This is a genomic window from Streptomyces sp. NPDC057743, assembly GCF_042798755.1.
GTDB lineage: Bacteria > Actinomycetota > Actinomycetes > Streptomycetales > Streptomycetaceae > Streptomyces.
Genome location: NZ_JBHVJX010000027.1, coordinates 55,998 through 107,042 on the forward strand (window position 1 = coordinate 55,998; position 51,045 = coordinate 107,042).

A 51,045-nucleotide genomic window follows, 5' to 3' on the forward strand; every position below is an offset into this window, starting at 1 on the left:
GCGGTCTGCGCGGGAACAGGGGGTATTTCTGCCCGGGAGTGTTCCCCGGAAACGATGCCCGCCGTTTTCCCGGGGAATCGGCGCGGGCGGGCCGACGGGGGCGGGGCGGTGGCCGGCTCCGGAGGAGTAGACTACAGAGAGTCAATTGGTGCAAGGGCTTTGCAAGGAAGCGGAATTCGCTGCGGAGTGGGTCGGCGACACCGTTTAGGAAGGTTTCCGTATGTCCCAGCCGGTGCAGATCGTCGAGTACGACCCTCAGTGGCCGGTAGTTTTCGGGCGGTTGGCCGTCGTCATTCGCGACGGGCTGGGTCCGCTGGTCCTGCGTATCGAGCATGTCGGGAGCACGGCAGTTCCCGGTCTGCCGGCCAAACCCGTTGTGGACATGGACGCGGTCATCCCCGCGGGAGCGGATCCGGCCGAGGCCATCGCGGCGTTGCGGTCCTTGGGATACGCGCATGAGGGGGACTTGGGTATTCCCGGCCGGGAGGCTTTCGCTGCCCCGGAGGGGACGCCGGCGCACCACTTGTACGTGTGTGCCGCCGACAGCACGGAGCTCGCCCGGCATCTGGCGTTCCGTGACTTCTTGCGCGCGCATCCGGAAAGCTCGCGGCGCTATGGCGCGCTCAAGCGGGAGTTGGCGTCCCGGCACCGCGACGACCGGTCCGCGTACACCGTGGGTAAGTCCGCGTTCATTGAGGATGCCCTCGCCCAAGTGCGGGCGGAGGCCCGCCGAGCGGCTGGTCAGGGCTGACGGCGCCGCTCTGGGGGTGCCCTCCGGGCCTCTCTTGAACCGCGGTGACCCCTCACCGGACTCCACGAAATGGTTTGCCAACTCGTGGTTTTCCGATGGCTGAAAGTCGCTTGTGCTGATCCACTGGCAGCGCCTATGTTGACTCAAACCACACCCGTGTAACGCTCAATGGCTAGTACACGGGTTCGGCGAAGGGGCAAAGGAGCATTCAGAGGCGAACCTCCACCGAGGGGAGTTGCGGGTGGCCCTGGTTGGCGTGAGTTGCCTCGCACACGATGCGGGTCTGGCCGTCCTCAGGGAGGGTCGGATCGTCTTCGCGTCGCACAGTGAGAGGTACAGCCGAAAGAAGAACGATCCTTTACTGAACGGCGCACTCCTGGACGACGCCCTGCGGTATGCCGACGATATCGAGGGCATCGTCTACTACGAACACCCTTTACTGAAACGGCTGCGCCAGGCACGGGCGGGAAACTGGTCCGCGGCCCTGACGGTGAGCCCCAAGCGCTACATCGAGCGGTTTCCGGCGTTACGTGGGAAGCCCGTGCATTTCGTCTCCCACCATAAGTCGCATGCCGCCGGTGCCTATTTCACCTCACCGTTCACCGACGCCGCGGTGGTCGTCGTCGACGCCATCGGAGAATGGGACACCCTGACCGTCTGGCACGCCCGGAACCGCCGCCTGAGGAAAGTGCACTCCGTCCGCTATCCGCACAGCCTGGGACTGTTCTACTCGGCCATCACCCAGCGGGCCGGACTCAAGCCGAACGAGGAGGAGTACATCCTCATGGGCATGGCGGGCTACGGAACTCCCCGCCACCGTGCGCTCCTCGAAACCGAGCTGCTCGCCGACCGGAAACCGCCGAATTTCGCGCTGAGGCAGAGCCTGCACCGGGGCCTCGGTCCTCGCTGGCACCTCGAACTCACCCACGCACCGGACCTGGCGAGCAGCGCCCAGGCCGTACTGGAGGACTTCCTCACCGATCTGTTCCGCTGGGTGGCCCGGACCGTTCCGTCCCGAAACCTCGTCTATACGGGGGGCGTCGCCCTGAACTGCCTGTTCAACGGACGGCTCGCGGCCATGGGGCTGTTCGACGACATCTGGATCCCGCCCAACCCCGGGGACGCCGGTTCGGCGCTGGGAGCGCTGGCCGCCCACACCCGTCAGTTCCTCCCGTGGGAGGGACCCTATCTCGGGCACGACATCCGGCGCCGCACCGAACCGGCCCAGGTCGTCGATGCCCTGCTCGGCGGATCAGTCGTCGGACTGGCCAACGGGCGTGCGGAGTACGGCCCGAGAGCCCTGGGCAACCGCAGCCTGCTCGCGGACCCGCGGGACCCGGCCACCAAGGACCGGGTCAATGCGATCAAAAAGCGGCAACGCTACCGGCCGTTCGCACCCGTGGTCCTGGCCGAGTACGCCGACAAGCTCTTCGAGATGCCCGTGGATGAGGCTCCGTACATGCAGTACGTGGTGGCGTGCCGGGACCCCGACGCCTATCCGGCGGTGTGCCACGTGGACGGGACCAGTCGGGTCCAGACCCTGCGCCGCGAGCAGAACCCCCTGCTCCACGAGGTGATTTCGCGCTTCCACGAGCGCACCGGGTGTCCGATGCTGCTCAACACCAGCCTCAACATCCGCGGCCAGCCCTTGGTCAACACCTGGCAGGACGCCCAGGACTTCGCCAGGCAGTACCAGGTTCCGGTTTTCTGACGCGTGCGGGAGGGCGGTGGGACAGTGTACGTCTATGCCAATGGCTGCTCCATGACCTACGGATCGGAACTCGCCGACCACCCGGTCACGAAGGTGTGCCGGGACCACGGCTACCGCTGGCGCTACAGCTGGCCGGGGCGGCTGCACGCCCTGCTCGATGCCGACGGCAGCTACAACGACGCGATGCCCAGCGGGTCCAACGACCGTATCGTGCGGACGTCGATCGACTTCGTCGCACGCTGGCTGAAAGCGGGGCTGCCACCGCAGGCGCTGCTCGTCGTCGTGGGGTGGACGCACCCCGCCCGGCGTGAGTTCCACGTCGCGGGCGACTACCGGCAGATCGTGCCCCACCACGCGTACGACATCAGGGCGTTGGACCGGCTCGTGTCGGCGTATCGGAAGTCGGCGGTCTGCCCGGATGAGGCAGAACAGCGCTACGCCACCCAAGTCGCCTCACTGCATGCCTTCTTGGAGCAGAGCGGCATCGCGCACGTGTTCTTCAACGGCATCGTCGCCCCCGAGACTCCCAGGCACCTGCGCGGTACGTGCGTTCAAGAAGCCCTCATGGGCGCGCCTTTCGTCCCGCACGAACCGGCCGAACCGACCATGGCCGCGTTCCTGCGTCGGTGGCCGAACACGGTCAACGTCCAGCACCCCAACGAGACCGGCCACCGACTCTGGGCGACATCGCTGGCCGCACACCTCGACCCCGACGGGTTCGCGAGCGTCGACCCCGCACAGCTCACCGACGCCGGTCTGCCCGTGCTGGGAGGGGCCCAGGCCCTCAGACGACACGACAGGAAGGGCACCGAGCGGATCGGGAGATTCGTGCGATCCCGTCGTACCCGCTCGCGCGCCCGGCGCTCCGACCGGTCCGATCCCTACATCTACCCCTGATCCCGGGCAGGCCCCGCGACCGGAGGAGCCACCTTGACGCCACCCGACCCGCCCCTCAGCCCCCGGGTCCCCTTCAACGACCTGGGACGGAGCGCCCTCACCGACACCCTCCGCGCCGCCGTCGAAGAGGTTATTGCCGCGGGGGACTTCATCCACGGCCGCGCCGTCAACGCCTTCGAGCGGCAGTTCGCCGCCCACAACGGCGCCGCCCACTGCGTCGGCACGTCCTCGGGCACCAGCGCTCTCCAGTGCGCCCTGGCCGCCGTCGGCTGCGGCCCCGGGGACGAGGTCGTGACGGTCTCGGCCACCTTCGTCGCCACCGCGGCCGCGATCGTGCACACCGGTGCCGCACCGGTGTTCGCGGACATCGACCCGGCTACCAGGACCATCCGGCCGGACCAGGTGAGAGCGGCGATCTCGGCACGGACCCGGGCCATCGTCCCCGTCCACCTCTACGGCCACCCGGCCGACCCAGGAGAACTGGCCGCGATCGGCGCCGAGTACGGCATCCCGGTCGTCGCCGACGCCTCCCACGCGCACGGGGCCACTTGGGAGGGAAGGCCGGCTGCGCAGTACGCGGACGTGAGCTGTTTCAGTTTCTACCCGTCCAAGAACCTCGGCGCCATCGGCGACGCGGGAGCGCTGGTCACCGACGACCCGGACATCGCCCGGCGGGCCCGGGCCCTACGCGACCACGGCCGTCAGGACGGCGAGGTCGTGACAGTCGGCCACAACTGGCGGATGGACACCCTCCAGGCCGCCGCGCTCGGGGCCAAACTGCCACACCTCGACGAGTGGATCGCCTCGCGGCAGCGGGCCGCGGACGGCTACCGGCGGCTCCTGGCAGACACCGGCCTCGCGCTTCCGGCAGGATCCGCGGAAGCCGGCCACGCCTACCACCTGTATGTCGTCCGACACCCCGAACGCGACGCCCTGCGGGCCGAGTTGGCGCGACACGGCGTCGACGCACGCGTCCACTACCCGCGGGCGGTGCACGACCTGGCGCCGTTCCGCGCCTTCCGGACCGCGCCGGAAGGGCTGCCGGAGACCGAGGCACTGGCCCGACAGTGCCTGTCCCTCCCCCTGTTCCCCGGCCTCACCGGCGAGGACATCCACACGGTGGCGCAAGCCGTGCGGGCGGCCCTGCGCACGGTCGGTGGACGTGCCACCGCAAGCACCGACCCGGCTGACGGCACCGTGCCAGCCCACCCTCACCGACCGACCGCGACAGCAAGGAACTGATGGCCATGCCTGCTCTGCGCGTTCTCGTGATCTGGCCACCCCAGGTCCTCAGCTACTTCAACGCCGGTCACCACAACCTGATCTACAGCGTGGCCAGTTACCTCCGTCGGCTGCCGGACGTCGAGCGGGTGGACACCCTCGACGCCTCCGTCGAATCCCGAACGTGGAAGGAGGTCGGCGACCTCCTCCACCAGGGCGGCTACGACGTGGTGGCGATCACCAACGACCTGGACGGTGTGGACGGGCTGACCCGCTTCCTCACCTACGCCAGGCAACTGGCGCCACGGGCCCGGCTGGTGACGTTCGGGCGGCTCAGCGGTATGCAACCGGAGATCTTCACCCGCTTCGACCTGGACGCGATCGTCGGCTCGGGCGACTACGAACCGGGGGTGGCGGCGTTCGTCCGCGCCGTGGCCGAAGACCGGGTGACGGCCGGCGCCCTGCCCGGGGTCTGGCTCCGCGTGGGCGGTGACTGGGTCGCACCGGTCGCGCCCGGGGGCGTGCTGTCCGCCGCGGACTGGGTGATGCCCGAGGTCTCGGAGATTCCGTACCACGCCTACGACTGGTTGTACCGGGACGACCAGAACAAGTTCTGTGGCATCCCGGGCCGCCGGGAGCTGGTGGTCCCGGCGGCCCGGGGATGTCCGGTCGGCTGCGACTACTGTGAGGTCCCGGCGGTCTTCGGCAAACCGGATCGGCGCGCCTCGGTGGAGCACGTGGTGGAGTACATCGAGCAGTCCTTCGCCGCGCTTCCCTTCGAGTACGTCGCCTTCTACGCACCGACGTTCACCCTCAACCGGGCTTGGACGGTACGACTGTGTGAGCAACTGGTGGAACGGGGCGCCCGGTACCCGTGGAAATGCGCGACCACGGTGCACCACCTCGACGAGGAGTTGGTGGCCTTGATGGGCCGCAGCGGGTGTGTGCGGGTCAGTGTGGGCGTGGAGACCCTGGCGGAGTCCGGGCACGCCGCCCTGCCACGGCTGAAACGCAAGAGCGAGGACGCCGTCGAAGCGCTCGCCAGCTGGTGTGCGCGCGCCGGCGTCGAGTTGAACTGCTTCGTCATCGTCGGGCTGCCGGGCACCAGCGTCGCCGACGCGCAGGCGGCCGCCGACCGGGTGCGGGCCGTTGGCGGGCGCGTGCGTCCCACCATGTACAGCCCACACGAACTGCTGCACCCCGGGATGTCCGTGGACGCCCTCTCGCTGCACAACCGGCAGATCCTGCCCGACGGCATCTTCCCCGATCCGGCCGAGCGACAACGGGCGTACGACATCGTCTTCGGCCGCGAGCGCCACCTGACCCGGGTCGGCGAACAGGTCAGGGAGCGGCGCGGCACCGACGCGGGGGCGAGTTCCCGGTCATGACGGCGCGAACCCCAAAACGCTCCCTGCGGGACTGGTTCCCGACCGCGGCCGGCGTGTGGGACCTCGCTCCCCGCAGCCGGAACCATGTGGCCGGTCAACTCAACCTCAAGAGCTGTGAGTTGCTGCATCCTGCCGTGGCGCAGTGGCATGCCGAGCGACTCGGCAAGCTCTCCTCCGTCACCGCCGTCGAGTACCCCCTGACCGACCCCTACCGCGACGCCGTCGCCGCCCACTTCGGGCAGGATCCGACGCGTGTCCTGCTCACCCCCGGTTCCGACTACGCCATCCAGCTGGTCTGCGAGGCACTCGCCGCGCCGGCCGGCCGCCTGGTCATCGCCCGCCCGCACTTCGACAGTTGGAGCCGGTGCGCCACCCGCTTCGGCTTTCGTCTCGACGGTGTCGACATGCCGCACCGGGCGCCGATGGCCGTCACCTCGCTGATCGACCGGCTGCTGTCCGGGCCGCCGTCGGTACTGGTGATCACCCAGCCCGACAGCATCACCGGTCAGCTCCACACCCGCGCCCAGCTCACCGAGGCGGTGGCGGCGGCCCACCGCCACGGCAGCGTCGTGGTGATCGACACCTGTTACCTGGCCTACGCCGACGACGAGGAGGCCACCCTCCAAGGGCTTCAGACGTGGGACAACGTCCTGCGGATCAACAGCTTCTCCAAGAGTCACGGCCTCGCCGGCGCCCGGCTGGGCGCGGTACTGGCCCAGCCGTCGGTCATCGACTACCTGGCCCGATGGGCGCCCGACGGCATGCTGTCCCACGCGAGTCTGGCACTGCTGGAACACGCCCTGGCCGAACCCGCGGTCTTCGACACCGCACGCGCCGAGGTACGGACGGCGAGGACGGCACTGGCCCGCGGCGTCGAGGAGGCCCTCCCGGGCTGGTCGGCCCGGCCCACCCAGACGAACTTCGTGGCCTTCGACGCCGAGCCCGACGCCGCCGCACGGGTGTACGCGGCGCTGCTGGCGGACGGCATCCGGACCAGACTGCTGAACGCGGAGCCCGGATTCTCCGGAGGGCTGCGCATCGCCACGCCGAGCCTCGCCGCCGTCCGACGGGTGATGGACACCCTGACCAACCTCGCGACCCCGACGGGGAATTGAGATGACCCTGCTCAACCTCGCGGCCATCGGCTCCGCGCCGCTGTCGACGCATCCCTACCCGCACGCCGTGCTGCACGACAGCTTCGCCGACCACCAGGACGCCCTGGTCGCGGAGTTCCCCACCGAGGGCTTCCACTACGACGTCCGGGACACCGCCGAACCCGGCCGCAAGCGCTACCGGACGTACAACTACCAACTCGTCAGGTTCGGGGAACCGGACCAGCACAACATCGGTAGGCTCTCCCCGCGTTGGCGGCTGCTCCTGGACGACCTCACAGGCACCGCTTACCGCACCGCCGTCAGCGCAGCGACGGGAGCCGACCTCACCGGCACCGTGCTGGACATCCGGCTGGTCCGCTACGCGGACAGTTGCTGGATCGAACCCCACGTCGATCGCCCCGACAAGGTGGTCACCCATCTGTTCTATCTCAACGCGGAGTGGCAGCCGCGGTGGTCCGGCGCGCTGCGCGTGCTGCGTTCCGCCGACATCGACGACTGCAGCCAGGAGGTGTTCCCCCTCGTCGGGACCTCGGTGCTGATGGTCCGCACCGAGCACGCCTGGCACGCGGTACCACCGGTCACCGGCGCCGGCCCGCACGACAGGAAGACGCTGCTAGTGCACTTCGCCCGGCCCGCCGACGCGGCCGCGGGCCCGGGACAGAGGTGAGATGCGGAACATCCTGATCGTCGGTATCTGCGGCGCGGGCAAGTCGACCCTGGCCCGTGCGCTCGCACGGCAGTTGGGCCTGCGCCATGTCGAACTGGACGCGCTGCGGCACGGCCCGCGATGGGGCGTGCGGGCGTCCTTTGCGGACGACGTCGTCGCGCTCACCGCGACGGACGGCTGGGTCGCCGACTCGACCGCCTATGCGGAGGTGCTGCCGCGGTTGTGGTCCCGGGCGGACACCGCGATCTGGCTGGAGTTGAGTCGGGGCGTGGTGCTCGGCCGGGTGCTGCGCCGTACCGTGCGGCGGCTGTTGAGGCGGGAGACGCTGTGGGCGGGCAATCGTGAATCGTGGCGGGGTGTGCTGAGCCGTCGGCACCCGGTGGTGAAGGTGTTGCTCGACTTCCGCACCCGCCGGGAACAGGAGCGGCGGATGCTGGCCCGGTTCGACGGCACCGTGGTGCGGCTGTGCACACCGGCCCAGGCGGCGGCGTATCTGGCCGGGGGCCGGGGAGTGGGCCCCGGGCACGGGGCGGAGTTCGGCGGCCGTGGTGACCGGGATGGTGGGAGGGGCAGCGATGTTCTTGGTGGCCGCTGACGGGTCGGCTGATGCGCAGGGCCTGCCGGGTCTGCGCGTGGTGCGAGACGACCGGGTGACGGTGCTCGGGCGCCCCGGGCACGATCTCCTCCTCTTCGAGGGGGTGCTCTACCCCGATAGCGGCATGACCCCCGAGCGGCTGCTGCGGATGCTGCGGAGCACGGCCGACGCGAGCACCGCGGCCGATTGGGCCTCGGTGAAGGGCAGATACGCCGGTGCGTACCTGTGCGCGCGGCCGAGCGGGACCCGGCTGCTGGCCTTCAACGACCATCTGGGCGTCGCCGACCTGTACGCCTGGATCGAGGGCCCGGACCGGGCGGTGCGCGGCTTCGCAGTCAGCAACGCGTTTGCCGCACTGCTGCCTCAACTACCCGCCTCCGCCAGGCGTTTGGACGAGCGGGCGGCGGATGCCTTCCGGGTCCTTGGAGCCACGGTGAACGGCCGGACCTTCGCCCGCGGGGTCCGCCGGCAGCCCCCGGGCACCCTGCTGGCCCTGGACGCCGGAACGGTGCGCCGGGGACGCAGCTGGCGCTACCGCTTCGAGCCCGCGGCAGGGGACGTGAACGAGGCCCTGGATCGGTGCTGGCAGCTGATCGAGCAGGCGGGCCGGCGGATCGAGGCATGCGCGCCGCAGGACGGCCCCGCTCTGCTGGGCATCAGCGGCGGACACGACTCACGCGTGACCGGCGCCGCCTGCACCGCCGCCGGAATGAAGCTGACCGGCTACTTCTTCGGCGAGCGGCACAGCAGCGCGGGGCGGGCGGCCGACCAGGTCGCCCGGGCCCTCGGCACCCCGCTCGACTTCGCCGGCCGCAACCGCGAACTGCCCCGGTACTTCGCCGCTTCGCTGCGCCACCAGCCGATGGCGGACCTGGAGTGGTGCAAGTACCTGCCCGGGCGGGACGCGCTCGTCACGGGCGCCCGCGCGCTGCTGTCGGGCAGGCTCGGCGACCACCTCTTCAGCGACAAGGGACACCAGCCCGAGAACGGTCCGCAGGACGACCGCGGGATCGCCGCCGACCTGATCCGCGAGCTCGCCAAGGAAGACGTCGGCGCGGCCGCCGCCGAGGGGATCGTCGCGGACGTCACCCAGGAGCTCGCCGGCCTGGGCGGTTCGGGGGTCCAACGCAGGCGCGGCTTCAACTTCCAGAGCATGAGCATGTCCGTCAAACAGTGTGGGCTGTTCCACACCCTCGGGAAGATCCCCCACTACTCGGTGTTCGAGGACATCGACGTGTTCGAGTCCGCGCTGGAGCTGCCCAACGCCTGGCGCGTCGACAACCGTTTCTATGACACCCTCCTGGAGCGCAGACAACCCTCTCTCGCCCGCAACCGCATCGCCGTTCCCACCACCAACGAGCACAAGCCGATCGAGCACTGGCTGCGCGGCAACGCGGAATTCGCCGCACAGGCGGGACAGCTCCTGGACCCCGACGAGGACATGGCGCTGCACGGAGGCCGCCGGACCTTCGGCGAGGCGCTGGAGGCGATACTCGCGGGCCGGGCGACGCGGAACGAGATCCATCAGTACTTCCGGCGGGCCACCGTCAAGGCGTATGAGCGCACGCACGGCTAGCCCCGCCGCGCACGTGCGCGCTCACGCCGAACTGGCCCGCTACGGATACCGGCGCTATGCCACCTACGCCAAGGCATCGCTGCTCGGTCTGGCCACCACCGTGCTGTTCGGCGTGCTCCGTTCCGCGATCATGCGCGGTATCTACGCCGATCCCCGGGAGATCGGTGGCTATCACGTCGCCCAGGCCCTCACCTATGTGTGGCTGGTCCAGGGGCTGATGACCGTCGTCCGGATCTACGGCGACGCCGAACTGGCCACCCGGGTGCGGAGTGGTCAGATCGTGGCCGATCTGGTCCGGCCGGTGCACCTGCAGTCGGCGTATCTGGCGGCCGACTTGGGGCGGGCCTGGTATCACCTGCTGTATCGCGGAGTGCCGCCGATGCTGGTCGGCTGGGTGTTCTACGGGCTCACCGGACCGCCGGGTGTGCTGGGTTGGCTGGCGTTCCTCGCCAGCATCTGGCTCGCGGTCGTGGTGAGCACGCTGTTCCGCTTTCTCTACAGCCTGTCCTCGTTCTGGCTGTTGGACTACCGCGGGGTGGCGCTGATCGCGGTCATCCTGGTGAATCTGCTCTCCGGGTTCGTCCTGCCGACCGGCTTCTTCCCCCACTGGCTGCAAGCAGTGGCGGCGGCCACCCCTTTCCCCTCGATCGTCCAGGTGCCCGTGGACGTCTTCACCGGACACATGACGGGTCTGCAGACCGTCGCGGCGCTGGCCCGTCAGGCGCTGTGGGCGCTGCTCCTCCTGGCGGCCGGGCGGTGGCTGCTCGCCGTCGCTCGCCGGCACGTCGTGATCCAGGGAGGCTGACCGGTGTTCGCCCTCGCGCTCCTGCTCCGGCTCGCCCGTGTGCAAGTACGGTCGCAGATGCAGTACCGGACCAGTTTCGCCCTCTCGCTTGCGGGCAACTTCGCCTTCACCGCCCTGGATTTCGCCACGATCGTCCTGCTCTTCGGCGACATCTCCCGACTCGGTGGCTGGACGGTCAACCAGGTGGCGCTGCTCTACGCGGTCTCGTCACTGTCCTACGCCCTGTGCGAGCTCACGCTGGGGAGCTTGGATCAACTTCCGACGATGGTGCGTGACGGCTCGTTCGACACCCTGCTGCTACGGCCGGGACCGACCTTCGTCCATCTGTTGGCGACGGACTTCCTGCTGCGCCGTGCGGGGCGTCTGCTCCAGGCGGTGGTGGTGCTCGTCGTGGTGACAGCCCGCTACCCCGCAACGCTGTGGACCGCCGAGAGGGTTCTGGTGCTGCTCTCGTCGGTGGTGGGCGGTGCGGTGATCATGGGGTCGCTGTGGATCGTGGCCGCTTCCGCCTCGTTCTGGGCCAACGGGGCCGACGGGCTGGTGAGTGTCTTCTCCGCGGGCACGAGCTTCCTCGTCCAGTACCCGCTCGACGTCTACACGGCCTGGCTGAGGTCGTTCGTGCTGTTCGTCGTCCCCCTCGGGTTCGTGTCGTACCTGCCCGTGAGCTGGGTGCTCGACAAGCCGGACGCGGCGGGACTGCCCACTGCGGTCCGCCTCGCCACGCCCCTGGTCGCCGCGGTGACCGCGGGCGCCGCCGCGCTCGTGTGGCGCATCTCCGTCCGCCACTACCGGAGCCCGGGAGGCTGAATGACCGACCCCATCGAGATGCGGAGCGTCACCCGCACCTTCACGGTACGCACGAAGACCGGCCGGTTCCGCAGAACGCGGGAGGAGGTGGCCGCGGTGGACGACCTCAGCTTCTCCGTGGCCGCCGGCGAGTTCGTCGGGTACCTCGGGGCCAACGGCGCGGGCAAGTCCACGTCGATCAAATTGTTGACCGGTGTCCTGGCACCAACCGCCGGCCAGGTACGGGTACTTGGCCACGACCCGTTCGACGAACGCGCCAAGACCGCCCACCGCCTGGGCACCATGTCCGCCCAGCGCATCCAACTGTGGTGGGACCTGCCGCTGCGGGACTCCTTCGAGCAACTCCGTTACATCTACCGGGTCGACGCCGCCCGCTACCGCGCACGCCTCGACGAACTCGTCGACGTACTCGGCCTCACCGACCTGCTGCCCGTCCCGGTGCGGCAGCTCAGCCTCGGCCAGCGGATCCGCGGCGAACTGGCCGCCTCCGTGCTCCACTGCCCCGACGTGCTCTTCCTCGACGAACCCACCATCGGCCTCGACGTCATCGCCAAGCAGCGCATCCGCGCGTTCCTGACCACCCTCAACCGCGAACAAGGCGTCACCATCCTGCTCACCACCCACGACATGGCCGACCTGGAGCGCATGTGCTCCAGGCTGCTCGTGCTCTCCAAAGGCAAGCTGATCTGCGACGACTCGATCAGCCGACTGATGGTGGCGCACGGTCTGGAGCGCACCCTCGTGGTCGACCTCACCGACCCCCACCCACCGCTGCGGATACCTGGCGCCAGGGTCAGCAAGGTCGAAGGCCCGCGCCAGTGGCTGAGCTTCTCCACCCGGTCCCTGCCCCCGGACCGACTGATCGCGGAGATCGCGAAGCAGGCCCGCATCGTCGACCTCACCATCAACGAACCCGACGTCGAAGACCTGGTCCGGGCCCTGCACGAGACGGAGCACCGATGAGTCAGGACACACCGCACACCACCTCCGCCCCGGCCCGCCGGCCCCGGCGACCAGTCGCCGCCCTCACGGAGGCATGACCGTGTCCAGCCCACCAACGCCCCGTCCCGCGCAGGGATCCCGGGTCATCCCCGGTGCGCCGAACGCCCGGGACCTCGCGGGCCTGCGCGCCGACTCCGGCCTCTACGTCAGGCCGGGACTGATGTATCGCGGGGCCGCTGCCGCCATCGGCCCGTTGACCGACCACGCCGGCCTGCGCCTCGTCGTCGACCTGCGGGGTGGCCGCGAGAGCGCCGGCCAGAAACCGCCCTCGGACGTCACCGTGCTGTCCCGGCCGCTGGTTGCCGACCGGTCGGTGATCAAGACCGGTGGCACGCCCCAGCCGTCCCATTACCTCGCCTACTACCGCCAGTTGGCCCGGCTGGCCGCGCCCACGGCCGCCGAGCTCGTCGGCGTGCTCGCCGAGCCGGAGCGGCTGCCGCTGATGATCTGTTGCTCGGCCGGCAAGGACCGTACCTCCGTGGTGTGCGCGCTCGCCCTGCGCGCGATGGGCGTGCGACTGGCGGACCTCGCCCGCGACCACGCCCTGACCGGCCGGCTGTTCCGCCGGGACCCGGCCGCGACGCGACTGCTGCCATGGGCGAGCGGCCTCGCCCCGCGCGAGCTGGCCGCGCGCACCGCCACCCCCGGCTACATCCTCCGGACGTTGCTCTGTGGCCTGGAGCACGAACACGGCTCCGTCCGACGGTTCCTCATGGACCACGGACTGCGGTCGAGCACCGTGCGCCGGGCCCGCCACATCACCCTCGGCGCTCCCCGCGCGGCCGTCCTCGATGGCGTCGCGCACCCGCAACCCGACACCGACAGGAGTTGACGTGACCTCACCCCCCACTGGGCGCGGCTACCTCACCCATGCCTTCAACCACGAAGGCGCCGACTACCTGCGCATGGCCTACTGCCTTGCGCTGTCGCTCCGACTGACGCAGTCCGCCGTCACCGGACTGAGCGTCATCGTGCCGCGTTCGCAGCACCTGCCGGACCGCTACCGGCAGGTCTTCGACCACGTCATCGCGATCCCGGATGCCCGGCCGGACTTCGTCAACAAGCACTGGCGCGTGGACAATTACGTGCGGATGTACGACCTGAGCCCGTATCGGGAAACCGTGACGGTCGATGCTGACACCCTCTTCTTCGACGATGTCTCCCCATGGTGGGAGGTGATGACGTCGGCGGACCTCGTCGGCGGGACCGCGGTCACCTATCGAGGGGAGCCGATCGAGCACAACCCCCTGCGCAAGGAGCTGTACCGGATCGGCCTGCCCGATCTGCACAACGGGTTCTGCTACTTCCGGCGCGGACCGGTGGCCGAGCGGTTGTTCGCCACCATGTCGGGCTACCTGGAGGACTGGGCCGGGACCTGCGCACACCATTTCGGCAACCCCCGCGTGCCGTTCTCCTCAGACTCCGCCTTTCTCCTGGCCATCCGGGACAACGGTCTTGAGGACATCGCCGCCGGCCCCTGCCCAGGCACACCGCACTTCGTCCACATGAAGGCATGCGTCCAAGGCTGGCCCGGGGTGCCGGAATCGGCCCGCGAGTGGCGCCCCCACGTCAGCCACGCCTTCGACGACCAACTGCGGCTGCACATCGGCGGATTCCGCATCGGCGCCCCCTTCCACTACCACGTGCGGGACTTCATCACCGACGACCTGTTGCTGGCCTACGAGACCGCACTGGAGGCCCGGCATGGCGCCGCCCGGGGCTGACGCACGGGCGGGGCGGGTACTGCTCCTGGGCTGGAACACCGGGCGCGCCGCGGCAGCCCTGGTCGACCTGGGCGCCCGCGTGACGTGCGTGACCGAGCCGTCCGAGGCGGCCGCCGCCCGAAGGAGCGGGCTGGTCGAACGGACGGTGGTCGCCGCCGATTCCGCCGACACCGAGGCCGTCCTCTCCGCCCTGGCCCGCGCGGGCCTGCGACCACAGGACCACGCCGCCGTGGCCCCATCCCACGAACTCCGGGTGGTCACCGCCTCCGTACTGGGCGCACTGGGCGGTACCAGGGCACTGCCGCTGGCCACCGCCCTCGCCCTGCGCGACAAGGCGCTCCAGAAGCACCTGATCCGCACGGCAGGCATCCCCACGGCGAGCTCCGTCGTGGCCGATTCACCGGCCGAAGTGCCCTTGACGCCCATCGGGTTCCCGGCCGTCGTCAAAGCGCTGAACGGCCACGGCAGCCTCGGGGCCGAGCGGTTGCACTCTCCCGCACACGCCCGCACATGGACCTACCGACCCGGCGGCGACGGCCCCTGGCAGGTCGAGGAGTTCGTTGCGGGGCCCGAGATTCATCTGGACGGTGCGGTGCGGGCAGGCGAGGTGACGGCGCTCGCGGTCTCCCAGTACCTCGGGAACGTCCTCGACACCCACCACGGCGGGCCGATGGGCTCCGTGGTCACCGACCCCCGACGCGATGCCGACCTCTACTCGCGCAGCCGGTCCCTGGCGACCCGTGCCCTGGCCGCCCTCGGGCACGACGACGGCGTCTTCCACATGGAGGCGTTCGAACAGCCCGACGGGTCACTGGTATTCGGCGAGTGCGCGGGCCGGGTGGCAGGCGGGCGCATCGACGAGGTCGTTCGGCGCAAGCTCGGAGTGGACCTGCACGCCCAGTGGGCGGCGGCGCTCCTCGATCTTCCGGCACCGCCGCCGTCGACCCACCTCGCCGACGAGGCGTTCGGCTTCCTCCGCCTGTCCGCGGCACCCGGAGTGGTGGACGAGGGACCGGACACCGAGGAGGTTCTCGCCCAGGACGGGGTGGTCATGGCGGAACGCGAACGCCGCACGCGGGGCGCACGTACCGGCCGACCCGTCTCCTTCGCCGTCGTCCGCGCCGTGCTGACGGGCAAGGACGAGGCCCATGTGACACAACGCGCCCACGACCTCGTCGCCTGGTACCACCACCGGATGGACCAGATCGTACGGGGCAAGACCGGCACCGCGGAGGACAACCGTGCCTAGCAGGCACCATGCGGGCCCCACCGTGACGCCGCGGGCCAGGCCCTTCGGGGCACGCCACAGCCCGCGCCACGCGGCCAGGTACCAGGCAGTTGGCCAACTGCGCCCCGGCGCACGGCTGATGCACCGCGCCGGGGACCGCTTCCCGTCCCGCAAGGCGTTCGAGCACGTCCACGGAGCGGACTTCGATGCCGCCCACTTCGAGGAGACCCCCATGGCTACACGACGTTCCGGCTCCGCCCCCACCCGGGGGTCGGACCAACCGGCCCTGCTCCGCGGGCGGCGGTGAACCGATGACGCTGCTGAAGAAGTTCCCAGCCGACTTCCTGGTCTCGGAGAGCCTGGTCCTGCCCACCACCGCACCCGACACCGCAGGCACCCCGTACCACTACGTGCGGCTGCGCAAGCGTGGCTACACCACGTTCGAGGCGATCGACACGCTGTCCGCCTTCTGCGATCTGGACGCACGCGAGGTCGGCTACGCGGGGCTCAAGGACGAGGACGCGATCACCGACCAACTCATCTCACTCACCGGCCTGTTGACCCTCGAACGCATCGAGCAGTTCAACACCGAACACGGCGCGGGCGAACACCAACAGGGCCACCCGCCCTTCCTGATGCTGCGTCACCACGGTTACGGACCGTTGGCGCTCGGGGTGGGCGAGCTGGACGGCAACAGCTTCCACATCGTGGTGCGTCATCTGAACCAGGCACAGGCCGAACGGCTCGACGGCATCCGCGGCCGGCGCAGCCTGTACTTCGTCAACTACTACGACACCCAGCGCTTCGGAGTGCCCACGGGCCCCAAACGCACCCACCTGATAGGCCAGGCACTCCTCGACGGTGATCACGGCCGCGCCCTGGAGCTGGTCCGCGAGTCCGGATCCGCCGAGGCGACCGCCGCACAGCGCTTCACCGGCCCCGCCGCCGAGTTCTTCAGCTCTCTGGACCAGCGCCGGGTCGCCTTCTTCCTCTCCTCCCACGCCTCCGCCGCCTGGAACCGTCAGGTGAGCGACCTGGTCCGCACGAACTGCGCTGACCACATGGTCCAAGAGGTGCGCGAGGGCATCCCGTACCTTTTCCCCACCACGGCCGACGGGGTCCTGGCAGTCCTGCGGGACGGCCTGGGCCTGCGCTACGACAGCTGGCGCTGGCGGGACGGGCAGATGGCCTCATCCCCCTCGGCGCGGCCGGCCGCCGTGCAGACCCAAATACGCGTCGGGGAGGTCACCGAGGACGAGAGCGCCCCGGGGTCGTGGAGGTGCACGCTCAAGTTCTTCCTCGGCTCGGGCTCCTACGGCACCACCGCGGTCGGCCAGTTCTTCCACCAGCTCCAGGCGGCCGCGCAGTGAGCGCCAACTCCACCCCCGCGCTGCTGGTGCAAGGCGGCCACGAACTGCACGGCGAACTACGTGTACCGGGGTTCAAGCACGCCTTCGTCACCGTCCTCGCCGGCGCGCTCACCGGCCGCTCGACGGTGACCATCGACAACTGCCCCGCCATCGAGGAGACCCGGGTACTGCTCACCTTGGCGCAGGCGCTCGGCGCCCAGGTGCGCAGGAACGGCCGGACGGTGCTCGTCGACCCCGCGGGCCTGACCGGGCAGTCACTGGACCCGCAGTTGGTCGAACGCATCCACGGTGCGGTCTACCTGCTGCCCGCCCTCCTGGCCCGCTCCGGCCGGGTACACCTTCCGGTCTCCGGCGGTTGCCAGATCGGCGACGAAGGCTCCGGTATCCGTCCGGTACGCCAGTACGCCGAGGTGCTCCAGCGGTTCGGCGCCGAGGTCACGGTCGGTCCCGATGGTTCTCTGACCGTGCGCGCCGACCAACTGACCGCTTGCGAACTGGACCTGCGCGACTGGACAGCGGACCGGAAGCTGCGCACCGGACCGCTGTACTCGGGGGCCACCAAGATGGCGATCCTCACGGCGGCTTCGGCGCGCGGCACCACCCGGCTGCGGCATCCCTATCCGAAGCCCGACGTCACCGAGCTGGTCCGCCTGCTCGACGCCACTGGCCGCCCCGCGCACTACACACCCGAGGGCGATCTGCTGATCGAGGGCCGTCCGGACGGCGGTCACGGCCGCCCCGTGCAGCACATGCTGGTCAGCGATCTGATCACGGTGGTCACCTGGGCCACGGCCGCCGCCCTGACCCGCAGCACGATCCGACTGACCGGCCTGACGCCGAACCGCCTGGCGGCGGGCCTGGCGCCGGAGATCGCCGTCGCCCGTGACATGGGCCTGGACTGGCAACCCGCGGCAGACACCCTGGTTTTGACCGGCGAACCACCGAACGCACCGGTCGACGTCACGGTCGCCTCGCACGGCATCTACAGCGACAGCCAACCCTTCTTCATGCTCCTGGCGACACTCGCACCAGGTGTCTCGCACCTCCGGGAAACCGTGTGGCGCCGCCGCTTCACGCACGTCCCGGAACTCCGACGGCTCGGCGCCGACATCGAGGTGACCGAGGCCCGGGCTCGGATCCGCGGCGGCTGTCCACCCAACCGCCCGGACCAGTCAGTGGCCGGCGGCGACCTCCGCGCCGCAGCCGCCCTACTGCTCGCCGCCCTCGCGGTGCCCGGCCAGGTCCGGGTGCACGGCGCCGAACATCTCGTGCGCGGCTACGAGGACTTGGTCACCGACCTGGTGAAGCTGGGAGCGCATGTCCGGTCCGAGCCCTGACCAACGGCCGGCGCCGTCTTCCCCCGGAGCGCCGGTGGTGGCAACCGGCCGGCCCGGCCCACAGTCCGGAACCGCGTTGCCAGCCAGGTCAGTTCACTCCGTTACGGATACCGGCAGGCACTCGTCGAGCAGGGCGACGACATCGCGCCAGGCGCGCTGCGCGTGCCGTGGGTGGTGGCCGACGCCGGGGCGCACGGTGTGGTTGACCGAGGGGTGGTGGAAGGCGTGCAGGGCGCCGCCGTAGACAACCAGGCGCCAGTCGACGCCCGCGTCCTGCAACTCGGCGGTGAACGCGTCCCGTTGGGCGGGCGGCATGATCGGGTCTTCCGATCCGACCCCGGCCCACACCGGGCAGCGGATGCGCGCCGCCTCGCCCGGTCGGCCGGTGATCAGTCCGTTGACTGTCGCGATGGCGCGGAAGTCGACGCCGTCGCGCCCGAGTTCTAGCGCGATCGCGCCCCCGGTGCCGTAGCCGATCGCGGCGATCCGGTCGGGGTCGGTCCGCGGCTCGGCGCGCAACACGTCGAGCGCCGCGTGGCCGATGCCCCGCATCCGGTCGGGGTCGGCGAGCAGCGGCATGCAACGGGCCAGCATTTCCTCGGGGTCGTCCAGATAGCGCCCGCCGTGGAGGTCGAAGGCCAGCGCCGCGTACCCCAACTCGGCCAGGGCATCGGCCCGGCGGCGCTCGACGTCGCTGAGGCCCGTCCCCTCGGGCCCGACCAGGACCGCGGGTCGGCGATCGGTACCGGCCGGGAGCGCGAGATGCCCGATCATCGTGAGGCCGTCGGCCGAGTACTCGACCGTGCGCGTGGTAACTGTCGTCATGCGACCGGACTCTAGTGATCATCGAGTCCGGCCGGGCAGGCGTTCACCGCAGGCAGAAGAGCACGGGCGGGCGCGCCCCCGCAACGCGCCGACGGCTCACAAGACCCCTCATCGCGACCCGACTTGACCCGGGCGCAGGCGAGAACACCGTGGGGATCGCCTACGCCCCAACCAACCCACCAACGCTTCCCGGCCCAACCGAATCGAGGCGACCAGGGGCGCAGGATCAACGCCGCCTGGTGCGGCTCAGGTGGCGGAGGTGCGGCGGCCGCCTCGGCGGTCCGAACCGCGTCCGCCGGTCCTGGCGGCACCGCCCTTCGCCCCGCCGGCTCCGGCTCGCCCGCCGGCTCCCGCTCGGCGGCCGGAACCGCTGCCACCGTTTGCCGAAGCGCCACCGGACGCCGTCGCCCCGGCCGCGGCTCGGCGGTCGGAGCCCCGGCCACCCGTCCTGGGGGCAGCGCCTGCGGCCGACTTGGCCCCGCCGCCTCGGCGTCGGCGGCCGGATCGCCCGCCGGGCTTGTCCCCGGCCTTGCGATCCGGGCGGGACGCCGCCGGGGTAGCCGGCTGGGGGACCTCGATGGTGACGGCCACACCGGACGGCTCGCGGGCGCCGGTGATGGTGGCCAGTTCGGCGTCGCTCGACTTGATCCGGGCCGTCCGGGGGCGGATGCCCGCGTCCGACATGAGTCGGTTGACGTCCCGCTTCTGGTCGGGCAGGACCAGTGTGACCACGCTGCCGGAACCGCCGGCGCGGGCCGTGCGGCCGCCCCGGTGGAGGTAGTCCTTGTGGTCGGCGGGGGGATCGACGTTCACCACGAGGTCGAGATCGTCGATGTGTATGCCCCGGGCCGCGACGTTCGTCGCCACCAGCGCGGTGACCTGGCCGTTCTTGAACTGTTCCAGGGTGCGGTTGCGCTGCGGCTGGGAGCGACCGCCGTGCAGTGCCGCCGCGCGGACACCGACGGACAGCAGCCGCTTGGCGAGCCGGTCGGCGGACCTCTTGGTGTCGAGGAAGAGGATGACCCGGCCGTCACGGGCCGCGATGCGCGTGGTGACGGCCTTCTTGTCGGTCTCGTCCTGCATGTGGAGCACGTGGTGCTCCATGGTGGTCACCGCTCCCGCGGACGGGTCCACGGAGTGCACCACGGGATCGACCAGGAACCGCTGCACCAGGCGGTCGATGTTGCGGTCCAGGGTGGCGGAGAAGAGCAGGCGCTGACCGTTGGGCCGCACCTGCTCGATCAGCTTGGTGATCTGCGGCAGGAAGCCCATGTCGGTCATCTGGTCGGCTTCGTCCAGCACCGTGATGCGCACGTCGCTGAGCACGCAATCCCCGCGCTCCACGAGGTCGTTGAGCCTGCCGGGGCTCGCCACGACCACCTCGGCGCCGCGCCGGAGCGCATTGGCCTGCTTGGTGATCGACAGCCCGCCGACCACGGTCGCCAGGCGGAGGTTCACCGCGGTCGCGTAGGGGGTCAGCGCGTCCGTCACCTGCTGGGCGAGTTCGCGGGTGGGCACCAGCACGAGGGCCAGCGGCTTCTTGGGCTCGGACCGCTGCCCGGCCGTGCGGGCCAGCAGCGCCAGCCCGAACGCGAGGGTCTTACCGGAGCCGGTGCGTCCACGTCCCAACAGGTCCCGGCCGGCAAGCGAGTTGGGCAGCGTGGCGGCCTGGATGGGGAAGGGAGTGGTCACACCTTGCGCGGTGAGGGTCTTGAGCAGCCCCGCGGGCATGTCCAGACCGGCGAAGTCCTCGACGGCGGGGAGTGCGGGCGTCGTGCTCTCCGGCAACCGGAATTCTCTCGGAGGCGGCGCGGACGACGGGGACGACGAGGCGCGTCGGTTCGACTTCTGGGGCCTTCGGGGCATGCAGTTATCTGCCTTTCTGGAAACAGCGCAAACCGGGGTCCGCACCATGGCGGTGCGGACCCCGGTAAGCGGATACGCGTCCGGCGATTAGGCGGGGACGATGTTCTCCGCCTGCGGGCCCTTCTGGCCCTGCGTGACGTCGAACGACACCCGCTGGCCCTCCTGGAGCTCACGGAAGCCCTGGGCCTGGATGTTCGAGTAGTGGGCGAAGACGTCGGGGCCGCCGCCGTCCTGCTCAATGAAGCCGAAACCCTTTTCGGCGTTGAACCACTTCACGGTTCCCTGTGCCATGACATTTCTCCTTCTGTAGGCAGAGGCCCCATCCGGAGATGCCGGAAAACAAATAATGCGCCCGATGGATAAACATTCCCGTCAGGCGCACATTGGTTCATGGGTACCACAACTGCAACGCTTGAACTTTAGCACAGCCTGGCGCCCGTGGTGGATCATCGAAGTCCACGCCGGGACCCGCAGGGCCCTCGATGACCGCGACGTTGCGCCAGCCGCCCGCCCGCTTGCCTGCCGGGCCCCGAGTGTGTCGTAACGAACGCCAAGAGGTAACCGAGAGCGACCAGTTCACCGCTGACGGTTACGGGAGGGTGGGGGGCGGATACGGGTCGCCCGAGAGCGAGTCCGTGGTCCGGTTCCGTCGTGGCGCCCCTGTCCGTGAGGTCCCTGATCCGAGACGTCACTGCCCGAGCGGGGCGGCGAAGCGATCGAGCCGTCGACGAGGCGAGGTGCAAACCTGCCTGGTTCTGCATACAGCTTCTGCGTACAGCTTCTACATACGGCTTCTGGATACAGCGAAGGCCCGGTGGATAGATACCGGGCCTTCGCTTTTGAGTAGCGGGGACAGGATTTGAACCTGCGACCTCTGGGTTATGAGCCCAGCGAGCTACCGAGCTGCTCCACCCCGCGTCGGCTCGATGAACTCTACGTGACGCATGCCGATTCTCCGAATCGGCGCCCTGCCGCGATGCCGCACTCACCGCTCAGCCCCGTCGCAGCGTCGCGGTGACGATCTTCAGGAAGTCGCGCAGCAGCTTCTCGCGCCGGTCCGCGGCAGCGGACCGGCAGGTCTCGAACGCCGGGGCGTCATGCCCTCGCGCCCCCCTTGCGCCAAGGCAGCCTCACCCAGAACACCAACGGCGGCCAGGACGTCTACCGCGCCAGCAAGTCCGCCCTGAACCAGCTGATGCGCAGCTACGCCGCCGGTACGCGGACGCCGCGCACACGCTGCTGCTCATGTGCCCCGGCCACGTCCGCACCGAACTCGGCGGCCGGGACCCTAGCCCCAGGCCCGCGCGACCGCGGGCATACATTGCCCTCATGCGCTCCGTAGTGATCGACCCTCAGGGCACCTTCCAGTTGGCGCAGCGTCCGGAGCCGGTCGCGGGTCCCGGGGCCGTGGTGCTCCGGGTGCGGGCCGCCGGGCTGAACGCCGCTGACTTGCAGCAGGCGCGCGGGGATTACCCGGCGCCACCTGGCTGGCCGGCCGACGTGCCCGGCCTGGAGGTCGCGGGCGAGGTCGAGCGGGTCGGCCCCGGCGTCACGGGAGTTGAGCCCGGGGACCGGGTGATGGCGCTGGTCGGCGGGGGCGGCCACGCCGAGCGGATCGCGGTCCCCGCCGATCTTCTCCTGCCGGTGCCGGAGGGCCTGCCGTGGGAGGAGGCGGCCGGTTTCCCCGAGGCGTTCAGCACCGCCTGGGACGCCCTGGTCGACCAGGCGGGGGTCCGCGCCGGCGACCGGGTGCTGGTCAGTGGCGCCGCGGGCGGGGTGGGTACGGCCATGGTCCAGGTCGCCGCGGTCTCCGGGGCACACGTCGTCGCCAGCGTGCGCCGGCCCGAACTCCACAGCCGCGTCAAGGCACTTGCCCCGGACGGCCGGGTGGAGGTCGTGACGTGCGACCAGGAGGCCGCGCACGCGCCGTACGACGTGATCGTGGAACTGGTCGGCGGCGAGGACTGTCTGCGGCGGGTCGCCCTGCTCCGCAGCCGGGGCAAGGTCCTCGTCGTTGGAGTCCAGGCCGGCACCACGGCATCGCTGCGGATGTTCGACCTCATGCTCGCGCGTGCCCAATTGATCGGCACCACCATCCGCGGGCGCTCGCACGCCGAGAAGGCGCTCCTGGCCGCCACCATGCGGACGTCCGTGGTGCTCCTGCTGGCGCAGGGGCGGTTGCGGGTACCCGTCGACGCGACCTTCCCGCTCGACCGGTTCGCCGACGCTTACAACCGCCTGGCCGGGCCGGGCAAGTTCGGCAAGGTCATCCTGCTGCCCTGACGGACCAGGGTCCCTGTCACGCGTGCTGAGCAATGGCTTGCTTTCGCGCGGTGAGCGGACCAACGGCGCGTGGTGGGGCCTCAACGCCCTCTGCCAGCCACGCAACGCCACGATCTTGCTCATAGCATCGGGGCCATGGATGAGCAGAACAGCAACAGCAACAGCTATGGCGATGGCGATGGCGGGCGAGACCATGGTGCGGCTGGACGTACCGCGTTGGCTGTCATCAGCGCGCTGTTGGTCACCGGCCTGCTCTGCCTGATGGGGTGGAAGCTGGGGTTGTTGGGTTCCGAGCCCGGCATGCTGTCGCCGAAGGTGCTGGCCATGGCGGGCGTGGGGATCGTTTCCCTTGTTGTCTGGGCCGTGAAACGACGTTGACCTGGGCGTGGGGGGGGGGGGGGGGGGGGCCCCCGCCCCCCCCCCCCCCCCCCCCCCCCCGGGGGGGGGGGGGGGGGGGGGGGGGGGGGGGGGGGGGGGCCGGCCGCGGTACCCGGTCGCAACGTCGACAAGGCGCGTACGTAGCATGAGCGTTGAGAGCCGCGGGTGGCTGCCAGAGCGTAGTTTTCCCATCAAAATGCGCCATTTCAGGTCTTGCGGGAACCCTGTGCGGCAGAGTCGACTCCTCACTCGCAGAGATGCACATCGGTGCGTCCGATATGAAGTGGGGGCAATATGGCACGTATAGCGCAACAGCCCGTGACTGGCTGGAAGGCGACCGCCGGCTCCGCGGCGGCGGTCGCCGCCGGACTGGCCTTGGTGATGGGCGCGGCGGCTCCTGGAAACGCGGCCTCCGTGCAGGGGACTGCGGGGACCCGAGCCGTCCCGAACTGCGGCGCCGCGGTGACGGGACCGATGAGCGGGGCGACGCGGGCGAACGCCGCGGCGGGGAAGCACGGCACCGCGGGACGGGAAACCGCCCCGACCACCGCCGCCACCGGTAACGCGTCGCAGCAGCTCTCCTACGGTCTCGCTCCCGAGGCACCCCTCGGGCTCTGGTCGTCCTCGAACGTCACCCTGCGCACCCCGGTCTCCAAGGGCACCGTCCGCCTGGACGTCACCACGCAGGGCTTCATCGCCGACTCCCTCCTGATTCAGCGTTATGACACGAAGAGTGGCCACTGGGTCGACCTGGACCACCAACCGACCAGTGACGCACGGCCGGAGAAGGGGACGTTCTCCTTCCCCGTCTCGGAGTCGGCGAGCGCCGGCCGCCCCACCACGGTGGCTCTCCGGGTCAAGGCCATCGACCGCCCCGGCCGCCTGACCGTGACCGCTTCGGTCGAGGACGGTCACGGCCACACCTACCGCGCGCCGGCGCGTAGCACCGTCGTCGACCGGCCCACCACCACGGTCAAGGGTTGGCAGCGCGGTGCCAGTCTGGTGCGGGGCGGCGCGGCGAAGGAGTTCGAACTCACCGTCAAGAACACCACCAAGCGGGCCTACCCGGCGCTCAACGCCGGGTACTTCGCCTACGGCCAGACCGGCAACCGTGCCGTGGCCCCCAAGGACCTGGTGCTCCAGCAGTACGTGCCCGGCCGCGGATGGCAGCGTGTGTCGTTGGTGCCCGGCGGCTGCGACCCGGGTATGAGCGCCGGGCTGCTCCCGACGGCCAAGTCCCCGCTGGCGCCTGGGACCAGTGCGGTGTACCGGATGCGCCTGGCGGTCGCGGGAGACGCTCCCCTGGCCGACGTCGAGGCGGGGGTATCCGTGGGGACCGGCGACACCTCGTTCTACTACGGGACGCTGCCGTTCAAGATTCGCGGCAAGCAGGGCTGACCGTAGCTCGACCACGCCCGGGGAGTCGGGAGGAGGGGAGGCCGGGCGCCTTCCCGCTCTCGACTCCCCGTTGCCGTACGCGTCGTCAACGCCGGGTATCCGTGCGGGGGTTGCGGTCAGCCTCCGTGTGCGGTGAGCGCGTACCCCTCCGGGCCCTCGAAGGAGAACATCGGCCCGAAGGGGCTGTCCGTCACCGGGGCGAGGATCTTGATTCCGGCGGCGACGAGTTGGTCGTGGAGCTGGTGCGCGTCGGACGTCCGGAACCAGAGCGCTACGCCGAGGCCGGGGCGTGCGGTCTCGTCGAGGTCGACGCCCGGGAGGGGCTCGCGGATGGCGAACGGGGTCGGCTCGGTGTCGAACACGACCGCGTGCGGCGGCGAGACCGCGGCCCGCCGCAGGCCCAGATGCCGCTCGCAGAAGGCCGCCGCCGCGTCCACATCGCGGACTTGCAGGGCGACGAAGTCGGGGCCGTCGAGGCTTACAGGCATGGGTACTTCCTCCATCTGCACGTCAGGACTTTCACATGTCAGAACTTTGACATGGGTGAGGCTAGGAGAGGCCACATCGCTATGTCAAAATGCTGACATGAAGGATCGCGAACCCGCCGAGCCGCCCCATCCCGCGACGGATGTCACCCAACACGTGGGCTACCTGGTCAAACGGGCCCAGGCCGCCCTCCGCGGCGCCATGGACAAGGTCCTGCGCGCACACGGGCTCACCGTGCCGCAGTACGCCACCCTCGAACTCCTGGCCGTGCACCCGGGGATGTCCAACGCCGAGCTCGCCCGCGCAACTTTCGTCACCCGACAGTCCGCGAACGTCGTCCTACGCGGCTTGCAGGAAGCGGGGCTGATCACCCGCCCCGCCACCGCCGACCACGGCCGCGCCCGCCCCACCCACCTCACGGAGGAGGGGCACGACCGCCTGGCCGCGGTCCAGACAGCCGTCTACGCCATCGAACAACGCATGGTCGAGGCAATCCCACCCGGACGCCTACCAGCACTCCTCACCGACCTCGAACGCCTGGCGACGACCCTGGAGGAGTAACGGCGCCCGCTCTCGGATGCCTGGCTGGCGGCCACCGCCGGGGCGACGCCGGCGTGACTGGCACCACCAGGCCCACGGCCGCACCGACATGCGCATTGTGTTCGTCGCGCCCTCCCTGGCCCGGGCCCTCCCCAACGGGCCGGCGGTGCTGGGCGTTTCCGGGTTGGCTCGGGGGATCCTGCTGGCGCTCACCGGCAGTCGCGCCTACCGCCCGGCCACCCGTACTCGGCTCCGCAACATCCTCGTCGAGGAGGTAAGCGCATCGACGGAGCAGCCCCTCCACCTGCCCGAACCGCAAGACGACCGCCTACGGGCCCTGGCCCGCCTGCTCCATGACGATCCCGCCAACACCGCCCCGCTCGCCGCACTCGGCCAGGCCGTGGGCGCCAGCGAACGCACCCTCAGCCGCCTGTTCCACAACGAACTGGGCATGAGCTTCCATCAGTGGCGCACCCAACTGCGCCTGCACCACGCCCTGATCCTGCTCTCGGACGGTCATACCGTCACCACCACGGCGCACGCCTGTGGTTGGTCCAACCCCAGCACCTTCATCCACGCCTTCACCGCGGCCATCGGCCAAACGCCGGGGCGGTATCAGCAGGACCTTTGCCAGTAGCCAGTAGCCAGTAGCCAGTAGCCAGTTGGAAGAGCAGAAGCGCAGAAGCGCAGGAACAGGCAGGCCCAGTGTCGGCGCCCGTGGCGCTAGCCGTTTGGTTCGTTGAGGAAGCGCAGGAGTACGGCGGCCTCCGCGCGGAGGCGGGCGGCGCGCTCGGCATGGGTGGGGGCGGTCAACTGATCCGCGGCCGCGAGTCGTTCGTCGGCCTCGGCGCGCACGATGTCGACCACATGACGGTCGGTCAGCTCGCGTCGGGTGGCCTCGGTGGTGCCGACGCCGACCGGGGAATGCTCCAGGGCGGTGCCGCGCAGCTCGGCTTCGTCCACCTGGATGGCCTCGGCGTTGTCGAGTGCGGAGAGCGTGGCGCGCAGCGCACTGACCGCGACCCGGTCCCGGGACCGCATCGCTTCCGGCAGTGCTTGGCGCATGCGAAGACGCAGAGACATGCGGTGACTTTAAGGGGGGTGGTTGAGGGGGACACAACGCGTTATTGCGTGACCGCCCGCCTGCGCTCGCGGCCCGCCCGCGCTCACGGCCCGTCCGCAAGCGCGTCCCGGATGAGTTGGAGCGGATGGTGGGCGGGGCGGCCGGTGGTGTGGGTGACTTGTTGGCGGCAGGAGACGCCGGTGGCGGCGATGACGGTGGTCTCGGGTTCGGCGGTGAGGGCGGGGACCAGGCGGTCGCGGGCGATGCGGAGGGACAGGTCGTAGTGTTCGGCCTCGAAGCCGAAGGAGCCGGCCATGCCGCAGCAGCCGGCGTCGAGTTCGATGACGTCGGCGCCCGGGATGCGGCGTAGCAGGGCCACCGTGGCGGCGGTGCCGACCTCCGCCTTCTGGTGGCAGTGCCCGTGGTAGACGATGCGGCGCCCGGCGTAGGGGTTGTCCGGGCGCAGGCGGAGGCGTCCGGCGTCGATCGCCTCGGTGAGGAGTTCCTCGGTTTGTCGGACGCGTTCGGCGGCCTTGCGGACGTCCGGATCGCCGGGGTGCAGGCGGAGGTGTTCGTCGCGGAGGGTGAACAGGCAGGAGGGTTCGCATCCGGTGATCGGGCCGTCGGTGGTGGCCAGTCGACGGGCGAGGGCGAGGGAGGTGGCGGCGGCGCGGTCGAGCAGCCCCTTGGAGTAGGCGGCACGGCCGCAGCAGCCGCGGCTCTCCAACTGGACCCGCCAGCCGGCGAGTTCGAGGAGCTCGATGGCGGCGCGGCCCAGGCCCGGCTCGGTGTAGGTGGTGAACGAGTCGGCCAGGAAGGTGACGGTGCCCAGCGGTGTGGGGTGGTGTGGTGGGGTGTGTCGGCGGTGCCAGCGGACGAGGTTGGCGCGGAGGGGCGTGGGGAGGGGGCGAGCGGTGGCGATGCCGAGCAGGCGGGGGAGCAAGTGGTGGGCGCCGGGGGCGTGTTGGAGCAGGTGGGGGAGGGGAGCGAGGGCGGAGCCGAGGCGGTTGAGGGTGCGGATGGCGGCGAAGAGGCGGGCGCGAAGTGGGGTGCCGTGGGCGTCGTGGTGGTGGGAGAGGGTCTCGGCCTTGAGGGCGGCCATGTCGACGCCGAGGGGGCATTCGCTCCGGCACGCCTTGCACATCAGGCACAGGTCGAGGATCTCGTGCAGGCGGTCGTCCCCGAGGGCGGCCTTGGGGTCGGGCTCGGACAGTGCCTTGACGAGGGCGCCGGCGCGGCCCCGGGTGGCGTGCCGCTCGTCGCGGGTGGCCATGTAGGACGGGCACATGGTGCCCTGCGCGTCCTTGCGGCACAGTCCGATGTTCATGCACCGGTCGGCGGCGCCGCGCATGCCGCCGGTCTCCGCGAAGTCCAGGCGGGTGCGCAGGCCGGGGGCCGGTGGCAGGGCGGGATCGCGCAGGTGGTCGGTCATCGGACCGGCATCGACGATCTTGCCTGGGTTGAGGCGGGCGTCGGGGTCGAAGAGGTGTTTCACGGCGCGCATCGCCTCGTAGAGCTCGTCCCCGAACAGCCGTCGGTTGAACTCGCTGCGGGCCAGACCGTCGCCGTGCTCGCTGGAGTTGGCGCCGCCGTACTCCGCGGCGAGGTCGCGGACCTCCTCGGCGACGGCGCGCATGGCGGCGACCCGCGCGGGGTCGGTGAGGTCGACGAACGGGCGGATGTGCAGGCAGCCGACGGAGGCGTGGCCGTAGAAGCCGGCGGTCATCTCGTGCCGGTCCAGGATCGCCTTGAACCGGCGGGTGTAGTCGGGCAGATGGGCGGGGTCGACGGCGGTGTCCTCGACGAACGCCAGGGGGCGGTCGGTGCCTGAACCGGCGGCCATGAGCAGGCCGAGGGAGGACTTGCGGACCTTCAGCAGGGCGGCCTGTTCGGCGGGGGTGTCGGCGATCAGGGTGTGGTAGCCGTGGCCGTGGCGTCGCCATCGGCCCGCCAAGTCGGCCGATCGGGACCGTAGTTCGTCGGTGTCGTTGCCGGTGAGGGTGACGAAGAGGAGGGCTTCCGGGGCGCCGTGCAGGAGGTCGCCGAGGGAGGCGTACTCGATCTTGCGGCGGGCGAGGTCGAGGATGGTGCGGTCCATCAGCTCGACCGCCGCCGGGTCGCAGGCGAGGGCGTCGCCGGTGGCCTCGACGGCGGCGGTGACGGAGGCGAAGTGGCCGACGGCGATGACGGTGTGCGCGGGCCTGGGGACGAGGCGGACCTCGGCCGCGGTGACGAGGGCGAGGGTGCCCTCGGAGCCGACCAGGAAGCGGGCGGGGTCGAAGGGGCGTCCGGCGGCGGCGTCCGCGGCGAGGCGGTCGAGGCGGTAGCCGCCGGCGCGGCGCCAGTGGGCGGGGTAGCCGGTGGCGATCGCGGCGGCGTGCGCCGTGGTGAGGGCGGGGAGTTCGCGGTGGATGCGGCCGTCCAGGGTGGCGCGGGCGGCGCGGCGGGCGCGGTCGGGCTCGGCCACCGGGGCGAGTTGGGCGGTGGTGCCGTCGGAGAGGACCACGTCCAGCGCCAGGACGTGATCGATCGTCATGCCGTGGCGCAGCGAGCCGCTGCCGGCGGAGTTGTTGCCGATCATGCCGCCGAGGGTGGCGCGGTTGCTGGTGGAGGTGTCGGGGCCGAAGGCGAGACCGTGTGCGGCGGCGGCGCGGTTGAGCTGGTCCTGGACGACGCCGGGTTGGACCCTGGCGGTGCGGGCGACGGGGTCGAGCTCGGTGATGCGGTCGAGGTGGCGGGAGAGGTCCAGGACCAGGCCCGCGCCGACGGTCTGACCGGCGAGGCTGGTGCCGGCGCCGCGGGCGGTGACGGTGACGCCGTGTTCGGCGGCCGCGCGGACGGCCGCGGCGACGTCGTCGGCGTGCCGGGGGAAGGCCACACCGAGCGGGGTGATGGCGTACATGCTGGCGTCGCGGGAGTACAGATGGCGGGTGTAGTCGTCGAAGGCGACCTCGCCGTCGAGGTCGCGGACCAGGCGGCGGCGCAGGGCCTCGGCGGCGGCGCTCATGCCGGGACCTTCCTGGGGTTGGTTGCGCAGCGGCTCGGCCCGTTCATGCGGCGGCCAGGACGTCGAGGGCGGCGGTCAGGCCGGCCGGGTCGGCGGGGAAGTCGTGGGCGGCCAGGCCCATTTGGACGCCGGCCAGGGCCCCGGCCAGTTGCAGATCGCTGAGTTGTCCGAGGTGACCGACGCGGAAGACGTGCCCGGCGAGCCTGCCGAGGCCGCTGCCGAGGGACATGTCGTAGCGGTCCAGGACGGTGGCGCGGAGCGCGTCGGCGTCCTGGCCGTCGGGCATCAGCACGGCGGTGAGGGTGGGGGAGTGCTCGCGGGCGTCGGCGCAGAGCACGGTCAGGCCCCAGCCCTGGACCGCGGCGCGGGTGGCGGCGGCGTGCCTGGCGTGCCTGGCGAAGACCGCGGGCAGTCCCTCCTCGGCCAGCAGGTCGAGGGCGACGTCGAGGCCGTAGAGCAGGTTGGTGGCGGGGGTGTAGGGGAAACGGCCGTGTTCGGCGGCGTCGAGCAGGGGGTCCCAGTCCCAGTAGGCGCGGGGCAGGCGGGCGGTGCGGTGGGCTTCGAGGGCGCGGGGGCCGATGGCGTTGAAGCCCAGGCCGGGCGGGAGCATCAGGCCCTTCTGGGAGCCGGTGACGGTGACGTCGACGCCCCACTCGTCGTGCCGGAAGTCGGTGGAGCCGAGCGAGGAGACGGTGTCGACCAGGAACAACGCCGGATGTGATGCCTCGTCAAGTACCTGGTGCAGGTCAGGAATTCGGCTGGTGACCCCGGTGGACGTCTCGTTGTGGACGACGCAGACGGCCTTGATGCGGTGTTCCGGATCGCGGGCGAGGCGGTCGGCGAGCGCGTCGGGGTCGGCGCCGTGGCGCCAGTCACCGGGGACGATCTCGACGTCGAGGCCGAGCCGCTCGGCCAACTCCCGCCAGAGTGCGGCGAAGTGGCCGGTCTCGAAGAACAGTACGCGGTCGCCGGGGCTGAGGGTGTTGACCAGGGCGGCCTCCCAGGCACCGGTGCCGGAGCTGGGGTAGAGGGCGATCGGACCGGTGGCGCCGAAGACCGGGCCGAGCCGGGCCAGCACGCTCCGGGCCAACTCGGCGAAGGCGGGCCCGCGGTGGTCGATGGTGGGCGCGGCGAGGGCGCGCAGGACCGGGTCGGGAATGTTGGTGGGGCCGGGGATCTGCAGGAAGTGGCGACCGGGTCGACGGGACGAACGGGCTTGAGGCTGGGGCGAGTTCACGTGAAGCGATCCCTTCCCTGGAGGGTTGTGCCGTGTAATGGCACGCTGTACCGTCTCAAGGCACAGGGAGCGTAGGGCCGTTGGGCGAAGGGAGTCAACGGTGCAGAACGTGCGGAACGCGCTGCGCGCGCTGGAAGAGGTGGCGGAGCGTCAGCCGATCGGCGTCGCCGACCTGGCGCGGGCGATGGGACTGCCGAAGAGCTCGGTGCAGCGCACGCTCGTCACGCTGCACGAGGCGGGCTGGATCCGCCCCGCCGAAGGGCGCCCGACGCGCTGGCAGGTGACGGCCAAGGCGCTGCACGTGGGCCGGCACGCCACCGGCGAGTTGCGACTGCGGGACGCCGCGGTGCCGGTGATGGAGGAACTGCGGGCGCGTACGGACGAGACGGTCCACCTGGCGGTGCCGGAGGGCGAACGGGTCGTCCTGGTCGAGCGGTTGGAGACCACTCAGCCGGTGCGGATCATCCTGCCGCTGGGGCAGATCCTGCCGGTGCACGCGTCGGCGAACGGCAAGGCGGTGCTGGCGGCTCGTTCGGACGCCGAGGTGGCGGCGTATCTGGCCGACGGCCTCGCCCGGTTCACGGAGGCGACGGCGACGGACCCGGCGGCGCTGCGCGCGGAGGTCGACGAGATCCGGGTGCGTGGTTGGGCGACGAACCGGGGGGAGTGGCGCGCGGACGTGTCTGCGGTGGCGGCCCCGGTGGTGGGGGAGTCGGGGCGCCCGGTGGCGAGCATCAGCGTGAACGTGCCGACGTCGCGGATGACCGATCCGCTGCGGGACCGGTTCGGTGAACTGGTGGCGGAGGTGGCGGAACGACTGAGCGAACGGTTGGGTGGGGTGCCGGGGCGCCAGGCATGGGGAGGGGCGCGGCGGCCGAACCCTTGACGGCGCCGCCACCGACACCCATGCTCTCCGGCTGACGGAAATTGATATTCAAATTACGGAATTCCGTTGTGCCGTTCGTGTACCCGCGGACGGACCGAGCGCTCCCGAGGCCCGGCCCGCTCGGCCGGAGAGAGCGAGTCTCGCCGTGTACCGTCAAGTCACCGATCCACTGGGCCACTTGGGGCTCACCGCGCTGCTGGCCGCCACCCCACTCCTGGTGCTCCTGGTGCTGCTGGGCGTGGTGCGGATGGCCTCGCACCGGGCCGCCTTATGGAGCCTGGCCAGTGCCGTCGCCATCGCCCTCACCGTCTACCGGATGCCGTTCGGTCAGATCGCCGACGGCGCGGTGGAGGGCGCGGCGTTCGGCCTCTTCCCGATTGTCTGGATCATCCTCAACGCGGTGTGGATCAACAAACTCCAACGCGCCTCCGGCCACTTCGACCTCATCGGACGGACCTTCACCTCACTGTCCCCGGACCCGCGCGTCCAGGCACTCGTCATCGCCTACTGCTTCGGCGCCATGATCGAGTCACTCTCCGGATTCGGCACCCCCATCGCCATCACCTCGATCATCCTGCTGGGCCTCGGCCTGACCCCGCTCCGCGCCGCCGCGGTGGCCGCCTTCGCCAACACCGCCCCCGCAGCCTTCGGTTCGGTCGGCAACCCCATCCAGGCACTCGCCAAGGCCACCGGTTACTCCGAGCACGCCCTCGGCGCCATGGTCGGCCGCCAGTCATCCGTGATCGCCGTCCTGGTGCCGTTCTTCCTCCTGTTGATCCTGGACGGCCGCCGCGGACTGCGCGAGGTCTGGCCGGCGGCACTGGCGGCCGGCGTCGGCTTCGGAGCCGGACAGTACGTCTGCGCCAACTTCTTCGCCTACCAACTGACCGATGTCCTGGCCGGGATCGTCTCGGTACTGGCGGTCGTGGCACTGCTGCGGTTCTGGCAACCGGAGGGCACGCGCACCACACGGGCCCCGGACCTGGAGCCGGCCCCCGCCACGGACACGGAGCCGCGGAGGGCGCCGCGCCTCCCCCTCCTCCAGGCATTCGCGCCCTACGCGCTCCTCATCATCGCCTTCGCGCTGGTGTCCGTCGACGGCCCCGCCGCCCGCTTCGTCGCGGCCCGCGGCGCCTCGTTCCCCTGGCCGGGACTCCACCTACGCACCGCCGACGGGACGGTCCCCAAGGCGGCGGTCTACGACCTCAACTGGCTAGGCTCCGGCGGCACGGTGCTGCTGATCGTCGGCCTGCTCTCCGTGCTGATCCTGCGGGTCCGACCGGGCCGCGCGCTGCGCGCCTACCGCGAGGCCGGCAGCCAGATCCGTTGGGCGGCACTCTCCATCGGCTGCGTGCTCGCGCTCTCCTACGTCATGAACCTCTCCGGGATGGCCGTCTCCCTGGGTGCCTGGCTGGCCGGCACGGGCGGGGTGTTCGCGCTGCTGTCGGGCTTCCTGGGCTGGTTCGGAGTGGCGTTGACCGGATCGGACACCTCGTCCAACGCCCTGTTCGGCGCCATGCAGGTCGCCGCCGCGCACCGCGTCGGGATGGACGGTCTGTTGGCCGCCGCAACCAACAGCACCGGCGGCGTACAGGGCAAGGCCGAGGCCATGCAGAACCTCGCGATCGCCTCCAGCGCGGTCGGCTTGACGGGCCGGGAGGGCGAGATCCTACGGAAGGTGATCGGTTGGAGCCTGTGCGTTCTGGCGGCGCTCTGCCTCCTTGCCTGGCTGGAGTCGACGCCGGTGCTGGACTGGATGGTGGTGGGCCGTTGACGCGGGGGCGGAAGCCGTCTGGTATCGGGGCGGAAGCCGTTTGTTACCAGGGCGGAAGCCGGTGAGAAGTCTCCCCGAGCGGGACGGGGCCGATGGGGTGACGATGGAGACGTCCGTATCTAACCGTGCTGTTCCATAAGAGAGGTGGGCGGAATGGCAACCCCCTCCACACCTTCGGGCGACGGCCCGACACCTGCTCACGACACCTCCCCGAGCGGTGCAGCCCTGGGCGCCATGGCCAACCTCGGTTGGCAGGCCCTGTTCACCGTCGGCCTGGCGGCGATCGCCCTGGGCGTGGTCGTCCTGGCGTGGCCGGGCAAGACGCTGCATGTCGTCGGAATCGCCTTCGGTATCTACCTGTTGGTCAGTGGTGTCTTCCAACTCGCCGCGGCCTTCGGCGCGCACGTTCCCGGACATCTGCGGGCACTGCACTTCATCACCGGCGCGATCAGCGTCCTCCTCGGACTGGTCTGCCTGAAGGGCACCCTGCAGTCGCTCCTGTTGCTCGCCCTGTGGATCGGCTTCGGCTGGTTGCTGCGCGGCATCATGATGTCGGCCGGCGCGGCCTCGGCTCCCCAGGCACCCGCCCGTGGTTGGCAGATCTTCCTGGGCGTCCTCACCATGCTCGCGGGCATCGTGCTGATCGTCTCGCCGTTCAGCTCGATCACCGTGCTCGCGTTGGTCGCCGGCATCATGGCCATCGTCCTGGGCGTCACCGAGGTGATCCACGCCATCCGCATGCGCATCGAGGTCGGCCGCCTCACCAAGGGCACCACGGGCACCGGCACCACCCCCAGGCACCGGCGCTCCCTGTTCCATCCGCACCCGCATCCGCAGCACTGACCCGGCCACGGTGCCCATCCGATGACCGGCCGCGAGCCGGCCATCGGATGCCCATGTCCGAAGTCGACGCAGGCGGCCCGCCGTTCGCCGACCACCGCCCCCGCTGGTCGCGCGGGCCAGGCACTCACCCCATCGAAACGGCGGCGGTCATCTCCCACATCAGAACCTCCGCACCCTCGACCCCGGCCGTGACGCGCTGGCCCTCGCCACGCGTGATGCGCCCCGCGTCCCCCGTGGCGAGCAGCCCGGCACCCTCCAACTCGACGCTGCCCCGCGCAACGAAGAGGTGCACGAACGGGGCGTTGGCGATCTGGAGGGTCTCGCCGGGACGCATGCGGCTGACATGCAGCGCGGCATGCTTCTGACGCATACCGATCGCCCGCTGGTCGGCGTGCTGGGACATGCCGGACGCCAGGGTCGTCCAACCCCCGCGCGCGAGCTCGTCGTTGATGTCGAGCTGCTCGTAACCGGGGCGGATCCCGGCCTCGTCGGGGATCACCCACATCTGGAGGAAGTGGACCGGCTCCCGGTGCTCGGGCTGCCCGGTCAGGGTCCACGAGTCGTTCTTCTCGCTGTGCAGGATGCCGTTCCCGGCGCTCATCCGCTGGGCGAGCCCGGGGTAGATCACGCCGTTGTGCCCCTCGGAGTCCTGATGGACGAGACTGCCGTCGAGCACCCACGTCACGATCTCCATGTCGCGGTGCGGATGGGTGTCGAAGCCGGTACCCGGCGCGACGACGTCGTCGTTGGAAACCAGCAGCAGCCCGAAGTGGGTGTTGCCGGGATCCCAGTGGCGGGAGAACGAGAACGAGTGGTGGGAGTCCAGCCACCCGGCCCGGGTGTGAAAGCGCTCGTCGGCGCGACGGATATCGAGGGTCGAAGCCATGGTGCTGCTGCCCTTCCTGGTTGCCTGCCAGCTCTGCCAGCTCTGCCAGCTCTTTGAGCTCTTCCAGTCCTCGCGGCCTGGCGCCTGCGGGGCCGGTGGACAGCCCTTCGAGCTGATGGTTGAATCATAAACAATATCCGGTCCGGAAGGTATTCCACTGCCCTAGTGCTGCCGATCGACGCAGGTGGGCCCGGGGGCAACGGGTGGGCCACGACGCCAGGACGGGCGGCGCCATGGTCGCCCCGGCAAAGACCATTCCGCATCGAGCCATCGAGCCATCGAACTGCCGGACTATCGTGTCGAGTGAAAGGCGGTGTGCGGTGAGTAATGTCGAAGCGAAGCCGGCCGAGGTGCGTTGCGGTGCGACGGTGGACGGCGCGCGGAGCGCCGACGGGCCGCGGGTCGAGGTCCTCACCTCGCGCGAGGTGCCGCTGGGTGGCCCGCGCGCGATGACCGTGCGGCGCACGCTGCCCCAGCGCGGCCGGACCCTGATCGGCGCGTGGTGCTTCGCCGACCACTACGGTCCGGACGACGTCTCCGTCACCGGCGGCATGGACGTCGCCCCGCATCCGCACACCGGGCTCCAGACGGTGAGCTGGCTGTTCAGCGGGGAGATCGAGCACCGCGACAGCCTCGGCAGCCACGCCTTCGTCCGCCCCGGCGAACTCAACCTGATGACGGGCGGATACGGCATCGCCCACTCCGAGGTCTCCACCCCGCAGACCACCGTCCTCCACGGCGTGCAGCTATGGGTGGCGCTGCCCGGCCAACACCGCAACACCGACCGGGACTTCCAGCACTACGTGCCCGACCCCGTACGCCACCAGGGGGCAGAGATCAGGGTCTTCCTCGGTTCGCTGCTCGGCGCCCAGTCACCGGTGCGGACCTTCACGCCCCTCCTCGGCGCCGAGCTCCTCCTCGAACCGCACGCCCACCTCACCCTCGACCTGAACCCCGACTTCGAGCACGGCCTCCTCGTGGACGCCGGCTCCGTCCAGATGTCCGAAACCCCGCTGAAACCAACCGAGTTGGGCTACTCCCACCCCGGCATCAGCACCCTCACGCTGACGAACACCTCGGAGGAACCCGCCCGCGCAATCCTCCTCGGCGGCACACCGTTCGACGAGGAGATCGTCATGTGGTGGAACTTCGTGGGGCGGTCCCACGAGGACATCGTCCAGGCCCGCGCGGACTGGATGACGGGTGCCCGTTTCGGCGCGGTGCACGGCTATGAGGGCGACCGACTGCCGGCGCCCGAGCTCCCCTCGGTGGCCTTGCGACCGCGGGGAAGGGTGCGCTGACCTGCGGTTTTATGGTGTCGGCGAGGCGGCGACCGGGATGGGGATCCTGTCTCGGGAGAGTTCGGGAGAGTGCTGGCCGGGAGCCAGGCCGCCTGCCTCAATGAGCCTCTCGGGTCTGTGCCGAGTTTGGAGCGTGTAGCCATCTGTGGCGGGGTCTACTCAGACTAATGCTGACCCTTTGCTGACTTTCCTGACGGGTAGTCAGTTGGGCGAGGTGTGGGTGGGGTGGTGTTTGCTGATGAAGGAGGCGCATGTTGGAGCGGGAGGTTCCTGCCTGAGCCTTCGGCGCTCCGCGTGGCGACGAGGTGGGCTCTCGGCCGCCCGACATACCCGTCCAGCGCGGACGATCGCGGTGTGGCGTCTGGTCAAAGGACTCAGCACCCTGCTGCGCCAGCGCGGAGGCGCCCGCCAGGGTCGGCTTGTCCACCATGTCGGCCAGCGAGCGCCCCGAGGAAGTCCTTGTGCGATATCCGGTGCTGGGCCTTTTGAAAGCCCTCGATCACCGTTCGCAGACCACGATGCCCAGCTCCGCCAGGCCCTGCTTCCTTCGTTTGGTGGGGCGTGCCAGGTTGGTGGGCATCCCTCGCAGGGACGTTCCGGTTTTCGAGCCGAGGATGTCGGAGCAGGCGAGCATCTCCGCCGCCGCGGCAGTGTCTTCGATGGAGATACCAAGCTGCGTGGCGACTGAGCCGGTCTAAGACCATGTCCTATGTGGTGAGGCGGATCAGCCGTTTGTAGCAGCAGAGGGCTGCGGCGGAACACGCGGCCGCGGCGCACTGCCCAAGGTGGGCGTACCCCGTGCGTCATGGCCAGGACGCCGGGACCAGAACGCCGGCACGTGCGTGCAAGGTTGGCCGACCGCGGGTGCTTCGGCCGGGCCGTGCTGGAGCCCCGTACCTCACGCTTGCTCGTAGACTGCCGAGTACACCTGCGTGATGAGATGGCACTGACTGTCACTGAGACCGCACAGGAGAAGCTCGTCTTCCTGCCCCAGGCGATAGCCGCAGATGGCTACGTGGCCGAAGCAGTAGCGGTCCGGCCCGCCCAAAGCGTCGATCAACCGCGTGGCCAAGCGATTCGGTGGGTACCTGTCCTTGGCCAGCTCGGCGGTGTCCGCGACAAGCCCGCGCATCCCCGCGCTTGATCCGAACGCACGGTGAATGACGAAGTCGGTCGCGTGACCGCCGTACGGATTCACTTCCTGCGGTAACGCCTCCAGGACTGCTTCCTGGATGTCCAGATCCGCATCAGGGCTGACCAAGGCGTATCGACGGACGGCGTTGCCGTGGCTTGTGTTCATGATGGCCTCCTGCATCCCACACCGGTGCGCGAAAGTTCGGTCGGGTTGCACGCAGCCCGCCAGCCGGTGCAGGCAGCGAGTACGGGATTCCGCCGGCACCGGCCGGACGAGCCGCTACCCAATCCCTCACAGTGGTCCGGTTGGGCCTCGACGTGGTGGGTTTGGCCGCCTGCGCCGTAGTCATCGCGGGCATCGCCGGTGAAGGCATGGGACGGGCTGTTGAGTCTCCTTCCATGTTGCGCGGTAGCGGCCCATCGGTCGAACCGAGGCAGAGGCACTCGGTGGGTGACTTGGGATGACCAGACTGCCGGGCACTCCACCTGAGCTTCCAACGGTCTCGGATCCAGCCCGGCCAGCTGACACGGGCCACGCAACGTGTTCTGCCACGCTCTACTGTTCTGAACCGCACATACTCCCGACCATGGGTTCCTCGTGCAGGCTCTGCAGGGTTGCCGGCGTTGCCTGGGCTGTCAGCAAGGGGCACGGGTGACGCCTCGGGGGCCGCACAAGTGGAAGTATTCGATGCGGAGTTGGTCTTCGGTGTCGTGGTTGCCGCGCCAGTAGGTGGTGCGGGTGCTGGATTCGATCTCGCGGACGCCGCGCATCTGCGTGCACAGGTGCACCGCTTCCGGGTGTACGGCCACGCCGTGCGGCTCCAGGATGCGCTCCAGGGCGTCGGCGAGTTGCTGCCCGATGCGTTCTTGCACGGAGAAGCGCCGGGCGAACAGCCTTACCAACCGGGTGAGTTTGGACAGGCCGAGGATGTGCTCGTGGCCCACTCGGCGCTGTCGTACCCGAGGTCGTCACCGGCCAGGCCGTTGACCTTCAAAGACGCGTCGGGAGACCACTGCTGGTCACTCACGTGTCATCGCCTCCCATCGCCTCCCATCGAGCCTTTCGCCGTGCCGCAAGCGGCAGCCGGGGCCGGGGCCGGGATCGGGCCACCTGCCCTTCCGCGCGTTCGTGGCCGACGTTTCGATCGTGCCGGGGTGGGATCGCCACCCCATCCGGACCACACCCCGGTTCGCCGCCGGGCGTCGGCCCATGCCGCGTGCCCGAGCGCACCGCATGCGGGCAGGGCTCGACCTGCGCCCCTGGGGCGGGGCGGTGATGCTGGACGAGGGGGCTCCGCGTTCTACCGAAGGGCTGGAGGGTCTTTCCGCGCTCGGGATCGGCCCCTCGGACGTCGTGGGAGTAGGCGCTGGGGGTTGGGGCATGGCGCGGCTCGACGCTGGCTGCGCGGAGCTGCTCGGGAAACTCGCGGCCGCCCTCTGCACCGGGCGGCTCTCACGAGAGGTGTACGGAGGATGGCACAGCCCACGTACGTGATTGTTGGGGCGAGCCTGGCTGGAGCCAAGGCCGCCGAAGCGCTGCGCGGGCACGGCTTCGACGGCCGGGTCGTGCTGCTGGGGGACGAGGCCGAGTCGCCGTACGAGCGACCGCCGCTGTCCAAGGGCTACCTGATGGGCAATCAGGAGCGGGAGAAGGTCTTCGTCCACCCTGCGCACTGGTATGCCGACCACGAGGTCGAACTGCGCCTGGGCACCCTCGTCACGGGCATCGACCGCGATCGGAAGACGGTGACCACCGCCGGCGGCGAGCGGCTCGGCTACGACAAGTTGCTGCTGGCCACCGGCGCTTCCCCTCGTCGCCTCTCCGTGCCCGGCGCCGACCTGGACGGTGTGCTCTACCTGCGCGACCTTGAGGACTGCGAGCGCATCAGGGAAGCTTTCCAGCGCTCCTCTCGCGTCGTCCTCGTCGGCGGTGGGTGGATCGGCCTGGAGGTGGCCGCAGCGGCTAGCGAGGCGGGTGTGGCGACGACCGTGGTGGAGGCGGCGCAACAGCCCCTGGGGCGGGTGTTGGGGCCGCAGATCGCCCCGGTCTTCGCGGACCTGCACCGCGAGCACGGCGTGGACCTGCGACTGGGGGCCCAGGCCGTCGAGATCACGGGGGAGAAGGGGAAGGCCAGCGGGGTGCGACTCGCGGACGGCTCCCTGATCGGCGCTGACGTGGTGGTCGTCGGTATTGGTGCCGATCCCAATACCGACCTCGCCGTTGATGCGGGGCTCCGGGTCGCCGATGGTGTCTTCGTCGACGCGGCATTGGCGACCTCCGAACCGGATATCTGCGCGGTCGGGGACGTGGCCAGTGCCCTGCACCCGCTGCTGGGCAAGCACATCCGTGTGGAGCACTGGGCCAACGCCCTGCACCAGCCCGACGTCGCCGCCCAGACGATGCTGGGGAAACAGGCTCGCTACGACCGGATACCGTACTTCTTCACCGACCAGTACGACCTGGGCATGGAGTATGCCGGCCACACCGGGCCCGGTGAGTACGACGAGGTGGTCGTCCGCGGCGACTTGGCCGGCAGGGAGTTCATCGCCTTCTGGCTTGCAGACGGCCGGGTGCTCGCCGGGATGAACGTCAACGTCTGGGACGTCAACGACACCATCCAGCAGTTGATCCGCTCTGGTCATCCCGTTGACCGCGGTGCGCTCGCCGACCCGAACCTGCCGCTCGACCAGCTCACCACCGAATAGCGCCCACCACCTGCTTGGCTCTGATCGACGGCGGTGCCCCAGGTGCCCGACGGCCGCGCTCAGCTACGGGTCGACAGTCCGGCGACCTCGGCGCCTCGGCGCAGCACGTCGCGGAGCATGGCGGGGGTGAGGGTGCGAGTGAACAGGTTGCGCTGACTGGGGTGGTAGCCGCCAACCAAGCACACCTCCTGCTCCCGCAGGGGATCGACGACCAGCGCTTCGACGCCGTGACCGAAGACCGGACGCGGACGCGGCAGCCGCCATCCGGCGACCGCCAGCACGGGCAGCAGCGCCTGCCACGCGAACGCGCCGAGTACCACGATCGCCCGCAAGTCCGGGCGCAGCAGTTCCAGTTCGTGGGCGAGCCACGGGCGGCAGGTGTCGCGCTCGACGGTGGTGGGCCGGTTGGCAGGCGGTGCGCAGTGCACCGGCACGGTAATCCTCACCCCGTACAGCTCCATCCCGTCGTCGCGGTGCGTGGCGATCGACTGGGAAGCCAGCCCGATGTCGTACAGAGCGGCATACAGGGCGTCGCCGGATGGGTCACCGGTGAAGATGCGCCCGGTACGGTTACCGCCGTGCGCGGCGGGAGCCAGCCCGATGATCACCAGCGGGGCGTCTGGCGGGCCGAAGCCGGGCACTGGACGCGCCCAGTAGTCCCAGTCCATGAAGGCCCGCCGCTTGATCCGGGCGGTCTCTTCTCGCCAGGCCACCAACCGTGGGCACGCCCGACAGGTCGCCACCGCAGCGTCTAGCTCGCTCAGCGACCTCATACGGGAAGCTGTCCGCGCGGGAAAGTCGCGGGAATCCACCGGAGCGCGTCTGCTGGGCATGCCATGCTGCTCGTTCATGGGCCATATTGGACGCCATCTCGTACCGGAAGGTGGTCGGCCCGACCCGTCCAGTTGAGGAATGCGTACAGAGACGATCTTCCTTCTCGCCCTCTTGCCCCTGGCTCCCACCTCTCCCGGCGGCCAAGCCCTCGGCCGGCTTCCACCAGCCATCCTCGATCACGCGGATTTTGATCGTCGGCGGTGAGCGTGGCGGCGTGCGCGTGAGGCTGCGCTTCGGCTACTGCTGCGCCATGTCAACAGCTTCGTAGCCGTATGCGGAGGTAGTCGACGAGCCGACGAGGGGAAGCTCGCGACAGCGCCGTGCTGGACCTGTGCGGCCGCCGCGCTCATCGGAAGCCTCCAGGGCAGTCATGCAGCGCCGGTAGATGCTGCCGGAGTCGGTCAGGGCATGGGGTGGTCTCTTCGATCTGCTTCGGGAACGGCGGTTCTGGCCGGGCCTGGTCGATCTGGAGTCCCGATCACCGCGGTAGCCGAATCGACGTCACGGTTGGTTGCGGCCCACGTCGCGGACGAGTTCCAGGCCGAGGACGCGGTCCAGGTATGCGAAGATCTCGAACTTGGCGCCGTCCGGGATCTCTTGAGCCGTTGCGACGTGGCGCAGCACGGTCAGGACGCCGGCGATGCCGATGTCGTCGGCGAGTGCTCTGTGAGCTTGGCAGCGAACGTCGTCGGGAATCGGTCTGGACGGCGAACGTGCCCAATCGGCCACCCTGCAACGCCAGTTGGTGAGCGCCTGCTCGGCGTAGGCCAGCATGCCGGAGGTAAGGGTGATCGGCTCACGGTGGGGGTGGCTCAGCAGTGCCAGCCGGAGGGCCAGCGGATCTGCGCTTTCCCCGTCGGAGAGCCCGGGGATCGCCGCGAGGCGCTGTCGCACGGGCCCGATCTCGATCCATACGCCGTGCTCGGAATCCGTGCTTTCGGCATCGGATACGTGGACGTCTGCGACTGCCATGCCGGCGGTGTCGGGTGGGTTGATGCCCAGCGCGGCTGTGGCGCGGTCGAGGGCTTTGATTTGCTCGGGTGGCAGGTCAGGTACAACGAGAGTGTGGCGCGCCTGTACCCCGGTCATCTCCGCGGCACGGAACAGCACATCGCCGACGAGCAATGCGCGCAGGTCGACGGCGCCAACGGCCAGGCCGGGGCAAGACAGGTGGACGGCTATCCGCAGTACGCCCCGTCGCAGGGCGGGGAGCTCCACCGGGTGGTGGGTCCGGCAATCGGTGACACGCAGCACGCTCTTGACGCTGCTACGGCCCTGCTCAGTGGATGTCGATGCCTTGGGGCACGTCATAGGTCGGCTCACTCCAGACACCTGGTGAGACGGAGGGGTGCGTGCCCTGGCCGGTGAGTGGTCGCCGGCCGCTGGCCCGCGGGTTCATACCGCAGCGGACCTGCCGCTTCCGGCTGGCTCTTTGCGCGGATCGAGTTGGGGGAGCGGGGTGGTGGTGTGCCTGGCTTCCTCCTGGGGGTTGGTTCCACCGTGGCTCGGCCTGCCTGTCCGCGCTTGGGCCCACCGGTCCCGCACACCCGGGCCGACCGGTTCTCGGCGCAGTCGTTCCGAATCCGCGAGACAGGCGCATACCGTTCGGACGTTGCGGTCCTGCCCGTAGCCCGGGTGGGAGACACGACCTCAGGACGGTGGGTACGCCCCCGAGCCTCGTTCCTGCCCGGCTTCGGGCTTCGCGAAGGAGCGGCATCAGGTGTGGGAAGCAAGCACTACCCAGGCCGAGAAACGCAGTTGGCCGTTCTCGCCGAAGGAAAGCATCCTGCGGGCGAAGGCGCCCTCCTCGTCGTCTCCGTAGCGGGCGCCGACGGCCGTCCGGGTGCGAAGTTCGGAGATCGACCAGTTGGCCGCGCCGAACGTCGCGCGCAACTGAGCCTCCGAAACACCCATGGCTGCCGGGATGTGCGGGGGGAGGTCTGTGTCGAAGCACATCAGGTTCAGCCGAGCCTGGGCGCCGGTCACCCGGTGCAGCGTGCGTAGGTAGGTCAGCCGCTGTGCTTTCGCCAGGCAGTGGTAGAGCCCGCTGTCGAGCACGGTGTCAAAGGTCGCGTCCTGGTAGTCCCGCAGGTCCAGGGCGTCTCCCACCGCGAAGTCGACTGCCGCGTCCCGGGCCCGTGCGCGTCGTCTTGCCTCTTCGACGGCGGTCGGTGCCACGTCGACGCCGGTGACCTGGTACCCCTTGCCCGCGAGGAAGATCGCGTTGTCCCCCAGACCGCAGCCGATGTCCAAGACCTTGCCGGCGAAGCGTCCCTCCCGTTCCAGTTCGATCACGAAGGGTTGGGCCTCGCCGATGTCCCAAGGCACCGTGCCCAATGCCGGGAGGCCGGGCGCCGGGGAACGCCGCTGATAGAAGGCGTTGAAGTCGATGTCCGACGGATCGAAGTCGAAGGTCTCGGCCATGCAGCTTCCTTACGATGGTTCAGCGTGCGGCGGGCGTGTGCCCCTGCTCGGGTACCGGGTGTCTGGGGAGCGGGACGGCGATGACGGGGCAGGATGCGTAGTGGAGCACGCCCTGGCTCACGGAGCCCAACAGCATGCCGGTGAAGCCGCCGTGTCCACGGGTGCCCACCACCAGGCCCAGTGCGTGGACGGATGCCTTGGTGAGCTCCTCCACGGGGTGGCCGATGGCGACCTCCTGGTGTACTTCCACCTTCGGCCAGGACGCGGTACGGCTGGCGACGGTCTCGGCGAGCAGGCTGCGGCATTCCTGATCCACAGTCGACTCGTCCTGTATGTCGAAGCGGTGCGGCTGCCTCACGTACAGGGCTCGCAGGGCGGCACCGTGGAGGGCGGCCTCCTCGAAAGCGACATCGGCCGCGGCGGCCGAGCGCGTGCTGCCGTCGATCCCGACGACGAGACACCGCGTTTGCCCGGTGATGTCCTCGACTTCGGGCACCACGACCACGGGGCAGCGGGCGTGCGCCATCAACGGCAGCACGACCGAGGCCGGGCTGAACATCTCCTGGACCCAGCTCAGGTGGTAGGAGCCCAGCACCACCACGGCGGCGTCGCGAGCCTCCTCCTCCAGCGCGAACGCCGGGTTTCCGCCGGTCAGCAGGCTGGTGAGCTGTACTTGTGGCTGCCGGGCCCGAGCGAAGGTCACCGCATCCTTGAGAACGCGCTCCCCGACCTCGTCCCGGTAACCACCGGTGGGCACCGTCGAGGTATGAACCAGGCGCAACGCAACATGCCGCCGGGCGGCCTCATCCACGGCCCAGGCCAGAGCCCTCCGTGCGGAGGAACTCCCGTCGACGCCGACCACGACCGGCCGGCACGGTTCTGCTGGGGCCATCATCACCTGCCTGCTCCTTCTCCGTGCCCCGCCCCATCCTCAGCATGACTGAATCGGCAAAGGGTGTCTCGGTGTGCCGTGAGGGGATGAGGTGGATGAGGTGGCGTGGAGAGTGAGTAGGTGGCACCGATGCTCGGGGCAGGTCAGCTGGGTACGGAAGCGGTGAGCCTGACGGGCGGAGGCGTTGCCGACCGGGCCGCTCGTCCGCACGGGGCGTCGTCGCGGGCGAATCCGGTCCGGAGCGTTCGTTTGACCGTTCGTGATGTCGCGTCAGACCTGGTAGGCGCGCACCGACGTTCGCTCCTGACCGCAGCGCGACCGCACGCCAGCCCGGCTCCCCGGGCGACCCGGGCTCCGCAGTGGCCGGCGGCACGGGGTGCCGCCCGGTCCCGAAGAGAGCCACCCAGCCCATTGTCTTCGTCCGGCATGTCACGGCACAACGGAGCTATCGGATCGGGCCGTAGGGGTGTCTGCGGGCGTCTTGCGCGTTGCCGCGCGCGGTGATCAAACGTCTGGCACAACCGTGAGGAAGAGACCATGGCTCCCAAGAACAGCAACGGTGACCTGGTGCGGTGGTTCGACGACATCACGGTGGGAGACACGGCCGTGGTCGGTGGCAAGAACGCCTCTCTCGGGGAGATGACCCGCAACCTGACCTCGCAGGGAGTCCGCGTCCCGAGCGGATTCGCCACCACCGCGCACGCCTATCGCGAACTGCTGGAGGAAGCGGACCTGGGGTCCGGCATCCGCGAGCAGGTCGACGCCCTGCACGCGGGGGCCGAACTTGCAGACGTGGGCGGAGAGATCCGGCGGATGTTCCTTGACGCCGAGCTTCCCCCACGGCTGACCGAGGCCATCGGGAATGCCTATCGGAGACTCGGCGTCGCCTTGCAACGGGGGGACCCGGATGTGGCGGTGCGCTCAAGCGCCACGGCCGAGGACCTGCCCGAGGCGAGTTTCGCCGGCCAGCAGGAGACCTTTCTGAACATCACCGGGGAGGCCGCGCTGCTCGATGCCTGCAAGCGCTGCTTCGCGTCGCTGTTCACGGACCGGGCCATCAGCTACCGCGAGCACAACGGCTTCGACCACCTCAAGGTGGCGTTGTCCATCGGAGTACAGCAGATGGTCCGCTCCGACAAGGCGGGAGCGGGAGTGGTGTTCACCCTCGACACCGACAGTGGCTTTCCTCGTGTGGTGCTGGTCAACGCGTCGTGGGGACTGGGCGAGTCGGTCGTCGCAGGCACCGTTGACCCCGACGAGTACCAGGTGTTCAAGCCCCTGCTCGGCCGGGAGGAGCTCTCTCCGGTGATCTCGAAAACGGTCGGCGGGAAAGAAACCAAGATCGTCTACGGGAGCGGGAACAAACCCACGGTCACGGTGGATACCAGCGAGGACGAGCGGGCGGCCTACGTACTCGATGATCGTGACATCGTGCAGTTGGCCCGGTGGGCCGTGGCCATCGAGGAACACTACGGCCGCCCCATGGACATCGAATGGGCCAAGGACGGACTCGACGGAGACCTGCATATCGTCCAGGCCCGGCCGGAGACGGTGCAGGCCCGCAAACAGGCCGCTCACCTGCGTTCCTACCGGTTGACCGGACGCGGCACACGACTGGTCAGCGGGCTGGCGATAGGCGATGCCATCGCTGCGGGAGAGGTCTGCAACCTGCGCAGTGTCCAGGAGATCGGCCGATTCGAAGCCGGCGCCGTGCTTGTCACCGGAGCCACCGACCCGGACTGGGAGCCGATCATGAAACGGGCCGCGGCCATCGTCACCGACCATGGAGGACGCACCTCGCACGCCGCCATCGTCAGCCGTGAACTGGGGGTGGCCGCCGTCGTCGGCACCGGGAACGCCACCGCCACACTCACCGATCGGCAGGAGATCACCGTCTGCTGCGCCGAGGGCGAAGAGGGCCACGTCTACCAGGGCGTCCTCGATTACGAGGAGCAGGAGATCGACCTGGCCCAGGTCCCGGCCACCACGACCAAGGTGATGCTCAATATCGCCAACCCGTCAGCGGCCTTCCGGTGGTGGCGGCTGCCGGCCGACGGCGTGGGACTGACCCGCATGGAGTTCATCGTCAACAACCACATCAAGATCCACCCCATGGCCCTGGTCCACTACGACGAGCTCGACGACGAAGCCGCCCGGCGACGGATCGCCGAACTCACGCCCGGTTACGACGACAAGGCGGAGTTCTTCGTCGATCGCCTGGCCTACGGGATCGCCCGCATTGCCGCTGCTTGGTGGCCCAAGCCCGTCATCGTCCGGATGAGCGACTTCAAGACCAACGAGTACGCCAAACTCATCGGCGGGCAGCCCTTCGAGCCGCCGGAGGAAAACCCCCATGCTGGGCTGGCGGGGCGCGAGCCGCTACTACAGTGCGGGTTACCGGGCAGGGTTCGGCCTCGAATGCCGCGCCATCCACCGCGTCAGGGACGTCATGGGGCTGACCAACACCATCGTCATGATCCCGTTCTGCCGCACCCTCGACGAAGCGGACCGAGTCCTTGCCACCATGGCCGACCACGACGTGGTCCGCGGACGCAATGGCCTGGAGACCTACGTGATGGCGGAAATCCCGTCCAACATCATCCTCGCCGCACAGTTCGCCGACCGCTTCGACGGTTTCTCCGTCGGCAGCAACGACCTCACCCAGCTCACCCTCGGCGTCGACCGCGACTCCGAACGACTGTCCGGGCTCTTCAACGAACGCGACCCGGCTGTCACCCACAGCATCCAGACCCTGATCAGCGCCGCACACCGCGCAGGCCGCAAGGCCGGTCTGTGCGGCCAACGTCCCAGCGACGACCCGGACTTCGCCCGCCTGCTGGTCGCTGCCGGAATCGACTCGATCTCCGTCACCCCCGACAGTTTCCTCCTCGTGAAGGACAACGTCGCCGCTGCCGAGCGCGACCACGGGCAGTCCGGTCGGACGGACCGATAGGCCCTACCCGGGTGGCGGCAGAGGGTGATCGGAGGTTTCCGACTGATCGGTGTGGAACGTCACGTCGATCCAGCAGGCACAACCGATCGGTTGCAGTGCCCAGTAGCCGATGGCCGGGTACAGCAGAGTCGCGTCGATCGCCGACCCTGGCGGCAGACCGTGCGGCAAGGCGACACGGGTCTGGCGGGCGTGGTCGAAGGGAACGAGGGCGTGCCGTCGGTGGACGCGAGCGGTCGCGCAGTTGGGGCGGGACGAGCCGGAGTTGAGGTACCCGCTGGCGGGCACCTGAGTGGAGCCCCAGAAGGGAGAGCGAGACGGACGTCAGGGGAACGATGCGGGGCGACGCTCCCGATCACGAGCTGGTTCGGAACCTGATCCCTACGTCGGGGTGGAGGGAGTCGGCCACGTCACGGTCGAAGGGCTCGGTGCCGGGGGTGAGTACCGACGCGGCGGCCACGGCCACCCCCAGCGCGCAGGCAGTGACCGGATCGTCTCCCGCGGCCAGCCGTAGGGTGAGCGCGGCCACCATGCTGTCTCCGGCCCCGGCGTCGCTGAGCAACTTGCCAGGCAGCGGCGGTGCATGCAGTTCGGTGTGGCCGCGACGTGTCGAGCAGAGCGCGCCCAGGTCACCGATCGTGGTGACGGCGATCTCGGCGGTCCCCGTGGTGAGCAGTAGCTCGTTGACGGCCACGGCGTCGTCGAAGCTCCCGACGGTCCGGCCGAGGAGATCGGCGGCCTCTGTGCGGTTGCACCTGAGCAGGAAGACGCTGTCCGCCAGCGCCTTCCGTAGCGCCGGGCCTGATGTGTCCAACACCAGCCGGGATCCGGCCTCTTTGACCCGGCGGGCGACGGCCGTGTAGAAGTCGTCAGGCAGGCCGCCGGGCAGGCTCCCGCTGGCCACGACGTACCCGCTGGTGCCGATCGCCTGCCCCAGCGCGTCCAGGCAGCGTCGTCCCTCATGGTCGTCGAGGTGCGGGCCGGGTGGGACGATGTGGTGGCTGCGGTGCGACTCGGTCTCGAACAGCACGAGTGCTTCGCGGGTCTCACCCTCGATGTCGACGGAGATGTGGTCGATGCCCTCTTCGTCCAGCAACCTGTTCAGGCGGCAGCCGACCTCGCGGCCGGCGGTGTGGACAGCGGTCGCCTGCCCTCCGAGTCGCACCACGTCGCGTGCGACGTTGATTCCGCCACCCCCGGCGACCACAGACCTGACCCGGGCACGGTTCTTGCCGACGTCGGCAAGGTGGTCGACGTCCCAGCAGATGTCGACGGTGGGGTTCAGCGTCAGGGTGAGGACTGGCCTGGCCGTGACAGGCTCCGGCACTGCTGTGCTCATCGCGGAGATCTCGCCTCGTCCGGTATGGCGAGCACCTGGCGCACCAACTGGCGAACAGAGAACCGCTCGTTGTCGTACTCGACTGTGACCGCCCGCAGGTCGTCGGCGACGATGGTTGGCGTGCGCCCGACGGCGGATGCCCGCGGACCCGTCACGATGCCGTTGGACACCGGGGGTTTCCCTACAGCGCCCAGACCGTCCTGGTAGCAGCCACGCGCGACCTCCTGCCGGAAGACCTCGTCGCCCTCGGTGTCGGTCGTCATCCGTGCGGTCACGGAGGCGATGCCGGCCACGTCGAAGGGATACTCGGTCAGCACTGAGCGGCCGGTGCAGCCGAGCCTGTTGATGGCAACTCGGGAGGCCATGGTTCGCTCCCCACATGTTTGGCCGAACTGCCGACGAAGTGGCCCGACACCGAGGGCCTCGGTCGCGGCCGATCGCGGTCGCTCACAAGTCACGAACGGCACGGCCGACGGGGGCGCAAGTCGCTGGTCCCCACTCCAGCTTCGACGCTAGCCCTTCCCGCAGCCCGACGCACCTCGTCGCGTCCTGCGCCCGTCGCCTCAGGTGGGAGGGGTGCCCCTACTGCCTCTTGGGCCCTTCGGCCGGAGGAAGTTGAGTGGATGGAGCTGCCGGGGCAGTACACGGAGCCCCTGCGTCCAAGCAGGTGCGGAATGGCGCAAACCGCCTTCTACGCAGGCGAGTTGGTCGGGCAGCCCACTTGGGCTCGGACAGAGTGAGTGGCACGCTTCGCGGTTTCAAGGACGTGGCGAAGCGGTCGACGGGTGCCACGGAGTGCCGCCGGGCTCTTGGCCCTCGGCTGGAAGGCGCCTTCACGGGTGTTGACGGGCGTCAGCCCCAGTAGCCGGCAAGCATTTCCGTTAGCCAGGCCGGCACGCGTATCTCGCCCCGTGGCCCCATCTCCTGGGAAGTACGGGGCGAGGTCGTAGATCGGGCTCCCGTCGACCGCATCCAGGTCCTCGACGTGGAGGTCGAGGCTGCCGACCTTGAGGATCCGCGGCAGGGTCAGCAAACCGTCAGCATTGGCGCCCGAGGAGCCAGCCCGAAAACGAGGATCGAGACGGCAGAGAACGACCGGCTCGTACGCACGAGCCGGTCTTCGCGACCCGGGAGGACCGCCCACTTCTCGCGGGCCCTGATTGCGCGGTGCGCGGTCTCGCTCCGCTTCTCCGCGTCTACCGTCCTCCCTGTCACTTTCAGTGAAACACTCGACGCCGCCGCGAAACAGTTCCGTTCGGCCCCGCTCCATGGGCCGAACGGCCCTTTGCGCGGCCGTATTCCGCATGGCCGAGCCGGCCGCAGAGTCAGCGGTCCGCGCCCCGCTCGCCGCGCGACGGGGCTCAGCTCGTCCGGGTCCTCCGGATCCCCCGAGTGACGGGATCTTGGTGGTCTCGCCCTTCGCCGCCTCCAACGGAACCCGGACGGTCAGGATGCCGTCGGTGTACTCGGCCGTCGCTCGGTCACCACGTGCTTCTGCCGGCAGCCTTACGGCGCGGGCGAACGAGCCGTAGCGGAATTCACCCCGCGCTGTCGATCCTGCCTGCTGCCCTTGTGGCGGCCCATGCGGGCACCGGCCCTGTGGGCGGCCGTCCGCTAGCCGTGCTTCTCCTCGCCGCTCCCCGCGGCGTGCTGCGTGGCGAGCACGGCCGCCTGGATGCGGCGCTCGACGCCCAGCTTGGCCAGCAGGCGGGAGATGTGGTTCTTGACGGTCTTCTCGGACAGGTAGAGCCGAGCCCCGATCTGACGGTTCGTCATCCCTTCGCCGATGAGGCCGAGGA

General features: G+C 70.0%; 46 protein-coding genes, 1 tRNA gene and 5 pseudogenes. 31 read left to right on the forward strand and 21 right to left on the reverse strand.

Going from position 1 to position 51,045, the window contains the following annotated elements; genetic code table 11:
* Positions 1-220 precede the first annotated feature (220 nt).
* The 18 genes from ACFVFQ_RS27465 (at position 221) to ACFVFQ_RS27550 (ending at position 18,194) form a co-directional block, all read left to right on the forward strand.
* Positions 221-751 carry a GrpB family protein gene (locus ACFVFQ_RS27465; RefSeq protein WP_383420725.1) on the forward strand — a complete coding sequence of 177 codons (531 nt, stop codon included), beginning with the start codon at positions 221-223 and terminating at the stop codon, positions 749-751.
* A gap of 256 nt (positions 752-1,007) precedes the next feature.
* The gene (locus tag ACFVFQ_RS27470; RefSeq protein ID WP_383420727.1) at positions 1,008-2,462 is read left to right on the forward strand and encodes a carbamoyltransferase; all 1,455 of its coding nucleotides are present in this window, start codon (positions 1,008-1,010) and stop codon (positions 2,460-2,462) included.
* Between the two features lie 24 nt (positions 2,463-2,486).
* Entirely contained in the window at positions 2,487-3,359 is an 873-nt protein-coding gene (locus ACFVFQ_RS27475; protein ID WP_383420730.1) for a DUF6071 family protein, read from the forward strand.
* Positions 3,360-3,392: 33 nt separating this feature from the next.
* Positions 3,393-4,601, forward strand: coding sequence for a DegT/DnrJ/EryC1/StrS family aminotransferase (locus ACFVFQ_RS27480; RefSeq protein WP_383420732.1), 1,209 nt, complete (start codon positions 3,393-3,395; stop codon positions 4,599-4,601).
* 5 nt (positions 4,602-4,606) lie between these two features.
* On the forward strand, positions 4,607-5,968 hold the full coding sequence (locus ACFVFQ_RS27485) for a B12-binding domain-containing radical SAM protein (protein WP_383420734.1): 1,362 nt from the start codon (positions 4,607-4,609) through the stop codon (positions 5,966-5,968).
* Entirely contained in the window at positions 5,965-7,083 is a 1,119-nt protein-coding gene (locus ACFVFQ_RS27490) for an aminotransferase class I/II-fold pyridoxal phosphate-dependent enzyme (protein WP_383420736.1), read from the forward strand. The genes ACFVFQ_RS27485 and ACFVFQ_RS27490 overlap by 4 nt, the downstream gene beginning before the upstream one ends.
* Before the next feature lies 1 nt (position 7,084).
* Positions 7,085-7,750 (forward strand): 2OG-Fe(II) oxygenase, encoded by a 666-nt coding sequence (locus ACFVFQ_RS27495; RefSeq protein WP_383420738.1) that lies wholly within the window; start codon positions 7,085-7,087, stop codon positions 7,748-7,750.
* Between the two features lies 1 nt (position 7,751).
* Entirely contained in the window at positions 7,752-8,345 is a 594-nt protein-coding gene (locus ACFVFQ_RS27500) for an adenylate kinase (protein ID WP_383420740.1), read from the forward strand.
* Positions 8,326-9,921 carry a hypothetical protein gene (locus tag ACFVFQ_RS27505; RefSeq protein WP_383420742.1) on the forward strand — a complete coding sequence of 532 codons (1,596 nt, stop codon included), beginning with the start codon at positions 8,326-8,328 and terminating at the stop codon, positions 9,919-9,921. Before ACFVFQ_RS27500 ends, ACFVFQ_RS27505 begins: the two co-directional genes overlap by 20 nt.
* Complete coding sequence (locus ACFVFQ_RS27510; protein ID WP_383420744.1) at positions 9,902-10,726, forward strand: ABC transporter permease; 825 nt, start codon at positions 9,902-9,904, stop codon at positions 10,724-10,726. Before ACFVFQ_RS27505 ends, ACFVFQ_RS27510 begins: the two co-directional genes overlap by 20 nt.
* A 3-nt stretch (positions 10,727-10,729) precedes the next feature.
* Complete coding sequence (locus ACFVFQ_RS27515) at positions 10,730-11,533, forward strand: ABC transporter permease (RefSeq protein WP_383420746.1); 804 nt, start codon at positions 10,730-10,732, stop codon at positions 11,531-11,533.
* Complete coding sequence (locus ACFVFQ_RS27520) at positions 11,534-12,496, forward strand: ATP-binding cassette domain-containing protein (protein ID WP_383420748.1); 963 nt, start codon at positions 11,534-11,536, stop codon at positions 12,494-12,496.
* 73 nt (positions 12,497-12,569) lie between these two features.
* Positions 12,570-13,367: a tyrosine-protein phosphatase gene (locus ACFVFQ_RS27525; RefSeq protein ID WP_383420750.1), complete on the forward strand. Its 798-nt coding sequence runs from the start codon at positions 12,570-12,572 to the stop codon at positions 13,365-13,367.
* A 1-nt stretch (position 13,368) separates the two neighbouring features.
* The gene (locus ACFVFQ_RS27530; protein WP_383420752.1) at positions 13,369-14,259 is read left to right on the forward strand and encodes a hypothetical protein; all 891 of its coding nucleotides are present in this window, start codon (positions 13,369-13,371) and stop codon (positions 14,257-14,259) included.
* Entirely contained in the window at positions 14,240-15,508 is a 1,269-nt protein-coding gene (locus ACFVFQ_RS27535) for an acetyl-CoA carboxylase biotin carboxylase subunit family protein (protein ID WP_383420754.1), read from the forward strand. The genes ACFVFQ_RS27530 and ACFVFQ_RS27535 overlap by 20 nt, the downstream gene beginning before the upstream one ends.
* Entirely contained in the window at positions 15,501-15,794 is a 294-nt protein-coding gene (locus tag ACFVFQ_RS27540) for a hypothetical protein (protein WP_383420755.1), read from the forward strand. Before ACFVFQ_RS27535 ends, ACFVFQ_RS27540 begins: the two co-directional genes overlap by 8 nt.
* Positions 15,795-15,798: 4 nt before the next feature.
* The gene (gene truD / locus ACFVFQ_RS27545; protein ID WP_383420757.1) at positions 15,799-16,857 is read left to right on the forward strand and encodes a tRNA pseudouridine(13) synthase TruD; all 1,059 of its coding nucleotides are present in this window, start codon (positions 15,799-15,801) and stop codon (positions 16,855-16,857) included.
* Positions 16,854-18,194 carry a hypothetical protein gene (locus ACFVFQ_RS27550; RefSeq protein ID WP_383420759.1) on the forward strand — a complete coding sequence of 447 codons (1,341 nt, stop codon included), beginning with the start codon at positions 16,854-16,856 and terminating at the stop codon, positions 18,192-18,194. The genes truD and ACFVFQ_RS27550 overlap by 4 nt, the downstream gene beginning before the upstream one ends.
* Positions 18,195-18,287: 93 nt before the next feature.
* On the opposite strand, the gene ACFVFQ_RS27555 is transcribed toward ACFVFQ_RS27550, so the two are convergent.
* From ACFVFQ_RS27555 to ACFVFQ_RS27570, 4 genes are all read right to left on the reverse strand, one after another.
* Positions 18,288-19,019 (reverse strand): dienelactone hydrolase family protein, encoded by a 732-nt coding sequence (locus ACFVFQ_RS27555; RefSeq protein ID WP_383420763.1) that lies wholly within the window; start codon positions 19,017-19,019, stop codon positions 18,288-18,290.
* A 246-nt stretch (positions 19,020-19,265) separates the two neighbouring features.
* Complete coding sequence (locus ACFVFQ_RS27560; protein WP_383420765.1) at positions 19,266-20,885, reverse strand: DEAD/DEAH box helicase; 1,620 nt, start codon at positions 20,883-20,885, stop codon at positions 19,266-19,268.
* Between the two features lie 87 nt (positions 20,886-20,972).
* Complete coding sequence (locus ACFVFQ_RS27565; protein WP_383420767.1) at positions 20,973-21,176, reverse strand: cold-shock protein; 204 nt, start codon at positions 21,174-21,176, stop codon at positions 20,973-20,975.
* A 553-nt stretch (positions 21,177-21,729) separates the two neighbouring features.
* Positions 21,730-21,803 (reverse strand) — tRNA-Met (locus ACFVFQ_RS27570).
* 199 nt (positions 21,804-22,002) lie between these two features.
* On the opposite strand from ACFVFQ_RS27570, the pseudogene ACFVFQ_RS27575 reads away from it, so the two are divergent.
* The 4 genes and pseudogenes from ACFVFQ_RS27575 to ACFVFQ_RS27590 all read left to right on the forward strand — a co-directional run.
* Positions 22,003-22,166 (forward strand): annotated as a pseudogene (locus ACFVFQ_RS27575) (3-oxoacyl-ACP reductase); the annotation flags it as partial.
* 48 nt (positions 22,167-22,214) lie between these two features.
* Positions 22,215-23,168 carry an alcohol dehydrogenase catalytic domain-containing protein gene (locus tag ACFVFQ_RS27580; protein ID WP_383420813.1) on the forward strand — a complete coding sequence of 318 codons (954 nt, stop codon included), beginning with the start codon at positions 22,215-22,217 and terminating at the stop codon, positions 23,166-23,168.
* Positions 23,169-23,303: 135 nt separating this feature from the next.
* On the forward strand, positions 23,304-23,546 hold the full coding sequence (locus ACFVFQ_RS27585; protein ID WP_383420769.1) for a hypothetical protein: 243 nt from the start codon (positions 23,304-23,306) through the stop codon (positions 23,544-23,546).
* A gap of 294 nt (positions 23,547-23,840) precedes the next feature.
* Positions 23,841-24,944 (forward strand): hypothetical protein, encoded by a 1,104-nt coding sequence (locus ACFVFQ_RS27590; RefSeq protein WP_383420771.1) that lies wholly within the window; start codon positions 23,841-23,843, stop codon positions 24,942-24,944.
* Positions 24,945-25,060: 116 nt separating this feature from the next.
* Here ACFVFQ_RS27590 and ACFVFQ_RS27595 read toward each other — a convergent pair whose 3' ends face one another.
* Positions 25,061-25,432, reverse strand: a complete 372-nt coding sequence (locus ACFVFQ_RS27595; RefSeq protein ID WP_383420773.1) for a VOC family protein — start codon at positions 25,430-25,432, stop codon at positions 25,061-25,063.
* Between the two features lie 97 nt (positions 25,433-25,529).
* On the opposite strand from ACFVFQ_RS27595, the gene ACFVFQ_RS27600 reads away from it, so the two are divergent.
* Together ACFVFQ_RS27600 and ACFVFQ_RS27605 are read left to right on the forward strand one after the other, a co-directional pair.
* Positions 25,530-25,991 (forward strand): MarR family winged helix-turn-helix transcriptional regulator, encoded by a 462-nt coding sequence (locus ACFVFQ_RS27600; RefSeq protein ID WP_383420775.1) that lies wholly within the window; start codon positions 25,530-25,532, stop codon positions 25,989-25,991.
* An 88-nt stretch (positions 25,992-26,079) separates the two neighbouring features.
* The gene (locus ACFVFQ_RS27605; protein ID WP_383420777.1) at positions 26,080-26,607 is read left to right on the forward strand and encodes a helix-turn-helix transcriptional regulator; all 528 of its coding nucleotides are present in this window, start codon (positions 26,080-26,082) and stop codon (positions 26,605-26,607) included.
* Between the two features lie 86 nt (positions 26,608-26,693).
* Here the strand turns inward: ACFVFQ_RS27605 and ACFVFQ_RS27610 are convergent, their stop codons facing one another.
* The 3 genes from ACFVFQ_RS27610 to ACFVFQ_RS27620 form a co-directional block, all read right to left on the reverse strand.
* Positions 26,694-27,011, reverse strand: a complete 318-nt coding sequence (locus ACFVFQ_RS27610) for a hypothetical protein (RefSeq protein WP_383420815.1) — start codon at positions 27,009-27,011, stop codon at positions 26,694-26,696.
* A gap of 125 nt (positions 27,012-27,136) precedes the next feature.
* Positions 27,137-30,040, reverse strand: a complete 2,904-nt coding sequence (locus ACFVFQ_RS27615; protein WP_383420779.1) for an FAD-binding and (Fe-S)-binding domain-containing protein — start codon at positions 30,038-30,040, stop codon at positions 27,137-27,139.
* Positions 30,041-30,083: 43 nt separating this feature from the next.
* Positions 30,084-31,277: a pyridoxal-phosphate-dependent aminotransferase family protein gene (locus tag ACFVFQ_RS27620; protein ID WP_383420781.1), complete on the reverse strand. Its 1,194-nt coding sequence runs from the start codon at positions 31,275-31,277 to the stop codon at positions 30,084-30,086.
* 100 nt (positions 31,278-31,377) lie between these two features.
* Here ACFVFQ_RS27620 and ACFVFQ_RS27625 point away from each other — a divergent pair, with 100 nt between their 5' ends.
* The 3 genes from ACFVFQ_RS27625 (at position 31,378) to ACFVFQ_RS27635 (ending at position 34,780) form a co-directional block, all read left to right on the forward strand.
* Positions 31,378-32,163 carry an IclR family transcriptional regulator gene (locus ACFVFQ_RS27625; protein ID WP_383420783.1) on the forward strand — a complete coding sequence of 262 codons (786 nt, stop codon included), beginning with the start codon at positions 31,378-31,380 and terminating at the stop codon, positions 32,161-32,163.
* 145 nt (positions 32,164-32,308) lie between these two features.
* Positions 32,309-33,937 carry an L-lactate permease gene (locus ACFVFQ_RS27630; protein ID WP_383420785.1) on the forward strand — a complete coding sequence of 543 codons (1,629 nt, stop codon included), beginning with the start codon at positions 32,309-32,311 and terminating at the stop codon, positions 33,935-33,937.
* Between the two features lie 153 nt (positions 33,938-34,090).
* Complete coding sequence (locus ACFVFQ_RS27635) at positions 34,091-34,780, forward strand: HdeD family acid-resistance protein (protein ID WP_383420787.1); 690 nt, start codon at positions 34,091-34,093, stop codon at positions 34,778-34,780.
* A gap of 124 nt (positions 34,781-34,904) precedes the next feature.
* Here ACFVFQ_RS27635 and ACFVFQ_RS27640 read toward each other — a convergent pair whose 3' ends face one another.
* The gene (locus tag ACFVFQ_RS27640) at positions 34,905-35,666 is read right to left on the reverse strand and encodes a pirin family protein (protein WP_383420789.1); all 762 of its coding nucleotides are present in this window, start codon (positions 35,664-35,666) and stop codon (positions 34,905-34,907) included.
* Positions 35,667-35,986: 320 nt separating this feature from the next.
* Between ACFVFQ_RS27640 and ACFVFQ_RS27645 the strand changes: the two genes are divergently transcribed.
* Positions 35,987-36,967, forward strand: a complete 981-nt coding sequence (locus tag ACFVFQ_RS27645) for a pirin family protein (RefSeq protein ID WP_383420791.1) — start codon at positions 35,987-35,989, stop codon at positions 36,965-36,967.
* Between the two features lie 499 nt (positions 36,968-37,466).
* On the opposite strand, the pseudogene ACFVFQ_RS27650 reads toward ACFVFQ_RS27645, so the two are convergent.
* The 3 genes and pseudogenes from ACFVFQ_RS27650 to ACFVFQ_RS27660 all read right to left on the reverse strand — a co-directional run.
* Positions 37,467-37,646, reverse strand: a pseudogene (locus tag ACFVFQ_RS27650) (phage tail tape measure protein); the annotation flags it as partial.
* Positions 37,647-37,865: 219 nt separating this feature from the next.
* Positions 37,866-38,267, reverse strand: coding sequence for a hypothetical protein (locus ACFVFQ_RS27655; protein ID WP_383420793.1), 402 nt, complete (start codon positions 38,265-38,267; stop codon positions 37,866-37,868).
* Positions 38,268-38,737: 470 nt separating this feature from the next.
* On the reverse strand, positions 38,738-39,046 hold the full coding sequence (locus ACFVFQ_RS27660) for a GTP cyclohydrolase I (protein WP_383420795.1): 309 nt from the start codon (positions 39,044-39,046) through the stop codon (positions 38,738-38,740).
* Between the two features lie 528 nt (positions 39,047-39,574).
* On the opposite strand from ACFVFQ_RS27660, the gene ACFVFQ_RS27665 reads away from it, so the two are divergent.
* Positions 39,575-40,807 carry an NAD(P)/FAD-dependent oxidoreductase gene (locus ACFVFQ_RS27665; protein ID WP_383420797.1) on the forward strand — a complete coding sequence of 411 codons (1,233 nt, stop codon included), beginning with the start codon at positions 39,575-39,577 and terminating at the stop codon, positions 40,805-40,807.
* Between the two features lie 59 nt (positions 40,808-40,866).
* Here ACFVFQ_RS27665 and ACFVFQ_RS27670 read toward each other — a convergent pair whose 3' ends face one another.
* The 4 genes from ACFVFQ_RS27670 to ACFVFQ_RS27685 all read right to left on the reverse strand — a co-directional run bounded on the left by ACFVFQ_RS27670 (position 40,867) and on the right by ACFVFQ_RS27685 (position 44,960).
* Entirely contained in the window at positions 40,867-41,640 is a 774-nt protein-coding gene (locus tag ACFVFQ_RS27670; RefSeq protein WP_383420817.1) for a uracil-DNA glycosylase, read from the reverse strand.
* Positions 41,641-42,142: 502 nt separating this feature from the next.
* Complete coding sequence (locus tag ACFVFQ_RS27675; protein ID WP_383420799.1) at positions 42,143-42,895, reverse strand: hypothetical protein; 753 nt, start codon at positions 42,893-42,895, stop codon at positions 42,143-42,145.
* Between the two features lie 462 nt (positions 42,896-43,357).
* Entirely contained in the window at positions 43,358-44,065 is a 708-nt protein-coding gene (locus ACFVFQ_RS27680) for a class I SAM-dependent methyltransferase (protein ID WP_383420801.1), read from the reverse strand.
* A gap of 19 nt (positions 44,066-44,084) precedes the next feature.
* The gene (locus ACFVFQ_RS27685; protein ID WP_383420803.1) at positions 44,085-44,960 is read right to left on the reverse strand and encodes a universal stress protein; all 876 of its coding nucleotides are present in this window, start codon (positions 44,958-44,960) and stop codon (positions 44,085-44,087) included.
* 534 nt (positions 44,961-45,494) lie between these two features.
* On the opposite strand from ACFVFQ_RS27685, the pseudogene ppsA reads away from it, so the two are divergent.
* Positions 45,495-47,267 (forward strand): annotated as a pseudogene (ppsA, locus tag ACFVFQ_RS27690) (phosphoenolpyruvate synthase); the annotation flags it as partial.
* Between the two features lie 43 nt (positions 47,268-47,310).
* Positions 47,311-47,910 (forward strand): putative PEP-binding protein, encoded by a 600-nt coding sequence (locus ACFVFQ_RS27695; protein ID WP_383420805.1) that lies wholly within the window; start codon positions 47,311-47,313, stop codon positions 47,908-47,910.
* Positions 47,911-48,262: 352 nt separating this feature from the next.
* Here the strand turns inward: ACFVFQ_RS27695 and ACFVFQ_RS27700 are convergent, their stop codons facing one another.
* The 5 genes and pseudogenes from ACFVFQ_RS27700 to ACFVFQ_RS27720 all read right to left on the reverse strand — a co-directional run.
* Positions 48,263-49,246 (reverse strand): 1-phosphofructokinase family hexose kinase, encoded by a 984-nt coding sequence (locus tag ACFVFQ_RS27700; protein WP_383420807.1) that lies wholly within the window; start codon positions 49,244-49,246, stop codon positions 48,263-48,265.
* On the reverse strand, positions 49,243-49,611 hold the full coding sequence (locus ACFVFQ_RS27705; RefSeq protein ID WP_383420809.1) for a hypothetical protein: 369 nt from the start codon (positions 49,609-49,611) through the stop codon (positions 49,243-49,245). Before ACFVFQ_RS27705 ends, ACFVFQ_RS27700 begins: the two co-directional genes overlap by 4 nt.
* Before the next feature lie 468 nt (positions 49,612-50,079).
* A pseudogene (locus ACFVFQ_RS27710) lies at positions 50,080-50,276 on the reverse strand (S-adenosylmethionine-dependent methyltransferase); the annotation flags it as partial.
* Between the two features lie 399 nt (positions 50,277-50,675).
* Positions 50,676-50,801: pseudogene (locus ACFVFQ_RS27715) on the reverse strand (Hsp20/alpha crystallin family protein); the annotation flags it as partial.
* 59 nt (positions 50,802-50,860) lie between these two features.
* Positions 50,861-51,045, reverse strand: a 185-nt coding sequence (locus ACFVFQ_RS27720; protein WP_383420811.1) for a response regulator transcription factor, incomplete at its 5' end; no start/stop codon positions are given.

Bases quoted from the DNA above. Each gene is read 5' to 3' on its own strand.
- ACFVFQ_RS27465 (WP_383420725.1), top strand. From the start codon at position 221: ATGTCCCAGCCGGTGCAGATCGTCGAGTACGACCCTCAGTGGCCGGTA.
- ACFVFQ_RS27485 (WP_383420734.1), top strand. From the start codon at position 4,607: ATGCCTGCTCTGCGCGTTCTCGTGATCTGGCCACCCCAGGTCCTCAGC.
- ACFVFQ_RS27490 (WP_383420736.1), top strand. From the start codon at position 5,965: ATGACGGCGCGAACCCCAAAACGCTCCCTGCGGGACTGGTTCCCGACC.
- ACFVFQ_RS27495 (WP_383420738.1), top strand. From the start codon at position 7,085: ATGACCCTGCTCAACCTCGCGGCCATCGGCTCCGCGCCGCTGTCGACG.
- ACFVFQ_RS27500 (WP_383420740.1), top strand. From the start codon at position 7,752: ATGCGGAACATCCTGATCGTCGGTATCTGCGGCGCGGGCAAGTCGACC.
- ACFVFQ_RS27505 (WP_383420742.1), top strand. From the start codon at position 8,326: ATGTTCTTGGTGGCCGCTGACGGGTCGGCTGATGCGCAGGGCCTGCCG.
- ACFVFQ_RS27510 (WP_383420744.1), top strand. From the start codon at position 9,902: ATGAGCGCACGCACGGCTAGCCCCGCCGCGCACGTGCGCGCTCACGCC.
- ACFVFQ_RS27520 (WP_383420748.1), top strand. From the start codon at position 11,534: ATGACCGACCCCATCGAGATGCGGAGCGTCACCCGCACCTTCACGGTA.
- ACFVFQ_RS27525 (WP_383420750.1), top strand. From the start codon at position 12,570: ATGACCGTGTCCAGCCCACCAACGCCCCGTCCCGCGCAGGGATCCCGG.
- ACFVFQ_RS27535 (WP_383420754.1), top strand. From the start codon at position 14,240: ATGGCGCCGCCCGGGGCTGACGCACGGGCGGGGCGGGTACTGCTCCTG.
- truD (WP_383420757.1), top strand. From the start codon at position 15,799: ATGACGCTGCTGAAGAAGTTCCCAGCCGACTTCCTGGTCTCGGAGAGC.
- ACFVFQ_RS27555 (WP_383420763.1), bottom strand. From the start codon at position 19,019: ATGACGACAGTTACCACGCGCACGGTCGAGTACTCGGCCGACGGCCTC.
- ACFVFQ_RS27560 (WP_383420765.1), bottom strand. From the start codon at position 20,885: ATGCCCCGAAGGCCCCAGAAGTCGAACCGACGCGCCTCGTCGTCCCCG.
- ACFVFQ_RS27565 (WP_383420767.1), bottom strand. From the start codon at position 21,176: ATGGCACAGGGAACCGTGAAGTGGTTCAACGCCGAAAAGGGTTTCGGC.
- ACFVFQ_RS27580 (WP_383420813.1), top strand. From the start codon at position 22,215: ATGCGCTCCGTAGTGATCGACCCTCAGGGCACCTTCCAGTTGGCGCAG.
- ACFVFQ_RS27585 (WP_383420769.1), top strand. From the start codon at position 23,304: ATGGATGAGCAGAACAGCAACAGCAACAGCTATGGCGATGGCGATGGC.
- ACFVFQ_RS27590 (WP_383420771.1), top strand. From the start codon at position 23,841: ATGGCACGTATAGCGCAACAGCCCGTGACTGGCTGGAAGGCGACCGCC.
- ACFVFQ_RS27595 (WP_383420773.1), bottom strand. From the start codon at position 25,432: ATGCCTGTAAGCCTCGACGGCCCCGACTTCGTCGCCCTGCAAGTCCGC.
- ACFVFQ_RS27600 (WP_383420775.1), top strand. From the start codon at position 25,530: ATGAAGGATCGCGAACCCGCCGAGCCGCCCCATCCCGCGACGGATGTC.
- ACFVFQ_RS27605 (WP_383420777.1), top strand. From the start codon at position 26,080: ATGCGCATTGTGTTCGTCGCGCCCTCCCTGGCCCGGGCCCTCCCCAAC.
- ACFVFQ_RS27610 (WP_383420815.1), bottom strand. From the start codon at position 27,011: ATGCGGTCCCGGGACCGGGTCGCGGTCAGTGCGCTGCGCGCCACGCTC.
- ACFVFQ_RS27615 (WP_383420779.1), bottom strand. From the start codon at position 30,040: ATGAGCGCCGCCGCCGAGGCCCTGCGCCGCCGCCTGGTCCGCGACCTC.
- ACFVFQ_RS27635 (WP_383420787.1), top strand. From the start codon at position 34,091: ATGGCAACCCCCTCCACACCTTCGGGCGACGGCCCGACACCTGCTCAC.
- ACFVFQ_RS27640 (WP_383420789.1), bottom strand. From the start codon at position 35,666: ATGGCTTCGACCCTCGATATCCGTCGCGCCGACGAGCGCTTTCACACC.
- ACFVFQ_RS27655 (WP_383420793.1), bottom strand. From the start codon at position 38,267: ATGAACACAAGCCACGGCAACGCCGTCCGTCGATACGCCTTGGTCAGC.
- ACFVFQ_RS27665 (WP_383420797.1), top strand. From the start codon at position 39,575: ATGGCACAGCCCACGTACGTGATTGTTGGGGCGAGCCTGGCTGGAGCC.
- ACFVFQ_RS27670 (WP_383420817.1), bottom strand. From the start codon at position 41,640: ATGCCCAGCAGACGCGCTCCGGTGGATTCCCGCGACTTTCCCGCGCGG.
- ACFVFQ_RS27680 (WP_383420801.1), bottom strand. From the start codon at position 44,065: ATGGCCGAGACCTTCGACTTCGATCCGTCGGACATCGACTTCAACGCC.
- ACFVFQ_RS27685 (WP_383420803.1), bottom strand. From the start codon at position 44,960: ATGATGGCCCCAGCAGAACCGTGCCGGCCGGTCGTGGTCGGCGTCGAC.
- ACFVFQ_RS27695 (WP_383420805.1), top strand. From the start codon at position 47,311: ATGCTGGGCTGGCGGGGCGCGAGCCGCTACTACAGTGCGGGTTACCGG.
- ACFVFQ_RS27700 (WP_383420807.1), bottom strand. From the start codon at position 49,246: ATGAGCACAGCAGTGCCGGAGCCTGTCACGGCCAGGCCAGTCCTCACC.
- ACFVFQ_RS27705 (WP_383420809.1), bottom strand. From the start codon at position 49,611: ATGGCCTCCCGAGTTGCCATCAACAGGCTCGGCTGCACCGGCCGCTCA.